General features: G+C 38.0%; 57 protein-coding genes and 7 pseudogenes (2 of these 64 running past the window's edge). 12 read left to right on the forward strand and 52 right to left on the reverse strand.

The genetic code is table 11. From position 1 onward, the window contains the following. From NSQ41_RS14480 to sppA, 8 genes are all read right to left on the reverse strand, one after another. On the reverse strand, nucleotides 1-1,097 hold the 5' portion of the coding sequence (locus NSQ41_RS14480) for an alkaline phosphatase family protein (protein ID WP_063387383.1). Its footprint begins 361 nt before the window's first position; 1,097 of the gene's 1,458 nt are visible here — the first part of the coding sequence; its start codon is at nucleotides 1,095-1,097; its stop codon lies off the left edge, out of view. 325 nt (nucleotides 1,098-1,422) lie between these two features. Then, nucleotides 1,423-2,613, reverse strand: a complete 1,191-nt coding sequence (locus NSQ41_RS14485; protein WP_094246339.1) for an acetate kinase — start codon at nucleotides 2,611-2,613, stop codon at nucleotides 1,423-1,425. 364 nt (nucleotides 2,614-2,977) lie between these two features. Beyond that, a complete protein-coding gene (locus tag NSQ41_RS14490) occupies nucleotides 2,978-3,967 on the reverse strand; it encodes a class I SAM-dependent methyltransferase (protein WP_339210206.1) in 990 nt (329 codons plus the stop codon). Between the two features lie 90 nt (nucleotides 3,968-4,057). Beyond that, nucleotides 4,058-4,558, reverse strand: a complete 501-nt coding sequence (gene tpx, locus NSQ41_RS14495) for a thiol peroxidase (protein WP_063387376.1) — start codon at nucleotides 4,556-4,558, stop codon at nucleotides 4,058-4,060. Nucleotides 4,559-4,659: 101 nt separating this feature from the next. Then, nucleotides 4,660-5,127: a GerW family sporulation protein gene (gene ytfJ, locus NSQ41_RS14500; protein ID WP_066247839.1), complete on the reverse strand. Its 468-nt coding sequence runs from the start codon at nucleotides 5,125-5,127 to the stop codon at nucleotides 4,660-4,662. After that, complete coding sequence (locus NSQ41_RS14505; protein WP_339210207.1) at nucleotides 5,124-5,828, reverse strand: DUF2953 domain-containing protein; 705 nt, start codon at nucleotides 5,826-5,828, stop codon at nucleotides 5,124-5,126. The genes ytfJ and NSQ41_RS14505 overlap by 4 nt, the downstream gene beginning before the upstream one ends. Nucleotides 5,829-5,896: 68 nt before the next feature. Further along, complete coding sequence (locus NSQ41_RS14510) at nucleotides 5,897-6,382, reverse strand: RDD family protein (protein WP_063387373.1); 486 nt, start codon at nucleotides 6,380-6,382, stop codon at nucleotides 5,897-5,899. Between the two features lie 11 nt (nucleotides 6,383-6,393). Further along, entirely contained in the window at nucleotides 6,394-7,395 is a 1,002-nt protein-coding gene (gene sppA / locus NSQ41_RS14515) for a signal peptide peptidase SppA (protein ID WP_063387372.1), read from the reverse strand. Between the two features lie 136 nt (nucleotides 7,396-7,531). On the opposite strand from sppA, the gene NSQ41_RS14520 reads away from it, so the two are divergent. Next, a complete protein-coding gene (locus NSQ41_RS14520) occupies nucleotides 7,532-8,332 on the forward strand; it encodes an NAD kinase (protein ID WP_339210208.1) in 801 nt (266 codons plus the stop codon). 53 nt (nucleotides 8,333-8,385) lie between these two features. Here the strand turns inward: NSQ41_RS14520 and NSQ41_RS14525 are convergent, their stop codons facing one another. From NSQ41_RS14525 to ezrA, 6 genes are all read right to left on the reverse strand, one after another. Beyond that, the gene (locus tag NSQ41_RS14525; RefSeq protein WP_063387370.1) at nucleotides 8,386-8,604 is read right to left on the reverse strand and encodes an alpha/beta-type small acid-soluble spore protein; all 219 of its coding nucleotides are present in this window, start codon (nucleotides 8,602-8,604) and stop codon (nucleotides 8,386-8,388) included. Nucleotides 8,605-8,696: 92 nt separating this feature from the next. Continuing rightward, on the reverse strand, nucleotides 8,697-9,914 hold the full coding sequence (thiI, locus tag NSQ41_RS14530; RefSeq protein ID WP_066247844.1) for a tRNA uracil 4-sulfurtransferase ThiI: 1,218 nt from the start codon (nucleotides 9,912-9,914) through the stop codon (nucleotides 8,697-8,699). 2 nt (nucleotides 9,915-9,916) lie between these two features. Beyond that, nucleotides 9,917-11,065, reverse strand: a complete 1,149-nt coding sequence (locus NSQ41_RS14535; RefSeq protein ID WP_339210210.1) for a cysteine desulfurase family protein — start codon at nucleotides 11,063-11,065, stop codon at nucleotides 9,917-9,919. A gap of 101 nt (nucleotides 11,066-11,166) precedes the next feature. Continuing rightward, on the reverse strand, nucleotides 11,167-11,316 hold the full coding sequence (locus NSQ41_RS14540) for a hypothetical protein (protein WP_339210211.1): 150 nt from the start codon (nucleotides 11,314-11,316) through the stop codon (nucleotides 11,167-11,169). Nucleotides 11,317-11,978: 662 nt separating this feature from the next. Continuing rightward, the gene (locus NSQ41_RS14545; protein ID WP_339211636.1) at nucleotides 11,979-12,878 is read right to left on the reverse strand and encodes an aldo/keto reductase; all 900 of its coding nucleotides are present in this window, start codon (nucleotides 12,876-12,878) and stop codon (nucleotides 11,979-11,981) included. Between the two features lie 495 nt (nucleotides 12,879-13,373). Beyond that, complete coding sequence (gene ezrA, locus NSQ41_RS14550) at nucleotides 13,374-15,074, reverse strand: septation ring formation regulator EzrA (protein WP_339210212.1); 1,701 nt, start codon at nucleotides 15,072-15,074, stop codon at nucleotides 13,374-13,376. A gap of 186 nt (nucleotides 15,075-15,260) precedes the next feature. On the opposite strand from ezrA, the gene hisJ reads away from it, so the two are divergent. Then, complete coding sequence (gene hisJ, locus NSQ41_RS14555) at nucleotides 15,261-16,058, forward strand: histidinol-phosphatase HisJ (RefSeq protein WP_339210214.1); 798 nt, start codon at nucleotides 15,261-15,263, stop codon at nucleotides 16,056-16,058. On the opposite strand, the gene refZ is transcribed toward hisJ, so the two are convergent. After that, complete coding sequence (gene refZ / locus NSQ41_RS14560; protein WP_327856529.1) at nucleotides 16,055-16,690, reverse strand: forespore capture DNA-binding protein RefZ; 636 nt, start codon at nucleotides 16,688-16,690, stop codon at nucleotides 16,055-16,057. The two genes, hisJ and refZ, sit on opposite strands and share 4 nt — an antisense overlap. A gap of 124 nt (nucleotides 16,691-16,814) precedes the next feature. Between refZ and NSQ41_RS14565 the strand changes: the two genes are divergently transcribed. Beyond that, the gene (locus NSQ41_RS14565; protein ID WP_066247848.1) at nucleotides 16,815-17,294 is read left to right on the forward strand and encodes a GAF domain-containing protein; all 480 of its coding nucleotides are present in this window, start codon (nucleotides 16,815-16,817) and stop codon (nucleotides 17,292-17,294) included. A 145-nt stretch (nucleotides 17,295-17,439) separates the two neighbouring features. On the opposite strand, the gene NSQ41_RS14570 is transcribed toward NSQ41_RS14565, so the two are convergent. Beyond that, complete coding sequence (locus tag NSQ41_RS14570; RefSeq protein ID WP_339210215.1) at nucleotides 17,440-19,245, reverse strand: sensor domain-containing diguanylate cyclase; 1,806 nt, start codon at nucleotides 19,243-19,245, stop codon at nucleotides 17,440-17,442. 385 nt (nucleotides 19,246-19,630) lie between these two features. Here NSQ41_RS14570 and rpsD point away from each other — a divergent pair, with 385 nt between their 5' ends. Together rpsD and NSQ41_RS14580 are read left to right on the forward strand one after the other, a co-directional pair. Further along, nucleotides 19,631-20,233, forward strand: a complete 603-nt coding sequence (gene rpsD / locus NSQ41_RS14575) for a 30S ribosomal protein S4 (RefSeq protein ID WP_063387361.1) — start codon at nucleotides 19,631-19,633, stop codon at nucleotides 20,231-20,233. A 389-nt stretch (nucleotides 20,234-20,622) separates the two neighbouring features. Next, the gene (locus NSQ41_RS14580; protein WP_044899598.1) at nucleotides 20,623-21,996 is read left to right on the forward strand and encodes an IS1380-like element ISGsp2 family transposase; all 1,374 of its coding nucleotides are present in this window, start codon (nucleotides 20,623-20,625) and stop codon (nucleotides 21,994-21,996) included. 1,342 nt (nucleotides 21,997-23,338) lie between these two features. Here the strand turns inward: NSQ41_RS14580 and NSQ41_RS14585 are convergent. The 9 genes and pseudogenes from NSQ41_RS14585 to NSQ41_RS14625 all read right to left on the reverse strand — a co-directional run bounded on the left by NSQ41_RS14585 (nucleotide 23,339) and on the right by NSQ41_RS14625 (nucleotide 30,061). Next, nucleotides 23,339-23,662 (reverse strand): hypothetical protein, encoded by a 324-nt coding sequence (locus NSQ41_RS14585; protein WP_144597833.1) that lies wholly within the window; start codon nucleotides 23,660-23,662, stop codon nucleotides 23,339-23,341. Nucleotides 23,663-23,751: 89 nt separating this feature from the next. Then, nucleotides 23,752-24,072: a hypothetical protein gene (locus NSQ41_RS14590; protein ID WP_339210216.1), complete on the reverse strand. Its 321-nt coding sequence runs from the start codon at nucleotides 24,070-24,072 to the stop codon at nucleotides 23,752-23,754. A gap of 503 nt (nucleotides 24,073-24,575) precedes the next feature. Then, nucleotides 24,576-24,884, reverse strand: a complete 309-nt coding sequence (locus tag NSQ41_RS14595) for a barstar family protein (RefSeq protein WP_339210218.1) — start codon at nucleotides 24,882-24,884, stop codon at nucleotides 24,576-24,578. Nucleotides 24,885-25,064: 180 nt separating this feature from the next. Continuing rightward, nucleotides 25,065-25,208: a ribonuclease domain-containing protein gene (locus NSQ41_RS14600; RefSeq protein WP_339211638.1), complete on the reverse strand. Its 144-nt coding sequence runs from the start codon at nucleotides 25,206-25,208 to the stop codon at nucleotides 25,065-25,067. After that, nucleotides 25,171-25,490 (reverse strand): annotated as a pseudogene (gene tnpA, locus NSQ41_RS14605) (IS200/IS605 family transposase); the annotation flags it as partial. The pseudogene tnpA and the gene NSQ41_RS14600, both read right to left, overlap by 38 nt. Then, nucleotides 25,491-26,282: a hypothetical protein gene (locus NSQ41_RS14610; protein WP_339210219.1), complete on the reverse strand. Its 792-nt coding sequence runs from the start codon at nucleotides 26,280-26,282 to the stop codon at nucleotides 25,491-25,493. A gap of 4 nt (nucleotides 26,283-26,286) precedes the next feature. Next, entirely contained in the window at nucleotides 26,287-26,919 is a 633-nt protein-coding gene (locus NSQ41_RS14615) for an RHS repeat-associated core domain-containing protein (protein ID WP_339210220.1), read from the reverse strand. Between the two features lie 449 nt (nucleotides 26,920-27,368). Next, nucleotides 27,369-28,979, reverse strand: a complete 1,611-nt coding sequence (locus NSQ41_RS14620; protein ID WP_339192846.1) for an IS1634 family transposase — start codon at nucleotides 28,977-28,979, stop codon at nucleotides 27,369-27,371. Nucleotides 28,980-29,401: 422 nt separating this feature from the next. Further along, nucleotides 29,402-30,061: a hypothetical protein gene (locus tag NSQ41_RS14625; protein WP_130158294.1), complete on the reverse strand. Its 660-nt coding sequence runs from the start codon at nucleotides 30,059-30,061 to the stop codon at nucleotides 29,402-29,404. On the opposite strand from NSQ41_RS14625, the gene NSQ41_RS14630 reads away from it, so the two are divergent. From NSQ41_RS14630 to NSQ41_RS14640, 3 genes and pseudogenes are all read left to right on the forward strand, one after another. Further along, a complete protein-coding gene (locus tag NSQ41_RS14630) occupies nucleotides 30,035-30,589 on the forward strand; it encodes a hypothetical protein (RefSeq protein WP_339210222.1) in 555 nt (184 codons plus the stop codon). The two genes, NSQ41_RS14625 and NSQ41_RS14630, sit on opposite strands and share 27 nt — an antisense overlap. Before the next feature lie 118 nt (nucleotides 30,590-30,707). After that, nucleotides 30,708-31,990: pseudogene (locus NSQ41_RS14635) on the forward strand (IS110 family transposase). A gap of 383 nt (nucleotides 31,991-32,373) precedes the next feature. Next, entirely contained in the window at nucleotides 32,374-32,880 is a 507-nt protein-coding gene (locus NSQ41_RS14640) for a hypothetical protein (protein ID WP_052659386.1), read from the forward strand. 66 nt (nucleotides 32,881-32,946) lie between these two features. Here the strand turns inward: NSQ41_RS14640 and NSQ41_RS14645 are convergent, their stop codons facing one another. After that, nucleotides 32,947-34,128 (reverse strand): IS701 family transposase, encoded by a 1,182-nt coding sequence (locus tag NSQ41_RS14645; protein ID WP_339192808.1) that lies wholly within the window; start codon nucleotides 34,126-34,128, stop codon nucleotides 32,947-32,949. 234 nt (nucleotides 34,129-34,362) lie between these two features. Between NSQ41_RS14645 and NSQ41_RS14650 the strand changes: the two genes are divergently transcribed. Then, nucleotides 34,363-34,800 carry a hypothetical protein gene (locus tag NSQ41_RS14650; protein WP_327856371.1) on the forward strand — a complete coding sequence of 146 codons (438 nt, stop codon included), beginning with the start codon at nucleotides 34,363-34,365 and terminating at the stop codon, nucleotides 34,798-34,800. A gap of 202 nt (nucleotides 34,801-35,002) precedes the next feature. On the opposite strand, the gene NSQ41_RS14655 is transcribed toward NSQ41_RS14650, so the two are convergent. After that, nucleotides 35,003-35,224: a hypothetical protein gene (locus NSQ41_RS14655; protein ID WP_339210224.1), complete on the reverse strand. Its 222-nt coding sequence runs from the start codon at nucleotides 35,222-35,224 to the stop codon at nucleotides 35,003-35,005. A gap of 94 nt (nucleotides 35,225-35,318) precedes the next feature. Between NSQ41_RS14655 and NSQ41_RS14660 the strand changes: the two genes are divergently transcribed. After that, nucleotides 35,319-36,547 (forward strand): IS3 family transposase gene (locus NSQ41_RS14660; protein ID WP_339210226.1). Its coding sequence is split into 2 segments (ribosomal slippage): nucleotides 35,319-35,607 and nucleotides 35,607-36,547, totalling 1,230 coding nucleotides; the frame shifts between segments, so codons are not numbered across the junction. 340 nt (nucleotides 36,548-36,887) lie between these two features. On the opposite strand, the gene NSQ41_RS14665 is transcribed toward NSQ41_RS14660, so the two are convergent. The 6 genes and pseudogenes from NSQ41_RS14665 to NSQ41_RS14690 all read right to left on the reverse strand — a co-directional run bounded on the left by NSQ41_RS14665 (nucleotide 36,888) and on the right by NSQ41_RS14690 (nucleotide 41,205). Next, entirely contained in the window at nucleotides 36,888-37,277 is a 390-nt protein-coding gene (locus tag NSQ41_RS14665; protein ID WP_339210228.1) for a hypothetical protein, read from the reverse strand. A gap of 460 nt (nucleotides 37,278-37,737) precedes the next feature. Then, entirely contained in the window at nucleotides 37,738-38,076 is a 339-nt protein-coding gene (locus NSQ41_RS14670; protein ID WP_063387345.1) for an Imm8 family immunity protein, read from the reverse strand. Nucleotides 38,077-38,095: 19 nt separating this feature from the next. Further along, nucleotides 38,096-39,292: pseudogene (locus NSQ41_RS14675) on the reverse strand (RHS repeat-associated core domain-containing protein); the annotation flags it as partial. Between the two features lie 306 nt (nucleotides 39,293-39,598). Next, on the reverse strand, nucleotides 39,599-40,018 hold the full coding sequence (locus tag NSQ41_RS14680) for a hypothetical protein (protein ID WP_339210230.1): 420 nt from the start codon (nucleotides 40,016-40,018) through the stop codon (nucleotides 39,599-39,601). A 386-nt stretch (nucleotides 40,019-40,404) separates the two neighbouring features. Then, entirely contained in the window at nucleotides 40,405-40,761 is a 357-nt protein-coding gene (locus tag NSQ41_RS14685; protein ID WP_339210232.1) for an RHS repeat-associated core domain-containing protein, read from the reverse strand. Nucleotides 40,762-41,049: 288 nt separating this feature from the next. Beyond that, nucleotides 41,050-41,205 carry a hypothetical protein gene (locus NSQ41_RS14690; RefSeq protein WP_339210234.1) on the reverse strand — a complete coding sequence of 52 codons (156 nt, stop codon included), beginning with the start codon at nucleotides 41,203-41,205 and terminating at the stop codon, nucleotides 41,050-41,052. 166 nt (nucleotides 41,206-41,371) lie between these two features. On the opposite strand from NSQ41_RS14690, the gene NSQ41_RS14695 reads away from it, so the two are divergent. Further along, entirely contained in the window at nucleotides 41,372-42,745 is a 1,374-nt protein-coding gene (locus tag NSQ41_RS14695; protein WP_044899598.1) for an IS1380-like element ISGsp2 family transposase, read from the forward strand. 203 nt (nucleotides 42,746-42,948) lie between these two features. Here NSQ41_RS14695 and NSQ41_RS14700 read toward each other — a convergent pair whose 3' ends face one another. The 18 genes and pseudogenes from NSQ41_RS14700 to NSQ41_RS14785 form a co-directional block, all read right to left on the reverse strand. Next, nucleotides 42,949-43,458 (reverse strand): Imm26 family immunity protein, encoded by a 510-nt coding sequence (locus tag NSQ41_RS14700; protein WP_339210236.1) that lies wholly within the window; start codon nucleotides 43,456-43,458, stop codon nucleotides 42,949-42,951. A gap of 113 nt (nucleotides 43,459-43,571) precedes the next feature. Beyond that, nucleotides 43,572-44,009, reverse strand: a complete 438-nt coding sequence (locus tag NSQ41_RS14705; RefSeq protein WP_339210238.1) for a DUF4304 domain-containing protein — start codon at nucleotides 44,007-44,009, stop codon at nucleotides 43,572-43,574. Nucleotides 44,010-44,038: 29 nt separating this feature from the next. Beyond that, nucleotides 44,039-45,007 (reverse strand): annotated as a pseudogene (locus NSQ41_RS14710) (RHS repeat-associated core domain-containing protein); the annotation flags it as partial. A 119-nt stretch (nucleotides 45,008-45,126) separates the two neighbouring features. Further along, entirely contained in the window at nucleotides 45,127-45,696 is a 570-nt protein-coding gene (locus tag NSQ41_RS14715; RefSeq protein ID WP_311066400.1) for a hypothetical protein, read from the reverse strand. Between the two features lie 353 nt (nucleotides 45,697-46,049). Beyond that, nucleotides 46,050-46,370, reverse strand: a complete 321-nt coding sequence (locus NSQ41_RS14720; protein WP_339210239.1) for an RHS repeat-associated core domain-containing protein — start codon at nucleotides 46,368-46,370, stop codon at nucleotides 46,050-46,052. Nucleotides 46,371-46,413: 43 nt separating this feature from the next. Then, nucleotides 46,414-47,343: a hypothetical protein gene (locus tag NSQ41_RS14725; RefSeq protein ID WP_339210241.1), complete on the reverse strand. Its 930-nt coding sequence runs from the start codon at nucleotides 47,341-47,343 to the stop codon at nucleotides 46,414-46,416. A 61-nt stretch (nucleotides 47,344-47,404) separates the two neighbouring features. After that, nucleotides 47,405-47,836: a hypothetical protein gene (locus NSQ41_RS14730; protein WP_339211672.1), complete on the reverse strand. Its 432-nt coding sequence runs from the start codon at nucleotides 47,834-47,836 to the stop codon at nucleotides 47,405-47,407. Between the two features lie 69 nt (nucleotides 47,837-47,905). After that, nucleotides 47,906-47,956 (reverse strand): annotated as a pseudogene (locus tag NSQ41_RS14735) (hypothetical protein); the annotation flags it as partial. Nucleotides 47,957-48,069: 113 nt separating this feature from the next. Beyond that, the gene (locus NSQ41_RS14740) at nucleotides 48,070-48,426 is read right to left on the reverse strand and encodes a YxiJ-like family protein (protein WP_130158301.1); all 357 of its coding nucleotides are present in this window, start codon (nucleotides 48,424-48,426) and stop codon (nucleotides 48,070-48,072) included. Between the two features lie 136 nt (nucleotides 48,427-48,562). Next, complete coding sequence (locus tag NSQ41_RS14745; protein ID WP_274856739.1) at nucleotides 48,563-50,140, reverse strand: IS66 family transposase; 1,578 nt, start codon at nucleotides 50,138-50,140, stop codon at nucleotides 48,563-48,565. Nucleotides 50,141-50,201: 61 nt separating this feature from the next. After that, entirely contained in the window at nucleotides 50,202-50,558 is a 357-nt protein-coding gene (tnpB, locus tag NSQ41_RS14750) for an IS66 family insertion sequence element accessory protein TnpB (protein ID WP_003352857.1), read from the reverse strand. Next, complete coding sequence (locus tag NSQ41_RS14755; protein ID WP_003352856.1) at nucleotides 50,552-50,872, reverse strand: hypothetical protein; 321 nt, start codon at nucleotides 50,870-50,872, stop codon at nucleotides 50,552-50,554. Before NSQ41_RS14755 ends, tnpB begins: the two co-directional genes overlap by 7 nt. Before the next feature lie 54 nt (nucleotides 50,873-50,926). Continuing rightward, nucleotides 50,927-51,544 (reverse strand): annotated as a pseudogene (locus tag NSQ41_RS14760) (RHS repeat-associated core domain-containing protein); the annotation flags it as partial. Between the two features lie 658 nt (nucleotides 51,545-52,202). Further along, nucleotides 52,203-52,859, reverse strand: coding sequence for a hypothetical protein (locus tag NSQ41_RS14765; RefSeq protein WP_339210245.1), 657 nt, complete (start codon nucleotides 52,857-52,859; stop codon nucleotides 52,203-52,205). A gap of 148 nt (nucleotides 52,860-53,007) precedes the next feature. After that, on the reverse strand, nucleotides 53,008-53,169 hold the full coding sequence (locus NSQ41_RS14770) for a hypothetical protein (protein ID WP_339210247.1): 162 nt from the start codon (nucleotides 53,167-53,169) through the stop codon (nucleotides 53,008-53,010). A 445-nt stretch (nucleotides 53,170-53,614) separates the two neighbouring features. Beyond that, a complete protein-coding gene (locus NSQ41_RS14775; protein ID WP_063387347.1) occupies nucleotides 53,615-53,848 on the reverse strand; it encodes an Imm32 family immunity protein in 234 nt (77 codons plus the stop codon). 367 nt (nucleotides 53,849-54,215) lie between these two features. Then, a complete protein-coding gene (locus NSQ41_RS14780) occupies nucleotides 54,216-54,974 on the reverse strand; it encodes an Imm26 family immunity protein (RefSeq protein ID WP_339211640.1) in 759 nt (252 codons plus the stop codon). A gap of 49 nt (nucleotides 54,975-55,023) precedes the next feature. Continuing rightward, nucleotides 55,024-55,895 (reverse strand): annotated as a pseudogene (locus NSQ41_RS14785) (RHS repeat-associated core domain-containing protein); the annotation flags it as partial. Nucleotides 55,896-56,135: 240 nt separating this feature from the next. Between NSQ41_RS14785 and NSQ41_RS14790 the strand changes: the two are divergent. Continuing rightward, a complete protein-coding gene (locus NSQ41_RS14790) occupies nucleotides 56,136-57,338 on the forward strand; it encodes a transposase (RefSeq protein WP_027725900.1) in 1,203 nt (400 codons plus the stop codon). Between the two features lie 194 nt (nucleotides 57,339-57,532). Here NSQ41_RS14790 and NSQ41_RS14795 read toward each other — a convergent pair whose 3' ends face one another. Continuing rightward, nucleotides 57,533-57,671, reverse strand: partial view of a hypothetical protein gene (locus tag NSQ41_RS14795; RefSeq protein WP_339210251.1) — the end only. Its footprint extends 479 nt past the window's final position; 139 of the gene's 618 nt are visible here — the last part of the coding sequence; its start codon lies beyond the right edge, outside the window; its stop codon occupies nucleotides 57,533-57,535.

Raw genomic sequence — 57,671 nt, forward strand, 5'->3', positions numbered from 1 at the left:
AACATCAGCATTCCTTCCCGCCGCCCTGAAACAACTTTTATTTTTTCCTCTTCTTCCCGCCAAGCGATGACATCGATGCGTGCATCTGTTTTCAAAATGTTTGCAATTTCTTCAAGCGAATGGTTCGGCTGTAATAAATATACGAACGCCATGCGTTGATTGACCGCAAGTACGATATCATCATCCTTCCGTACACCTTTTGACAGCTTGGTAATACGATATGGGCTGAGTAGCTTTTCTAAATGGATCAGAGGATTTTGATTTCTCGGGCGGACAACCGCTTGGCCGTTATCGCCCATAATGATCCAAACATTGTTCTCCAGCGCTTCCTCCCATGAATGAAAGCTGTCTAACACTTTTTGCAATTCACGATCTGTTTTTACGATTCCTGACAGATCCTCAACTCCTTTTTTATGTATAATTTGATCCATATCAGGAAAATAGACCATTGTAAAAGGAGGCAAAGAATGATTTTTAATAAGATAAATAAGCTCCTGAGCAGAAAATCGATTATTAAAGCCAAATCTTTGCCAGAAGTGTCCATACTTTGCAAATGGGTTTTGTTTAATGAAGGAGCCGTAAGTTAACAAATCCGGTCCCTTAACAGTAAGGCTTCTATGAAAAGTAGGCAGCAAAGATAATAAAAACGGAAGCTGCATTACTTTTTCCTGACTTCCTCGATAGAGAAGTCCATTAATAGACGCGGAATTTTTCCCCTTTTTGCTCAGTTCTTCAAAAATGGTTGCGGCCTTTTTGTTTAAATGCTCATGATTTATATTGTACAGCGGATCCTTTAATGAAGTTGCGAGCCCCAGCTGTAAAAGCTCAGATGCATTTGTTCCATAATTAATAAGACGCTTTTCTTCATCATGAAACCAGACTAATCCTGGAACGTGATGCACATCTGAGTAATGCCCGGTAAGCAGACTGCTTTCCACATTGACGGACATCGTCGGAAAAGGACTGATAATTTCTGAAGCAGTACCATGCTTCATGAAAAAGGCGAAAGCCGGCGCCATTTTATTGTCTACTGCTTTTTTCAAAAAAGGGAGCATGAGAGTATCGATAATCAACAATATCACATTTTTTTTAGCCATTTTGTTCCATCCTCATCGTTTATTTGCTATTAGAATTTGTCTAGAAGGTGAAAATCATGCAAAAAACTCCGGTTTTTTAACCGGAGCAATATTAAACGCTATTATCATTCTCATCACCCTTCAATCATCACTACTTTATTTTTGAAATAAAAAATGTTGGAGGGAATGAATCATTTTAGTTCCCCTGCATCGTTCATCATATAAATAGATTATTTCCACTTTTTATTGGTAAAAAAAACAACCTCCTTTCATATCCATTTCGGAATATGAAAAAAGGTTGCGTTGGTTACGAGTTCAGGTTTTGCTGTTATCCCTCGGCAAAACCTTATAAATTCGCTATTCTCATTACATCTCTTGCAATCATCACTTCTTCATTTGTCGGTATAACTAGAACTTTTACTGGTGAGTGTGGATAGTTAATAAACGCTTCTTTTCCACGTACTTTGTTTAAGGCAGGATCCCAATAAACGCCCATAAATTCCAATCCCCGCAGCACTCGTTCGCGGACAACGTCACTGTTTTCACCAATGCCGGCGGTAAAGATAATCGCATCCACACCGCACATCCGCGCCGCATAAGATCCGATATATTTATGAATGCGGTCAGCAAAAACCGCCAATGCCAATTCGGCGCGAGCATTCCCCTTCGCTGCAGCATCTTCGATATCGCGCAAATCGCTTGAGAAACCGGATATTCCTAAAAGTCCACTCTTTTTATTTAATACATTAATAACTTCATCAGCGGTTTTACCTGTTTTTTCCATGATATATGGGATAAGCGCTGGATCAATACTTCCGGAACGAGTTCCCATCGCAACACCTTCAAGAGGCGTAAATCCCATCGATGTATCGATTGATTTTCCGCCTTCAACTGCTGCAATGCTGGCACCATTTCCTAGATGGCAGGAAATAAGCCGCAAATGCTTTAAAGGTCTTTCAAGCAATTGAGCTGCCCGTTCCGTTACATATTTATGAGACGTTCCATGGAAGCCGTATTTGCGAATTCCGTATTTTTCATAATAATCATATGGCAAACTGTATAAGTAAGATTGTTCCGGCATCGATTGGTGAAAGGCAGTATCGAACACCGCTACCGCTGGAACGTCCGGAAGCACCTTTTGGAAGGCGCGAATGCCAAGCACATTGACTGGATTATGCAAAGGCGCCAAATGAGAGAGTTCTTCAATTTTCTTTAAAGTTTCTTCCGTAATAAGCGCTGAGTCACTGAAGATCTCTCCTCCATGTACAACCCTATGACCGATTCCGTCAATATCATTTAACGTCCGGATAATTCCATATTCAGTTAATTTATTTAGCACAAGCTGTACCGCTATTGAAAAATCGGTAATTTGACAACTTTCTTTCTTTTCTTCTCCGTTAACATATATCTTAAAAAATGATTGGTCCAAACCAATCCTTTCAACTACCCCTTTTGTTAAAACTTCTTCATTCGGCATTTCAAACAATTTAAACTTTAATGAAGAGCTTCCAGCATTTACAGCTAAAATCTTAGGCATGTATTTTCATTCTCTCCTTCTTTTTGTTGATGAAACTTTTTTAAAAATTCCTGCATGTGACATAGAAATTAGCAAAATATGTGAAACACCAGACTTGTCTAATTTTAAAAAGAGAGATGATCGCTCTATACATTTAAACATTGATAAAGCAACATTTCAAGTGAAAAATAAATGTCTATCTGTATACAAAAATTTCTAAAAATAAAAAGCGCTTCCATCTACTTCCTAAATGAAACGGGAAGCCACTATTCGCTAAAACCGAAGATTTCTTTTCTCTAGTTTAGTTTTTATGAAAAATAGAAGAAATAAACCGAATTCTAAAAAAAAAGGCGACATGCTGTCACCTTTTAGTGTCTTCATCTTTTCATTTATTTGTCCGGACCCACTCATCAATTTGATCCATAATCGAAGCAAGAGCTTTTTTATTCGAAAATTTCGGTAGATCAACAAGCATAACCCGTTTGGGCGGTACAATTCCTTCTCCCTTTTTTTGCAAAATAAAGATGCTTTTTCGACTATTTTCCGATTTAAACATGGAGCGCGGGAGCTGCAACAGGCCTTGGATCACTGTATTTTCTTTTAGATATCGATTCAATTTTGGAGCTTCAGGCGTCTCAAAAAGATGGTTTGGTATAAGGAAAAACAAATAACCGCCTTCTTTTGTATAGCGGATGCTCTGCTCAATAAAAAGATGATGGGCGTAAGAATGGCCTTCATCAGCCTTCAATTCAAAATACTTTGCGACGTCATGATCGGGATAATAGCCGGCTGGCAAGTCGCACACCACCGCATCCACAGGGTCGATAAAAAGGTTTTTTAAGCTGTCCTGATTATAAAAGTCAATAGAATGCTTCTGCAAATTTGCATTCACATAAGCGATTTTAACTAACAAATCATTTATATCGATTCCAATGCTTTCAACTTGCTTTGCTTCCAGTTGGTTTAAGACAGCCGAGAGTAAATTACCCGAACCTACAGCAGGGTCTAAAATCATTAAATTTTTTTCATCTTGAAAAAATTTTTGCACAAGATAGCCGAGCAATATGCAAACACTGTCAGGAGTCATTTGGTGGATTTGCTGATTATCTTCCTTTAATCCTTTTAAAACAGCGAGCTGAAAAGCTCTCCGAATTTCTTCATTTGAGTAGTGATCCAAATGAAACGTCCGGTATATATTGTTCAGTTTTTTACTTGTAATTTCGCTAATGGAATCTTGAACTGCAGTTCCGTGAAACAGGTTTTCTCCTGTGTTCGCTACCGCTTCAATGTATGTACAATTCATCTCGTTTTTAATGATTTCTGCCGTCTCATTAATGAGTGAAAACAGTTTTTCAACATTTGAAAATCCTTGCATAAAGGCTTCCTCCTTTAAGCTCGTCACATCCTTTCATTTTAGCGTTTCATTGTTTTATAAGCAAGAAAAAAAGGACCTTGCATCAGGTCCTTAATTTGCTGCTTTTGCAGCTTCAATCGCCGCTTCATAGTTTGGATGATTTGTCGCCTCGCTGACATATTCTACATATGTTACATTATCGTTTGAATCAACAACAAAAACAGCGCGAGCAAGCAGACGCAATTCTTTGATTAATACTCCGTACGCCTGTCCGAAAGAAGCGTCGCGATGGTCAGATAACAATTGTACATTTTCAATTCCGTTCGCACCGCACCAACGTTTTTGCGCAAAAGGAAGATCCATGCTGATTGTTAAAATTTTAACATTATCCAGCTTGGAAGCTTCTTCATTAAAGCGGCGTGTTTGTGCATCACATACGCCAGTATCGATCGAAGGAACAACAGAAATGATTCGGACCTGCCCTTTTGTATCAGCTAAAGTAACTTCCGACAAATCATTCGCAAGCACTTTGAAATCAGGCGCTTTATCTCCAACCTTCACTTCATTTCCTAAAAGAGTTACCGGATTTCCTTTAAATGTTACGTTTGCCATTTTATCCCCTCCAAATCTATGTATAGTTTAACTATAGCTTGTTTTTGAAGACTTTTCAAAGAAAAAGTGTTTGAAAATTTCAAAAAGCTGCCAAAGCAGCTTTAAATGTCAAAATCAATTTTTTCTTTTTCATTGTTATCGTCTTGTATATGTTTTTTCTTTCGAAACAGTTCTTGAATTTTTTCTACCGTTTGAGGGGTTGCATCTAAAATTTTTTCATAAAGATGGGTATTTTCATCTAAATGAAGAATTTTGATTCCATTTGTTCCAACAATAAGAAATGCGATTGGCGTAATCGATACACCGCCTCCGCTTCCTCCGCCGAAAGGAAGTTTTCCTTTTTCACCTGTAGTGCTGCTTCCATAAGGACTGCTTGAATGTTTTTCACCTGTCGGTCCGTAAAATTCACTGCCACCTGCCGCAAATCCGAATCCCACTTTTGAAACGGTCAGTATAACACTCCCATCAGGAGTTTCAACTGGATCGCCAATTATGGTATTGACATCGATCATTTGCTGCAAGTTTTCCATTGCCGTTTTCATTAACCCTTGAATCGGATGATCGCTCATACTTTTGCCTCCTCTAAACTATGTTCATTCTTCTTGTTTTTCTTGGCAAACGGTAAGTTTCGCCATAATGCTGTTTTTGATCTCGACCATTTTACGAGACGCAATCCTGCTATGATAGCATTCCCAAGTCGGAATTGCATCATACATACAAATGTCGTTTTCAAAACCATTCGGTTGAAATTAGGAAAGATTGAAACAACTGGATAACCTATTAATGTAAAGTATCGGGAAGCGAAATAAATAATAGAGCTTTTCATCCCCCATAGTGTACCCGCCGACATTCCTGTTGAGGCAGCTTCTCCCGTTCCGATTTCAGTACGCCACTCCCATTTTACAATCCGAACCTTCTTCAAAAATTTCCGAATAATAAAGGAAAAATGGATAACATTTTCCAATATTTCTTTAAAATTTTGCAGCTTCTCAAACAGCTCTTCAGGAGTCACTGTTTCGGACGATTTTTGAGTTGAATGTTTCGTTTCTTTTTCTTGTTTATAAACAATATTTGGACCTTCTTGATCCAGTTTTATAAAAGGGATTTTGATTGTGTAGCGAATAAGGCCAAAAAACAATAGAAATGTCACTCTTAACCGATCGTCATATTTATCGTGTTTATATGAAAGTACAATCGTTAATTTTGTCATTGCAACAAGAAGCACAAATATCAAAAATAGGAAAAAGACTATTGCAAGCCAAAATGGCATAATTTCACATCCTTTCAGTGAACCATTATCACCTCTCTATAAAAAAATAAACCTGCCTTTTCGGCAGGTCATCTTGAAAACCTTTCATCATGAATAACTGTTGTATCGCTGAATAAATCGTGCAGTCCTTGTTTCTTTTTTGTAAAAGCAACGATCAAATATCCAATCCACGTAACCTTGGAAATGTACCGTCCGATCCATTCCCTGAAGAAAACATCGGTCCATGTAAGCTTATCATTTTTTAAAGATATAACACGCAGGCCAAAAACCATTTTCCCGAGCGTTTGTCCTAAAAACTTCGTCATAAGAATAAAGTAGGAAAAGAAAAACAAGGCGCTTAAAATTCGATAAGGTGAAAAAATAAAATCGCTTTTTTCCAATCCGATCAGTAAAAAAAGCGGATTGGCAACAATTCGGATGACGCTTGAAACAACAATGAGGTCAAGCAAGTATGCCCAAAACCGCATCCAAAATCCCGCAAAGTGATAAGAGATGTCTGTTTGAACCTCACGCTTTTGTTCAATTTGATTTATTTCTTCAAATGTTCCATCCATGTTGGCACCTCCTACTCCGAATATAAATACATCAGGCGGGGAGAATTCGGTTGTGAAAACAATTTGTATAGTCCCTGCATTTCCAGATCTTTAGAGATCACCTTCCCAGCCATCATGGAAAGGAACGATTCAAATCCAAAGCTCGATTTATATTTGAATACATATGGATCTGATAAGTCTAAGTCTTTTTTCATCATTTCCACCGCATCATCAAAATAGCCTAGCTCGTCAACTAAATGGAGCTGCTTCGCCTGCCGGCCGTCATAAATTCGTCCATCGGCAATTTTCCGCACTTCCCCTTCATCCATCTTTCTTCCTTGCGAGATTACGTCTACAAAGCCTTCATAAGCGTTATTCACCATTTTTTGAAGAATTTCTCTTTCCTCTTTTGTCATATCTCTTGTTGAAGAAAAAATGTCTTTATATGGACCGCTTTTGATCGTTTCTACTTTCACCCCAAAGTTTTTTGCCAATTCACTGTAGTTTATTCCTTGCATAATGACCCCTAGCGAGCCTGTCATCGTATCCGGTGCTGCAATAATTTTATCGGCAGGAGTTGAAATATAATATCCTCCTGAAGCTGCCATGGTTCCCATCGAAACATAAATCGGCTTTTTCGCCTTTTCTTTAACTTCCATTAGTTTTTTATGAATTTCTGCACTTTCCACTACTCCCCCGCCAGGAGAGTTGACTCGCAAAATTATTCCTTTTACGCTTTTATCCTCGCCGGCCTTTTCAATCAATTTCAAAAATTCTTTATGATTGTAGCCTTCACTGGCAAAAATCGATGTAACATCTTCTCCCGTATCTTGAATCACTCCATTTACTTCCAGCACCGCAATTTTTTCATCCGGCATTCCTTCTTCAAGGACTTCCTCGGAAAACTGCGATTCAAAAAAATTCTCAGACAATTTTTCTGCATTTGAAACAGCCATAGAAGTAAAGCTAATGATCATCGAAAAAACAAATAATGCTGCGGCAATTCCTAACGCAGCCCACCTTTTTCCACTCAAGATGTTTACCTCCTTGATTCAATTTCACCTTTTTTGACATGTTCCATTATAAAAATGTTAAACTATATATCATAGTGTATTTTAACATTTATTTATATAATTGTGGAGAATCTTCCAAAAAGAGGAGGTTTTTTTGATGGATCCACGCCGAAATATCTACTTCTTTTACAAACATAGCGATCACCTTGAACAAAAAATAGCATCGTTGATTGACTTGGCGAAGCAGTATGATTTTCGTCCTGTTGAAGATTGGAGACAAGCGAACATTATCGTAGCAATCGGAGGAGACGGAACATTTTTGCAAGCGGTTAGAAAAACGCAATTTCGCGACGACTGTCTGTACATAGGCATCGCAACTGAAGGGCATATCAGTTTTTATTGTGATTTCCATATAGATCAAAAAGACAAATTAGTTGAAGCTTTTCAGCTGGAAAAGGTTGAGGTAAGAAGATATCCAACCATCGATGTCACCGTCGACCATGAAGTAAAGATTTCCTGCTTAAATGAATGCAGTGTCAGATCAGGAATTATTAAAACATTTGTTCTGGATGTATTTATTGATGATATGCATTTTGAAACGTTTCGGGGCGACGGAATGATTATTGCAACTCCAACAGGGAGCACAGCCTACAATAAATCTGTGAAGGGAGCTGTCGTCGATCCGCTTATAGACTGTTTTCAAGTAAGTGAGCTTGCATCTTTGAACAATAATCTATATCGGACGTTAGGATCCTCTTTTATTTTAAGCGGAAATCGAAAGCTTACATTAAAAGTAGTGCAGGACGGCAACGATTATCCGATTATCGGAATGGACAACGAAGCTCTAAGCATTCGTCATGTCAACCAGCTGGATATTGAATTAGGAAAGAAAAAAATTAAAACTGTTAAATTAAAAGATAATTCTTTCTGGGATAAAGTGAAAAGAACCTTTTTATAAAATGAAAATGAGCGAAAAGGATCACCTTTTCGCTCAAAAGCCAAAATATTCATTTATTGAAATGTTCCGCCACCGCCAGATAGTTGCTGCTGAGCAAAAGATACAAGCCGCTTTGTAATTTCTCCTCCAACGGAGCCGTTCGCGCGGGATGTAGTATCAGGACCTAAGTTTACACCGAATTCTGATGCGATTTCAGTTTTTAATTGCTCAAGTGCTTGTTCAGCACCAGGAACTAAAATTTGGTTAGAGTTGCTAGATCTGTTTTGAGCCATGTGTCATTCACCTCCTTGTGGATATAGAATGTGAAAAAACACATGGCTTCATGCATAAAACGAAATGGTAATTGTTTTGAACTTGTGGAATATTATAGTAAATTTTCAAAATCCTCTTCTATTTTTTCTTGTATATCATGTTTTCTTGGAAATTCAATTGTTACTGTTTCCTCAATCGCCTTCTGAATGAGAGGTTGAAAATCTACATAGCTTTCAAGCTTTAATATTTTCTCCCTTTTCGGCTTCGTTTTCGGTGAAGCTGGTGTAAAAATAGTACAGCAGTCTTCATAAGGTCTGTTTGAAATCTCAAACGTATCAATTTTTTCGGCAATTTCAATGATTTCATTTTTATCCATTGAAATTAAAGGTCTCAGTATAGGAGTTGTCGTCACTTCATTAATAGCATACATGCTCTCAAGCGTTTGGCTTGCTACCTGCCCTAGACTTTCGCCTGTTACAATGGCTAAGGCGCCTCGGTTTTTCCGAATTTCATCGGCAATTTTTAACATCATTCTTCTAGTCGATGTCATTGTATAATTTTCTAATATTTTTTGCTGAATGGTCACTTGAATTTCTGTAAACGGAACGATGTGAAGCACGATTTTGCCGCCAAATTCGGTTAATTTTTCTACGAGATCCATAACCTTTTGCTTCGCTCTTTCATTCGTATATGGAGGGCTGAAGAAATGGATCGCTTCAATCTCCAAGCCTCTTTTCATTGACAAATACCCAGCGACAGGGCTGTCAATTCCTCCAGAAAGCATCAGCATCGCCTTTCCGCTTGAACCAACCGGAAGCCCTCCCGCCCCTTTAAAATCTTTGCACATTATATATGTGGCATGCGGACGGACCTCTACGCGCACGTTTATGTCCGGATGATGAACATCTACTTTCAAACCGTCAGTATGAATAAGTATATGCCGGCCAATTTCATAATTGAGTTGGTCTGAAGTTAACGGAAACGATTTATCTGCTCTTTTGGCCGACACTTTAAAAGTGTCTCCGTTTTTATACAATTGCTTGACTGCCTGTAAAGCCGTGTCCTTTATGGCTTCGATGTCGCTTTTCGTTCTGATTGCCAAACTGAAGGACTGTATGCCAAAAACTGTTTGCAATTTTTCCGCTACCTTTTCCCCGTCTTCTCCATTTAATTTGATGAAAAGACGATCTCTGTTCGCTGTATACTCTAAAGACGAAAAGGAAGACAATGCAAGTTTTATATTGTTCTTCAAATGGTTAATAAAATGTTTGCGATTTTTTCCCTTTAAAGACATTTCACCATATCTGACTAAAATATGATCATATTGCATGTTTATAACCCCATTATATTTTTTAATTTTTGTATAGATGATGGCAGGACGTCAATCAACGGCTTGACATCATCGATCGTCTGCCCAATTGAAAGGCTTATGCGGATGGCGCTTTCGGTGATGCTGCTTTTTTTGCCCATCGCCTTCAATACTTTGCTTTCTCCCTTTTTCCTTGAAGAACAAGCTGAAGTAGTGGAGACATAAATATTCTCCTCTTCAAGCATATGAACTAAAACTTCCGCTTTTATACCAGGTACAGAAAAGTTGATAATATGAGGGGCGGAAGATTCCTTTGGTGTGTTGATAATAATGCCATCTATTTTTTCAAGCTCATTTATAAGATAGTTTTTCGTATTAATCAGACGATCGATCTTCTCTTCATAGTCATTGAATGCCAGCCTTAAACCTTTCGCTAGGGACACGTTGCCCGCTAAATTTTCGGTGCCTGATCTAATGCTTGCTTCCTGGCCACCCCCTGATAAAAGAGTGAGAATTGGTGTATTTTTTCTAATGTACAACACTCCTGTACCGTTTAGGGCATGAAATTTATGGCCAGATATTGTACATAAATCAATTCCCGCTTTTTTTATATTTAAAGGAACCTTCCCGACTCCTTGCACGTGATCGACATGATAAACGATGTTCGGATAGTTTTTAAGTATTTCGCCAATCTCTTCAATTGGCTGAATCGCTCCGATTTCATTGTTGACATGCATAACGGACACTAAGATTGTATCGTTACGTACAGCCTTTTGTATGTCAGCTGGAGACACAATGCCATTTTCATTTACAGGAATCCACGTCACTTCAAACCCGAATTCTTTTTCAAGCTGTTCAAATGCTTCGCTGACAGAAGGGTGTTCAATTACAGTCGTAATCAAATGCTTTCCTTTATGTCTTTGTGCAAAAGCCGCGCCTTTAATCGCCAAATTATTTCCTTCCGTTGCTCCAGACGTAAATATGATTTCCTGTCCGCTTACACCTAGCAAATCGGCTACTTGTTCTCTTGCTTTTGTTAAAAGTCTTTCCGCTTGAACACCCAAATGATGAAGAGATGATGGGTTCCCGAAAAACTTTTCCGCCACTTGCCGGTACGTATCAAGTACATCAGGGTAAGGCTTTGTAGTTGCACTATTATCCAAGTAAAGCATCGGTTGTATACCCCTTTGAATTATATTTTCTAACACTTTGCAATGCAATATTAACATAAGTAAATTGAAATGAAAAAGAAAAGATCATCACATAAACGGGCTCATTCAGACGAAAGCCTTTGTCCACGCACGTAAGCCGCTTTTTTTGTGAATTCAACAACGTCATCTTCGATCATCGTCGTCTTCCCACATCCGCCGATCCCAAGCAGCGTGTAAAACTTCCCGCGTTCAATCTTAAAAACTGACATCATCAAGCACGACTAACCTCGCTCAAAACGGAAGATTTCCCCTTTCTTCGTCAGTCGTTCCCCATTTCTTGAACCGCAAATAAAATTTGAGATCAATCTCTTCCTCATTCCTATCAATCACTTTTAGAACACAGAGTAAAGAAATAAAAAAACTCGTTACTCCTCTAGCATTTTGCTTTAGAGAAACGAGAAAAAGCTGATTTTCGCCGCTGTTCATTATGCCATAAAAAGAGACATCGGCTCTATTTTTCAAAGAAGAACTAAAAATAAGCCACTCATTAGACGCCTATAGATCAAAAAGTTACGTTGTTCAAGAAAAGACTGCCGGAATCCTGCCACAGCTGCCAGCAGGTGCAATAGTTTAAGCTGCTGATGATTCGTTTCTTGAATCCGTTCATCATCATGTCCTTTAGCTGCCCTTTTTTCTTGCTCCTTGCCTGCCAGACTCGGGAAACGTCAATCCTTGAAAAAAAGTTTTCATGACGACCTTCGTTTCTATTTCCTTTTAATGAAGGGGCTGTCTAATAAGTCGTTTTTTCGGGTTATTGACCCCTTTAATGTTTTAGAAACTTTGATATATCGGTGTTTATGATTTTTTGTTTTCGATGGGAGCTTGACTTTCTGGACAACTCCAGCGTATTACCGAATATTGCTTCAGCAACATGTTAAATGATATCCAAAGGCACTTTTTTACGAGGTTTTGGAAATGCTTCATCAAGTCTGTCCAGGTCTTCTTGGGTCAATTCAATCGCAGCAGCTTCAGCATTCTCCAGAACATGCTGCTCTTGCCCAGCTTTTGGAATGGCAATGACATCATTTGTGCGTATCGTCCAAGCAAGTGCAATTTGTAATGGTTTTACATTATATTTTTTGGCAATTTCATTAACAGTTGGATCCGTCAACAACTGCTTTCTTAACGCACCTCCTTGGGCAAGGGGGCTGTACGCCATAATCGGTATATGATGTTCCCGGTGCCAAGGCAGCAGATCAAAATCAATTCCTCTCGAACCTATATGGTATAACACTTGGTTTGTCGCACAGTTTGATCCGTTGAGCGTGTTCCATAGCTCTTCCATATCGTCTGTGTCAAAATTGGAGACTCCCCATCTTAATATTTTTCCTTCTTTTCGCAGATTTTCCATACCTTCGATTGTTTCTTCTAAAGGAATGCGGCCTCGCCAATGTAAAAGATATAAATCTAAATAGTCCGTCCCCAGCCGTTTTAAGCTGTTTTCACATGCAACGGAAATCTTGTCTAGTCCTGCATTATGCGGATACACTTTAGAGACTAAAAACACATCATCTCTGCGCCCTTTGATTGCTTCGCCGACTAAGCGTTCAGAAGCGCCATTTCCGTACATCTCAGCAGTGTCAATTACTTTCATGCCCAATTCTATTCCAAGTTGTAAGGCTTTTATTTCTTTAGCTTTCTCCTGTGGCTTATCTCCCATGTACCATGTTCCTTGACCTATGCATGGAACAGTCGTACCATCAGGCAGCTTCACTACTCGTTTTTCAACATGACTTCTTATTTCCATGATTTTATTACTGTCCAATAATCCCATCCACTCTCGACCCTTTCCGTTATATTGTGAATTTCCCATTCTATAAAATTCCGCTTTCATACCTTTTCGACTTCAAAAATATGTACGTGCTTTCGAAACTTGTTTTTAGTGTTTGTTTAATTGCTATTGTTTCCCTTTTACACCTTTATAACAAATGTGGCAATGAATTACAATAAAAAAGCCCTTCACAGCGGCAAGCGCCTAGAAGGGACAAATAAAAATAAGGAAAGGGCGATTTGCAAAATCATCCGGCTGTGGAATTTCATTATCTTATAGATAACAAGCTCTGCAATTGTTCATGTTTGTACGAGTGGAGTTTCAATTTCTTATAGGTTTTCTCATGTTAAGTGAAAAAATATGCTCTCCAAACCGACATTTCGCACAGCATTATTGCTTCAACTCCTCATAGTTATATAAAAATGCTTACTGACTATAGTCCAATATGGAAGCATGGGCAATAAAAATGCCCGTCTTTCAAACGAAGACAGGCATAAATCATAGATCTTTCAATTCATTTTCAACAAGCTTCTGTATTCTTTCCATCGCTTCCGAATCGATTTCCTCTATGGCAGCAGCCGCTTGCTCCAAAGATTTGCTGTATTCATAATTTCTGAACAACTGTTCAGCTTCTTTTAATTTTTTATCAAGGCCCGAATACGTGCTGCGGTATCGATTACCGTATTGTATTAATCTTTCGACTAAACAAACTTGGGCAATGATCTCATCTGTGTTTTCTTTTAATTGTTCGATGATGCTCACAGCATCGTTTAAATACGTTTGGACTCGATCCATATCGAGCGGAATTTCTTCAAGCGCATTGCTGACCTTTTCAAACGATTGCTGAGCAGTTTGTAATTGCTCCACGAAGCTTTCCGGAAGGCCGGGAATGTTGTTTTTTCGAATCGCCCGTTTAATCTCAGCCATCATTCGCTTTAGTTCTGCTAATTTGTCGCGCGCGTTTAATTCATCCTTTCTCAATGCCTGAAGCATCGAATGCCATTCGTTGTATTTTTCCTTTGCTTGATCAATTTGCTTATTAAAACTTTCCAGTTCCTCCTGTAAAACGGAATACGCAATATTGGAGTTCTCTATGCTTGCCAAAATATGCTTGTAATGATTTTTCAGTTGGTTCATCAGTTTATCCAACTCTTTTAGCTTGTCGACATCATCATTTGACAGCTGGTAGCTTTGCTGTACAAGACTGACTTGTTCTTTTAAATCATTTTTTTCCTCTAATAAAGATTGCAGCTTTTCCCCGGTTTTTTCCGCTTCTTGTCTTACATATTGGCTCGCATACACTTCCTTCTCAAGCATTTCGTAAATGTTATCAATCGTTTCTTTTATGGAATCAAGACCCATTTTCACGTCTTCTGTCTCTGCTTCACTTAGCTTCTTTTTCAAGCCCTGCATTTTTTCCTCAATATGCGAAATTTCTTTTTCCACTTCCAAATGCTCAAGCTTGTAGCCATCCTCGAGCAGTTTTTTATACCCTTCTTTCAATTCGGAAATTTCGTTCGGCACAATCATTTGACATTCAGTTAAAAGCTTTGGAATCTCCTCTACTTTTAATTGGAGTGCTTCAAGCTTCTGCTTTTGTTCATCCAAAATTTCCTTCGCTGTTACGTAATTTCCTGAGTTCATTTCCTCATCAAATTTTTCCATTGTATGTAACATTTCATATAACTCTTTTTCCAGCCGTTCATACGCAGTTCCAAATGTATGGCGATGGGAGAGCAGTGTTTTTTTCAACTCTTTTAGCTGTTGTTTGACTGCTTCACCTTCTGTCTTATTATTGCTTTCTGTTGCAACAAGATCGTTAATGTGCTGAACAATGCCGGCTATTTGTTCTTCTATTTCTTTTAAAACCGATTCAATATGTAATAAAACTTCTTTTGACTTTTTAAAGCGGTATTTTTCAGCATATTCCTCCGCTTCAAACAGAAGCTCTTCCACCTTCGGAAGCCTGCTAGTGACGATATCATCCCATTCTTTTCGCCAGCGTTCAAACAATTCTTCTGTTTCTCCACTCATTATTAATTCTTTTACTTTGGACAGTTCATCTGTTATGGACTGATTCATAATGTCTATTTTCCAAGCTTCAAGACGGTCTACTTCTTTATAAATATTTTTTCGAAATCCATAACCGATTCCAAATAGAAGGAAAATCAATAAAATTAATACGATCACAACTTCCATTATGAGCCCCCTCGGTCCGTTTCACTTTCTTAAAGGGTATATATATATTTTAAACGACGTTGTCGAAAAAACTTTCAAAAGAAAATAATGTGTTCTCAATGTATTTATGATACCATGATAACGACATTTTTTGAGCAAAATTTTTAATTTTTTCACATAAATCTCGACAAACTTGAGGTGATTTCTATGAAAAAAGATGGACATGTTCACACCCCTTTTTGTCCCCACGGTACGGACGATTCATTTGAATTGTATATTGAAACTGCCATAAAAAAAGGGTTTTCTGCTATAACCTTTACAGAACATGCTCCATTGCCGGAAGGGTTTGTTGATCCAACTCCCGATAAGGACAGCGCAATGCCCTTCAGTGATATCGACCGCTACTTGTCTACTTTGCTAGACTTAAAAAAACAATATAAACGCGATATCGATATTCATATCGGTTTAGAAGTAGACTATATTAACGGTTTTGAAAGAGAAACAGCGCAATTTTTGGACAAATACGGTCCTTTTCTTGATGACAGCATTTTGTCCGTACATTTTTTAAAATTAAATGGACAATATTATTGTGTAGATTTTGATGAACATACGTTTCAAAAAATGGCGGAGCTTTCAGGCGGCATCAATCATTTATACGAATTATATTATGCGACAGTATTAAAAGGGGTTGTTTCAGATCTTGGAAAGTATAAGCCGAAGCGGCTTGGACATATTACGCTAATACACAAATTTCAAAAGCTTTTCCAAGCCACATTTGATGAAAAGCCTTATATTGAACAGATTTTTGCTGAAATGAACAAAAGGGGGATGGAACTGGACGTCAACACTTCCGGTTTACGAAAAGCCTTTTGCGGAGAAATTTACCCGCCAGAGGATATTATACAAGCGGCAAAAAAACAAAGCATCCCTCTCGTTTATGGTTCTGATGCCCATAGCGCGAAGGATGTAGGCAGCGATTTTTCACTCTTTGAAAAAATGGTTTAGTCATTTGATTGTTTTTCGTTTTTCTGAAAAAGTATTTGTTCCAGCCATGAAACCAGCTGTTTACTATATTGCTTGACAAAATAATCTTCGTACGGATTAATATGTAAAACTTCATACATGTATTGAGGCTGTAAAAACGGCATATTTATTAAGCTTTTGAATTGTACTAAAAAATGGGGAATGTCTACTTGTTTAAATTGGTTCGCTCGCATCCCTCGTTCAAGCAGGTTAAGCAAATAATATTTTTCTTTCGCTAAATAAGTCATCATCACCTGGCGAATGAGAGTCGAATCAAGCGTTACTTCTCGGTGGACAAAACGGGCAAGCCGGCGATTTTCATATTGATAGCGGAGAAGTTCTTCAACGATTGCCATAAGAGAGAGTTTTGGAGATTCTGTACATTTTTGATAGCATTGATCGATTACGTCTAAATAGCCTTCATAAAACTTGGACACTAAATGTTCCAATAATCCGTTTTTTCCTTTAAAATAGTAAGAAATATGGGCGATATTTGCATTGGCCCGTTTGGCAATTTCCCTAACCGATGTTCCGGTGTAACCTTTTGTATTAAAAAGGAAAATTGCTGCATCAACGATATTTTCTTTCGTAACAGTGTTCGTTTTCGTTTGCAAGTGGATCACTCCTTTTGTTGATGGCTGTTAGAAGTTTTCTACCCGCAACGATATTTTCCTGCTATAATTTCTCGACAAAGTTCGTACTTACTTGTCATTTTGAAAAAGAAAGTGAGGAATTTCCATGTTTGTCGTCGAAAGCTATAATGGAACAAAAGAAGAAAATTATGAGCTTGTGTTAAAACAGCTTACAGCATTGATTGAAGGGGAAAAAAATGTCATAGCGAATTTAGCTAATGCATCCGCCTTGTTGAATCAATTTTTGTCAGAAATCAATTGGGTTGGTTTTTATGTAAAAGACGGAGATGAGCTTGTTCTCGGACCTTTTCAGGGGCTGCCGGCATGCGTTCGAATTCCTATTGGCAAAGGTGTATGCGGAACGGCTGCTTTCGAAAAAAGAACGGTGAGAGTGGCTGATGTAAATGAGTTCCCTGGACACATCGCCTGCGACGCGCGATCACAATCGGAAATCGTTGTCCCGCTTATTAAGAACGATGAGGTAATCGGTGTGTTAGATATTGACAGCCCGATTAAAAACCGATTTGATGAAATAGACCAAAGATATTTAGAAAAATTCACGAATATTCTTACAGAATACCTTTAATAGCCTTGTTTTTCAAACGCCGGAAGTCGTGAACAGGTGGAAATGAGCATTCAACTTTTGAACCCTTTCAAATGATATAAAAAAGGGTCCCTAGTTACGATCTGTCAAACGATTTTAACAAATCAGAGCAATACCTAGGAACCCTTTATGCTCTTTCTTGGTCTAAAACCGATACTTGATTTTTTCCATTGCGCTTTGCCTGATACAAGGCATCATCTGCTCTTTTAAAAAGAAGGGCAGGCGAATCATTTTTATGGGCTGCATCCCAACAGGAAACACCGCATGAAACTGTTACAGGCGGTTTCGTTGATTTCCGCACAGCTGAAACAATTCTGTTTGCCACTTCACATCCGATTTTTAAACCCACTTTAGGAAGATAAATGGCCAGCTCTTCTCCGCCCCATCTAGCTCCTACATCTTCCTCCCGTATGTTGTTCCTTATAGTTTTAGCAATTTGAATAAGCACTTTATCGCCTACTTGGTGGCCATACGTATCATTGATTTGTTTAAAATTGTCTACGTCTATTAAAATTAATGTGCCTCTTTGGTCTTCTTTAAACGATTGATGAACAACCTCGTCAAAATATTTTCTATTAAAAAGACTTGTAAGCGGATCTGTGATCACGAGCAATTCCAGCTTTTCCCGAAGCATGGAGTTCGTAAAGGCGAGTGTAGAATGAGACACAAGCGATTCCATTAATTTGTACATATCAAACGTGAAGGAATACGGTTCTTTACGCAGCACAACAGCAAATCCGATGATTTTTTCACTGTCGATCATCGGAACAGCCATTATTGATTTATAAACGGCTTCCCCGAGAATGGAATTGGAAATATCGCCAGTGAATACACTATTTTGCTCCAATATATTTTGTGCAACCCAATCAACGTAAGCCTTCGATTCATCTGAATGGAAAAACGATGTACTTTCTGAAAGCATGTTCCATTTTTTATTTTCATCAAAAATAAAAAAAGCGGCCTCATCTGCAGAAAATGAACGAAGCATTCTTTTAACCATGTATTTCATCGTATCTGAAATCCGCAAGTTTTTATTAATTTTTCGAGCCGTATCATTAATGAGCTGCAAATCGTTTACATGCTGCTTCGACTGTTCATACAGCTTGGCATTTTCCAGCGCTTTGCCGCCGGCCTTTGCCACTTTTTCGATCATATCGATTACGTCATCGATTTGTTCAATATGAAGTGGGATATGTACATCAATTAATCCATAAACACCCTGTCTTCCTGCAATCGGGACATAAATATAGAGCCCGTTTGACGAGCTTCTTACGACCATATCGCCTTTCAAAAAGGCTGTCATAGCTTCCTCATACTGATCTATTTCCTGCTCCAAATTTTTCACAGGAATTTCATGTCCTAATGAATAATCCATTGGCAAAATGAAATGGCATAATAGGTCGGGATACATTTGCCTCAAAGTGTTATAAAGCTTGTTTAACACTTCTTCTTCTTTCATAATGGAATAAAGTTCATCAGTTAATAAAAACAATTGATAATATTTTTCTTTAAGCGTTTTTTGCAAATATAATTTTTTTCCGTGAAAAAACATGGCAAAACATATTTTAGAAATTTTTTCTAGTTGTTGATTAGAAAGTTTGTGAAGTACACGGCCTCCTCTGAATTCCAACAGCATTTTTGGAGAGGATTCTGCCGAATACTGCAAAAACAATCGTCCTTTTTCTTTGTAAACTACAAATTGTTCATCGTCTTTGAAGCTAAATGATTTCGAAGCACCTTTTACATCGTCATTGCTCGAGTATTGGCATAAAAAAAGATTCGAACCGATCTCTTTCCAAATCGACACATTTTGAAGATTAAATGCTTTGATTAAAATTGCAAACATTTCATTAACAAATTCATCGAAATGCTGTCTGTCCGAATCATTCATAAGTAATCGGAAAAATAAGTTTTCAAAATGATCCCAATCCATACTCCACCACCTATAACCGGGAAAATAGACCTTATTACTTTAATAGTATTATAACATGAAGCACAATTTTTTTTGTGAAATAATTGGTATTTTTTTCACAAAAAATAGAAATAAATGTGTGAAGTTCGTCGGATTAAATATTCCTTTTCGCTGACAGCAAAGGAAATAATCTTGACACCGCTCATTTAAAATCATATAATGATCGTTGTGTAAAATATAGCAGCCTAAGGATTCGACAATTATGATTACATTTTGTTCCTCAAATCTGAGGTGTACCGTGTAACTCTCTGCTGCTGGAGCGAAGGTACATGAAAACAAAATGTGCATAATTGAGAGAATCAGTCTGTTTGTATTTTACAATCGAAAATACAAAAGGAGGAGCAATATGTCTCGTTATACAGGTCCTACATGGAAAATTTCCCGCCGTTTAGGCATTTCTTTGAGCGGCACAGGCAAAGAGCTTGAAAAACGCCCGTATGCACCTGGTCAGCATGGTCCAGGCCAACGGAAAAAACTTTCTGAATACGGCTTACAATTGCAAGAAAAACAAAAGCTTCGTCATATGTACGGAGTTAACGAACGTCAATTCCGCAATACTTTCGTAAAGGCGGGCAAAATGCCGGGTATTCACGGTGAAAACTTCATGATCCTTTTAGAGTCTCGTTTAGATAACATTGTTTATCGTCTTGGCTTGGCTCGCACTCGCCGTCAAGCACGCCAATTGGTTAACCACGGCCATATTTTAGTGGATGGAAGCCGCGTGGACATTCCGTCTTACCAAGTAAAACCAGGCCAAACGATTTCTGTCCGTGAAAAATCCCGCAACCTTCAAATCATTAAAGAAGCGGTTGAATTAAACAACTTTGTTCCTGAATATTTAACATTTGATCCGGAAAAGCTTGAAGGAACATACACTCGTCTGCCTGAACGCTCTGAATTGCCTGCGGAAATCAACGAATCGCTCATCGTCGAGTTCTACTCTCGTTAATAAAATTAGATTGTATAATTCAGTATTTAAAAACCCTGAAACCCTTGAGAAGAAAGGATTTCAGGGTTTTTTTGTTTCAATTTAGGTTTTCATAATGTATTATTTTGGGGCAAGTGGGGCAGCTTTTGGAGCTACTTTTTATAAAAATGCGGACAGATGCTGAATTATTTTTATATACACGAAAGTGCCAAAATGAGATTTAGAGCCTGTGGAAATCTTGAAATCGTATCAGTACATTCAGATCTATCACGATTCATAAAATGTATGTGCATAGTAAAACGTTTTTATAACTTCCTGAATCCGTGACAAAACATCTTTACAATGGTCGCAAACCGTTGATACGATAAGGGAAAACGACGTTGACGATTCTTCATCAAGTAGGTGATGTGATGAAAGATTTCCCGATTCGGTTTGTATTGACAGATGAAGCGATTACCCCAAGTGCTGGGCTTGCTCTCGTTGGCTACTTACTCCATCGAACGAAACTGGATAAACGGGTAAACGCACTTCGGCTTCCAACGGTTCGTCGAGAAGTGCACATTTCCCATAGCGATGTCATTCGCTCGATGATTGGCTTGCTTGCCACAGGAAAAACGGATTTCGATCATATCGAAGCGTATCGTCAGGACGATATCTTTTCGGCATCGATGGGGATTCAGCACGTGCCTTCCTCTCCAACCTTGCGACAACGACTCGATCAGCTCGCTTGTCTTCCGATGACCGAAACGATTCTTTGGGAGGAGTCCATACGTCTGTTGATTCAACGACATGCCACTTTGTCCCCTTGTTGGACCAAAGGAAAGACGACATGGCTTCCCCTTGATATAGATGGTTCCCCATTTGACAACTCCGATACGAAAAAAGAAGGAGTCAGTCGAACGTATAAAGGATTTGACGGTTTTACACCGTTGTTTGCGTATGCAGGGAAGGAAGGGTATCTCGTTCATGCCGAGTTGCGTCCAGGGAAACAACATGTGCAAGACAACATGCCCTCGTTTTTAGTCACCGCTATCCGTCGAGCTCGTCAACTGACTTCATCTCGTCTGCTTGTTCGCATGGATGCAGGAAACGATGCAGAAGCGAATGTGCACGTATGCCTAAAGGAAGACGTGGACTTTGTCATCAAGCGAAACTTACGCCGAGAATCGAAAGCGCTTTGGTTCCAGATCGCTTCGCAAAAGGGCAAACGTGTCGATGATGGACAAAGCGAAGGAGTACAAACCTATGAGCTATGCCTTCCACAGAAGGCAGCGATCGATGGGAACACGTATACGTACGTTCAAGTCACCCAAGTGACGGAACGGACGATGGAACGCAATGGACAGCTGATGCTCGTTCCTGATTATGAAGTGGAAAGCTATTGGGTGCGGCTCAAAGGATACGAGCATGTTCGAATGAGCGATGTGCTCGCGTTGTATCATGACCATGCGACATGCGAACAGTTTCATAGCGAACTGAAGAGCGACTTAGATTTAGAGCGGCTTCCATCTGGGAAGATGAAAACGAATGCGCTCGTGTTGGTCATGGGAGCCTTCGTTTACAATCTTCTTCGTCTGATTGGACAAGATCTATTAAGCGATCCGAGACATCCGTTGCACCACAAAGTGAAACGCCGCCGCATCAAGACGATTATTCAGACGGTGATCACGATGGCAGGGCGACTCGTCCGTCGATCACGACAGATCTGGATGAAACTGACGCGAAGGAGTGGCTATAGCGAGCCCCTACTGAACGTCTATCAGAAATGGAGAGAGGCAAGATAACGAACGAATGTTCGGGCACTGATGTCCAACGTCACTCCCTGTGCTTTTTTGTCTATTTTTTTGGTTCGTATACCTAAAAAAGAGATTTGTTCCATTTTCGGAAATAGAGATGACATAGGTCATAAGCATAAAAAGGGTTTTATGGATTATCAATCCATCAAAATTACAACAAAATCAAAGTCGATTTCAATTCATCACGGATTCAGGAACTTAAAATTTTCCCTATTTTTAACTAATTCTTTTTACTCACATAAAATACACGGGACATTTGCTCTATTGAATTTAAATTGTTTAGTTTTGTGCCTGCATGCCATATCGTTGCAGAAAAAAGCTTGAAGACTCACTTCTTAAAACAAAAAAAGGAATTGAGTGCATAATGAAGAATATTTATATACGGCAATATTCTATTAGATTTATTTGTAAAATCCCAATAACGAATGCTTTCACAGCTGGTGAAATAATATCGATTAACGATCTTCTAATGAAATAGATGCTGATACATCGGTGACAAAGCAAAATTTGAGGTAGGAATTTAGTTCTTTACTCAAATTTAAAATTAAAAGTTGATGATGAGTAAGAAATCAATTTTTTAAAGGGGCTGCCTGATGAGTTCCTAAAATGAAAGATTTGGGAGAAATACTGCAGTAAAGGACAAAAATAATTGAATCAAATTTGTAAATGTCCTTCATAAGAGGCAATGAACCCAACAAGAAGCAATTATATGTGCTGAATGTCCGTCAGAAAACTTTTGAAGAACCAATTCAGAAAGAGGGAGCATAAGAAAAGTCCTTCATAAGACTTCTGAAGGATATAAAAAGATAGAAAAATGGTCTGCCCGATAAGTCCCTAAAATGAAGGGGCTCGAAAAAGTCAGTTAACCTTGACCTTTTGGACAGCTCCTTGTTTCTTTAAATATTACAGTATTTCACGCAGGTGGTGGACGATATATTGGATGATTTTAATTTGATTATATTCTTATGGAGAACTTCATTTGTTATTTCAATACTTACATTTATAATTGGTTTACTCCATCGTTCTTGGCTGTTTATGCTTATTAGTACTGTAACATTTTTACCAGTTGCATATTATTTTCTCGGTGCGTTAAACGCATGGCGGTTAGTTGGATATATACCAATTTTATTATTTTCACTTACAGTCCTGTTCTGGTTTCTTAAAAAAAGAAATAAGAGCGGAGAGAAAATAAAACGATAAGATCTTCCTCTTCAACAAAAGTATTTGAATAGATAAATGCAAAGATTGACCATAAAATTTGGCCAATCTTTTTTGCATAACCGTGTTATGAAAAAACAAGTGGAATATTGAAAAATCCAAGATTTAACATTCAATTGTCTTTCCTTTTCCCAAAGCCTACCGCAAGTCCTAGAAAAATATACGCATAGGACAGGATGATTAATTCCAAAAAGCCAAATTTATGAAAAATAAGTGAATCCGGAGCTTTTTCATCGATATAATCCCCCTTGCCAACCATATAAACCCCGACCAAGAGATAGATCACAATGGATATTGCCAAAAATAATTTACCGAATATAGTAAAACGAAATTTAGAAACAACTAACGCAATTATCATCCAATATCCTAATCCAAGTAAGACTAAAAAAATTGAAATATAATATGGCTCGTAAACAGCCAATTCACTAATTTTCATTGTTATCGCTCTCCTTGATTCCTTTTTATTATGGATTACATCCTTATATCCCGTCTCCAAGGCTCCAAATTCCTTGGGGATTTCCAATTTCAATTCTCTTTCCTTTTCCCAAACCCTACTGCAAGTCCTAAAAAAATGTACGCATAGGACAGGATGATTAATTCCAAAAAGCCAAATTTATGAAAAACAAGCGCATCAGGTGCCTCCTCATCGATATAATATCCTGTTCCTACCATATAAGCTCCGACCAATAAATAAATTACAATGGATATTACCAAAAAAATTTTACCGGAAATCTTAAATTGATATTTAGAAATAGCTAATCCTATTAAAAATAAATAACCTAAACCGAGTAAGATCAACAAGATGGATATATATGTAGGTTCATAAACACTTGGCTCAATATTCATAATCATCTACACTCCTTCTCACAAACAAAAGTGCTCCATCATCCTCTAAGTTTGGGGCATCGACAGAACCGATAGCTCCGAGCCCGCTTCTTGATCGTCTATGCCAATTTTCACTTCAAATCCATCTTGCCGAGAGATCACCTCTTCCCCCTTCTCCACCAGTCGGAACTGTTTCTAAATCTTCAATTAAATCACAGGGCAATTCGTCATATAATCAGGCGATGATAATTGTCTGAAAATTACTTTGTGCATTTACTGGAAAACTCGTATAAAAATAAGGACAAAAAAGTGCAATGAAACCAAACAAATATTTTTAATTTTCATATAATTACCTATATAACTAGTATTTTACAATCAAAATAAAATTTGACAAGCTTTTCTTTATTAAAAACCCACTCCCAAAGAGGGTGGGATGCTATGGATGAAGGTTTTGTACTTATAAAAAAAACTCTTTTCATCAAAGAGGGTTCGAGTTCTTTAAATTTTAACAATCCTGAAACTAGTTACTTTTTTTTTAACTTTAATAAAAATTTTTCTTCCGATTCTCTTGTAACGAACACAATATTAAAATGGGTTGGCAATGTGGGAAAATCATCAAAATTTCTACCATTTTCCCATTCCAATTTTGCATTCTCTAATAGCTCAATAAATGATGAAAACAGTTGCTCTTTCAAAATAACAAAGGGACTATTAAGAATATAGTGTGCATTATTTACTATTAGTAAATATTCATTTTCCTTAATCCAATCCAAATCATTAATACATTCATCTAAAGCCTGCCAATTACAACCAAAATAATCTGGAAAACTCATTTTTCGTACCAATTCCTTCAAAAGCTTTGTTTCAGTTGTTCATTCTTTTCCTTCTAAATAAAAAATCTTTACATTAGGATTTGCAGTATTTTGAATCATGCGAATTCTCTCCATAGAATATGCCAAAAAAATGTTCTTTTACTGTTTTCCAATAAATTCTGATAACTTATCATTTTCATTCTATCTTATCCTTCTGAACGTTTTGTAATGATTTTTTGTGTAATAAACCCTGCCATTAGGCTGATTTATAACTACTCTTTCTGCACCTCTATTCTTTCCTTTTACATTATGAAAGGTTCGCCAACCGCACTTCTCTTCCGGCAGCCCTCAAATGGTTACTTTTTATCTCTTTCCCCGTGAACGGATCTATCTTATTTGATCTGTAACTATATCATCCTGTATTTGATTCCGTATATATTCTTCAATTACTTTCTTATTTCTTCCTACCGCATCCACATAAAAACCTCTGCACCAAAATTTTCTGTTGCCATACCGATATTTTAAATGTACATGTCTATCAAATATCATTAAACTGCTTTTCTCTTTTAAATATCCCACAAACGAGGAAACACTCGTTTTTGGCGGGATATTTACTAACATATGAATTTATGAAGAAAGATACGAAACTTTATTTACTTTCCATATAAGCTGCGTTTCTTTTTCTAAAAAAGTTACAACCCACCCGAAATGATGTAAACGATCAGTAAATGTCACCTTATGATTTAGTGTCCATGTTAAATCACCTAAATATCTCCAATAAAAAGATTCGTGTGGTCTGTCTACTCTTACCAATCTTTCTTTTTTTAAAACCTTATTTCCTTTTCGACGTTTTATTTCTAAATATATATCTACATAAGAGACTTCGTGTTCACATATAATGCTACATATATATCTACGATTAGGGCTGCTTTTTTTCTTATAGATAAATGTATTTTTGTAATTTAATTCTTTTATCTTGTTGTATATTTCACGAAAAATTTGCTTATCCCATCCTCGCTCATCAGCAAGTTTTTCCATACCCTCTTGTAACACTTCTAATACCATTTTCTTTTTTTCCAAGTCATCCGTAAGAGAGAAGTATTGATTATAATCCATTTCAACATAAACAGTAATAAAATCGGGTACCATTTCCATTTCAATTTCTTTCTCGCTTAATTTAGATAGCTCCGGTACGCATTGAATGATAACCCCCTTTTCCCCATCTGTATGAATTTCGGGCAAAAGACAAGTATAAAGTGATGTAATACATCTTGTTTCATAATGAAAGATGGCGGACTTGCTTTGCCTATAATTGGTAAATGGGCTTGTCTCACCAGTATCATAGTCAACTATTACAGTATGATCAAAATAGTTTATATCACTTGGAATAGAAAGTTGAATATCCCTTATAACAGTCATTTTTTCACTTCCTTTTATTAAATTTATGGACGATAGTGAAATGGAGGTGATAATTTGTTGTTAGGCTGGATTCTATTAATGTATTCCTTATGCTTTTTTTCCATCTCAGTGCATTATACCTACCACGTATGTTAGTTTTTACTATTCGTGAAGCATACCGATCTGTCCTGTATTGCCTATTCCACTTTCTAACTTGTCTTTCAGCGCGATATGATTTTCCCTTTTTAGAAATCCTTCCACTACTAATACCAACTTTAACTACTTTATTAGTTTTTTTATCATAAATTTCATATCCATGATGTATCGCAGAATTTCTTTTACGATTCGAACGATATTTTTTTGAAATTTTTTTATACTTCTTGTAGACCTTATAAATCTTATAAGCTCTATAAGCCCCCATTCCAGCTATAATAACAATATGAGCATAATGCCCATCCGGATCGACCAACATCACCGGGTTGTTGTTTGCATACGTATAGCCGTTCTGCGTCAAGATATCGTCCGAATCTCCTGGATCAAGGTCCATGGATAAGAACACGCCATGGGTTGGGTGGTAGTATCGGGCGATCAAGTAGTATAGCCCGGTCTCTTCATCATATTGGTATCCTGCGTAGCGATATGGGTTTTCCGCTGCCATATCCCCTGATTGGGAAAGAATATTCCCCCACGTATCGTATTGATAGCTCGAGGCAATGTTTCCTAGATCTAAAAGAAAAAGTGAGGATTTGTTCCCCACTTAAATAATAGAATTCACCTCAAATGTATAAGGCATTAACTCTTTTTTAACAAAATTCTAGCAATATCATCTGTATTCGAAGTAATAATTAATTCTTCAGGAGTACGACCACAACTGATTAAAAATTTTCGTTTTTCCTTCTAACAACATCGCTATTCCTGCTTCAAAAGTAAATTGGAGCGCATTTGAATTAGCTTTGCAATAATAATTCTCTTCTATAAATGTAATCAACTTAAACCCATTTTGAGACTTCATTTTCTTCTTAACTCAAGTTTGACAGAGTACACTAAAGAAAAGCCCGAAAATACTGGTGTTTTGGACTTTACCCACAAAACGTACCACTACACTTGTTAGTGGCACGTGTTTTTTTCTAATACTCTAGGAGGCGCTTGTGTGACAAGTGCTTCAAATGCTAGATTTGCTTGACCTTGTAATTCTGTACGAACGATTTGCTCTTCACCATTCACGCGTATTTTCGAGGCCTTCATCTGGCTTACATCATGCAAAATATCCTTTACACTTGTTTGGCATCCTATTTCTTTTAGCTTATAGGCCAAAAAGGATTCCATGACAAGCGCAAGGAAACAAACCATGATATGGCCTCGAATACGAGATTCCACTCGATGGTACATCGGGCGAAGTTCTAGATTCGACTTCAGGTTACGAAAGGCTTGTTCCACTCTCCACAACTCTTTATAGGCAAGTGCTGCCTCTTCATCCGTTAATGACGAGTTGGTCCGAATGGCGTACTTTCCGTCAAACTTTTCGTCATTGGATACCTTCTCTTCATCAATTTTGGCCGATGCTTTTTCTATCGTTAAAAACTTGGAATACGCACGGTTTTTGACGAGTCCAGATGGACCGAGTTCATCAAGCTTCGATTGAAGGTTTTCTAACACGACTTGACGACTCGCTCGATCACGTTCTTCAGCGTCCGGATTGTAACAGAGTACATACGTTTCGCCATCGATTTTCTTTGACTTCACTTTTAGATTCGGGAGAACCTTCTTATATGGCCCACGGATGGATAATAGCTCTTGGGCTTTCTTCGACTTTCGTAATTTGACACCCACAATATATTCCATGCCCAGTTCACGAATTTGATCTAAGTTGGCTTCACTAACCATTCCGCGGTCTCCCACTAGAATGACTTTCTGAATAGGATAGCGCTTCTTCAGGTCTCCAACCACCATGCCAAATGTCTTCGTATCATGCATGTTTCCAGGGAAGACTTGATGCCCAATCGGAATCCCTGTTTTGGTCATTAATAAGCCAATCACGACTTGTTTTCGATCTCCACGATGATCTTTGGAGTAACCATAGTGAGCCAGCAGTTCGTCTGCTTCCTCTCCTTCGAAATAGGTGCTTGTCGTGTCGTAAAACACGATATCTACTTCTAATGAAGTTAAATCGGTTAAATGTCCATAAAGTTGTTCCTCAATTTTTTCTTTTTGTTCACTTAAGAAGTCTAATGCACGATAGTAGTGATGGAGTTGAATGTCTGAAAGACCTTCTGCATAAATCGTGTCGATCCATTGTTTGAAGATATAATGCTTACTATTGGGATCCATGAGACGGTTTAACACCATGGCAAAAATGGCTTCGTCATACTGAGAAGCAGCCTCGGAATCATCCATGATTTTACGTAATAGCCGACCAAGCCCTAACTTTTCCCATACCTTTCGGAACAGATAAACCGGCCCAAACTCTTTTGTCCAAAGCACGGAGACAGAAGAGGAAGAGCCTTGCCCGTGAATTCGGTCAAAGTAACGCTCTGAAAATTTGGCTAATCCCTCGATTATGTTATCGACAGAGCCATTCTCTAATAAATGTTCTAACCTCCCTAGATTACAAAGCGTTTGTTGCCGAACTTTATTGTCTACACGAAATGTACGACATATTTGTAGATATTGACGAACTGAACCATTTTTATTTTTTTGCTTATTAATTCGAATATACATAGCACTAATAGTATAACATATATTACATATTATTGGATATACAAAAGTTATCCACATAACACTACATAATGATTATATTTTCGATAAAAAAAGTGGATAACTATTGGTATAATCACCTTTAGTTATCCACATGTAGTGAAATGGTGTCAAACTTGAGCTTAATTTTTATATATTCTGGTTTATCTTTAGGATTAAACGAATGAAGTTTCAGCATTTCTTTTTCCCTTATCATGATTATAGTAATTTTTTAAATTTTGTAATAAAACTTCAACTTCCATTTTATATACTCTAAAACTATTTTTTTTAAATTTTACTTTTCTTAAACTTATTAACAACAAGCTGAGAAGCCATTGAGTTTTGTTCTCTAGTAAGCTTGAATACGGTATTTGCAAAATTTAATTTCAAACAGAGCGTCAGAATTCTTAAATAGTACTTTTGAATGTTTCAATTAACATATTTTCAATTTCTTTTTCACCAACGATTCCAAGAGGGTTAGGGATTTTATCTGCTTCTTCTTTAGAAATCACCTCGCATTCTAAAATTTCCTTTACACTGTCACCAACGCTTTTATAATACTTATCCATAAAATAAATTTTATATGGCAACTGACGTAATTCCTCATCATCAAATATTTTATTAGTATAATTTGTGACTAATATCCATTTTCCCTTTTTAATCCCAGTGATTCCTGTATTGGCTATGAATAAAAATTGTTTCGCTTTTATCATCTGGAAAATCTCATTTATTGGAAGCTTTGTTGAAGAGAACTTGTTCAGATAGCCAATTAAAATTTCTTCGTTTCTGTTTCTACTTATTTCTCCAGATACAACAACACCGTATACATATTTACTAATATCTTCTAAATAAATTTCAAAAATATCCCCTTTACTTATTACGTTAGATTTTAAGTTATTTTTTTTGAATTTTATTTTTACCTCTAATATTGTTTTTTCGGGGGCTTTCCTCCGATCAAAATTTAAAGCTTTAAATAATGTCTCTTCAATCTCCTTTAACGAATCATCGTTCATTTCTTTAAATTTAGAAGTAAGTAATTCATGCAACTCAAGTATTTTTTCATTCATTGCAATTCCCCCATCTACTTTAATTACCTATATATTTTTCTAACAGAGGATGTCCTTATCGCCACTTTTACTGACTTAGAGACAAATGAAAAGTATTTCGTTGATACCACTCAAACTGAAGCATCAATAGCATTTTTGGTCCCAATAGGTGTAGTTTTAGGAGGGTCCCTGGTTTCTCATCTGATTGCTATTTCTGCTGCAACAGTTGTAGCTGGAGTGACTTATTATGCAGCTACTAAAGTTGTAAGCACCTTAAAAAGAAAGGATCCAAAACACTATATAGCAAAATTGTATAATGGGAAATTGTATATTGGGAACAGTGTTTCTCAATCAACTGCTGCGTCACATTTAAGAGCTGGGGGAGATATTTGGTCTCGAAGTAGTTCCCTTGCTTGGACTATAGCAGATAAAGCAGGATACTATGCACCTACTAAAGCAGAAAAACATGGTACCGGGAGCAATTACTTTTGGCATTATCATGCAAGAGATGCTTATAATAAAAGAATAGGTGGACATTCGTTCTATTAAAATAGGAGCATTCCTGTAATGAAGAAATTTGAGGTTTGATAAAAAAAGTCCCCTTGGTATAGTACAGGGTGTCAATGCGCATTGACCCCGAAATTAAATAAACCAAGGAGGACTCAAGATGAATTATACACAAAATCAAAAAATCTCTCAAATTACACCATCAACTCTTATTGTAGGTATTGATGTAGCGAAAGAAAAGCACGTAGCCCGTTTTCAAGATGATCGAGGCTTAGAATTTGGCAAGAGATTGATCTTTGAAAATCGTATACACGGCTTTCAAACCTTGTTAGATTGTGTCAATCGTCACCAAAAAGACAATCATAAGGATCACGTGATGTTTGGAATGGAGCCTACCGGTCATTATTGGCTAAATCTTGCCTACTTTCTAAAGGCAAAAGGTTATGATGTAGTGCTAGTGAATCCTATGCATGTTAAAAAAAGTAAAGAACTGGATGACAATTCGCCTACAAAAAACGATACAAAAGACGCTCGTGTCATTGCGCAGTTAATCAAAGATGGGCGATACTCTGTACCGAACCTAGTAGAAGTCGTATACGCTGAACTAAGAGAAGGCGTCAAATTACGAGATCAGCTCATCAAACAACTCATGATGATTGCAGGGCGGATTGAAAACGTCATTCAACGTTATTTTCCAGAGTTTTTCGATGTGTTTGGAGATTGGAAAGGGAAAGCCGCCTTTCATACCTTGTGTATGTTTCCATTTCCTTCTGATATTCAAAAGTTGACACCAGAAGAAGTACTACAAAAATGGAAACCGCATGTACAGCGTGGAGTTGGGATTAAAAGAGCAACCAGACTCGTAGAGGCAGCGAACAAGAGCGTTGGGATTGAGGTCGGAATCCAGTTCGCTAAAAGAGAATTGGATTGTCTATTGGATCAATATCAACTTTACAAGACACAGTTAGCCCAATTAGACGAGGAACTAGAAGGCATGGTTGAAAGCATACTAGGTGCGAAGCAAATGACGAATATCCCGGGACTCAGTCATACGACCATCGCTTTGTTCTTTGCGGAAGTAGGGGATTTGACCAAGTACAATCATCCGCAACAATTAGTCAATCTGGCAGGGCTTTCGTTAAAAGAACACAGTTCGGGCAAGTATAAAGGGCAGACGAAAATAACGAAAAGAGGTCGCCGTCGCTGCGAAAAGCATTATACCTAGCCATTCGCCCACTGGTTGCCCATAATCCTGTGTTGAAATCCTTGTACCATTACTATACCAATCGACCAGACAGGCCATTAAAGAAACAACAGTCACTGATTGCCTTGTGTTGTAAACTATTACGCGTGTTATTTGCCATAGGAAAGAAACAGTGTGAGTTTGATGGATCAAAGCTATTACAAAGATTACCTCAATTAAACGCATTACAGGTTGCTTAAAAACCTTTATCTAACGACTTATGATTCTGACAAACACCAATAGTGCAGAGTTTGAGTATATTTTCACCATTCGGGCCTGACCCTGTATAGGAGCATATCCAACTTCCACCTCATGGATACGCAGGACAAAGGAATGTATGGAACTTATCATCCAGTGATACATGGGAGAGTAGCGACCATGAGAAGTGTGGAGACTTCTAGCACGGTCATACAGTATATTACAGATATTGTAAATCTGTTCGATAAGACGGACACTACCATGTAAATATATTGAATTAATATCCACTAACATGAGGTGAAGAAGCTATGGAAGTTAGTGAAATTTAAAGAAAACGTGAGAATTCTGAAGAAAATTAAAGTTTATAGAGGGAGTGACAGTTTATATGAATTTTAAGGAAATCCATCAAAGGTTTATAGAATCGGGATTGCCGTATAAGTATTCCATAGATGAAGTAAGCAATATATTAGAAAAGAAATATCAAGCTAAAAAAAGAGATCAAGAGGATTTTCAAGACTTAAACTCGGATCCCTTTGTAAATCGTCAAAACATCGTGTATTGTTATACGATTGACGATGAGGAAGTGTTGAACAATATATTGTCTCAGGAGGAAAAGGAAGAAAGAGACTATATTAAAAAGCAAATATTAAATGACCAAAAGCTTAGCCAAGAAGAAAAAAATCAAATCATAAAAGATGAAACTGCTATTAACATCATAATTGAATCGGATGATCAAAAATTTATAAGTAACTTTACCATTCAAGGTAGTTCCAATCAAATACTCAATGAATTCATCATTTTTAAAGGTATTAATGAAGAGGACTGCGTTCTTGGAAATGAGGAATATGAATATTTCCTTAGAGCATTAGTTCGTGGAGGGTACATTAATTAATTAACTGTAGTTGAGCAATTTTCATTACAATAATTACCATGTAAAAAGAGACAAACGGAGTACCCCTTATGCCACATGGAGCTGTTTTTTAACGACATCAATGGGAATATCTTGCTTCGCTGCATGGTAAATGAACTCGACGAGACTATGCCCTTTCTTCGTTCGGAGAAGATCAAGCCCAGTAGAGAAATCCCTGTTGGACTCGACCATACTGTACACATAAGCGAGTTGCACCAAGATCCAATACCGTTTCACCGCACGACGTTGACGAACGCGGTACCCATCGAGCTTCAGCTGGTCTTTCGCTTGTCGAAAAAAGCATTCGATCGACCAACGCTGGGCATAGTAGCGCAAGATCTCTTCATCGCTTAGCTCCCGGTCGGTGCTCAAGACGCAGTGAAGATGTTCAGGTGTCATCGGCTGATCGGCTTTCCAAGCCAACAACACAACGGCATCATCGAGACCTTTCAGCGATCCCTCGTAGCGATACACGCGATAACGCTCTTCTCCCACCGTGACGAGATGGGTGTCGTTCGGTTCGATATAGCGGGCAAACTGTTTGGCTTGGATGGCGATGCCTTTCGGATAGAGAATCCGGTTCGTTTTGAGCATCGCGATGACGTGAAATCCTTTTTTCAGACAGGCTTCCACGAGCGCTTGCGATGGATACCACGAATCCATCAGCACATAAACGGGACGGCGTACATCCAAAGAAGAAAGCATCTCGATCGCGAGTTCCCCCTTGCTTTTCCCAGCCGCCTTGTCGTAGAGGCGGAACGCAAAGGGAAAAGCCTGGGTCATCGTATGAACCATGAGCCAAACAAGAGAATGTCCCCAGATCGACTTTTTCTCTGTGTGAGAATAGTGCCAATCACACCCTTGAATGGCGTGCGTTGCCCGTGACGAAGGCTTGATTTTTTGGCAAATCGTATCATCGATCGAAACAAAAAGGGGTTGATTTTTCTGTTTGGCGATCCGTTCGACACGATGAAGCATCCATTGCTGGAGTTTGCCAAGCAGCGTCTCTTCATCCCAAGGGCTTTTCGTGAAAAAATGGCTGAGTGTCGTTCGATGATTGGGGTGAAAGCTCCAATGATGAAGATCGGTCAACGTTCCAGAAAAGCCTTTCGTGATCATCGCATCCACGATATGAACGAGATGCTTCATGACAGGTTTTGAAAAATAAAGTGCCAACCCCAACATCGTGAAAAACTTGTGGATTCCTTGATGATGTGCTAATCTATTCATGAGACATGAACCTCCTTGTGTGAATGGTTTGTTGGCACATCTATTCTAACCAAGGAATCGGGTTCATGTCTCCTTTTTTGTTCGGATGTAAATTTATGTTAGTGAATTTGCTCATCTACAGTAATTAAATTAAAAACGCAACTTTAATTAGTTGCGTTTTTGATTTTAACAGTATACAACTTGATTTTTTAGATATAAATGGTATATACTCCTAATTTCGAAAGGAATGAACTTATGACTCAACGGTATTTTCTTTCATCGAAATACCCTTTACCTACTGGTACATTCGGTAGAAAAGAAAAACAAGTAACGAAAAACATTAATTTTTTTGGGTCGGATTTGGATTTTACAGCTATTATTGTAAAAAAAATAAAAAAAGCTGAAAGGCCTGTTCATCTCAAAAACCCTTATTGTGTTACCATCACTCCTGAAGGAGGGCAATTTAAAAATGGTTCTGATACCGATATAAAATGCTTAAAATTACTCTTTGACTATATCACAGAAGCAATTAAGCACTCCTTTTATATGGAACTTTATACCACATGGTACGGGGAAGAAAATGATCCTGTATTAAAATATACAGAGTTAAAATTAAAGGATTTAATTTCACCTTTGCAATTAAATATAGAGGACAGAGAATATCTTATAATAACAAAAAAAGATTGGAATTAGACAACTTTACTTTACTTATTTTTCCAAGTACACAAAAAATGGAGGCTTCTTACATTAATGCAAGAAGTTTTTTATCGATTAAATTCCTTAGCGTTTAACTCAAGTTTGACAGAGTACACTAAAAAAAAGCCCGAAAATACTGGTGTTTTGGACTTTACCCACAACACGTACCACTACACTTGTTAGTGGCACGTGTCTTTTTCTAATACTCTAGGAGGCGCTTGTGTGACAAGTGCTTCAATGCTAGATTTGCTTGACCTTGTAATTCTGTACGAACGATTTGCTCTTCACCATTCACGCGTATTTTCGAGGCCTTCATCTGGCTTACATCATGCAAAATATCCTTTACACTTGTTTGGCATCCTATTTCTTTTAGCTTATAGGCCAAAAAGGATTCCATGACAAGCGCAAGGAAACAAACCATGATATGGCCTCGAATCTATTTAGCCCCTAAATGAACTTGGACAATAAGAGTAAAAAATAATATACTGCTTAATGTACCAAGGAGGCTAAACAACATGACACGAACCAAACACTCCAAGGAGTTTAAATTACAAGTCATCAAAGAGGCACAGGAGACAGGCAATAACAGCCTTGTTGCCCGCCGTTATGAACTGAATTCCAACATGGTATCCCGTTGGGTGCGGGAATATAAAGATGGTAAATATGGTGATGTTGATGTCACTGTTTTGCCGGACCTTGACCCGAAAGAAATATCCAAGGAAAATGAAAAGCTCAAAATATTGCTTGGTGAAAAAGACCTTGAAATCGCGATTTTACGCGACATGATAAAAAAGAAAAACCCTCACTTGCTGAAAAAATTGAAGTAGCCGACAACTGGATCCAAAAAGGCTATTCCATTTCCAAGGTGCTAAAGATTATAGGGATTGCTCGTTCCACCTACTATTATCAAAAGAGCTACCGCGTGGAAGAGAAAAAAGTGAGTGAGGGGCGTCCGGCACCAGGTTATTCCTTCGCAGAAGACGGGCGAAAAGTATCAGACGAACAAATCAAAGAATTCCTGTTGGAGGAAATTGCTGGCGATGGCTTCAACTATGGCTACCGCAAGCTGACCAAGAGGCTTCGCCGCGAATATAACCTTGTCCTCAACAAGAAGAAAGTCAACCGTCTGTGCAAAGAGCTGGGTATTCTACGGCCGCAGCGCAAAAAGAAGGCCCAACCCCCTAGGAAGCTGGCACGAAACCGTACGGTAACAGACTCAAACCAGCTATGGGAAGCGGATATCAAATACGGCTACATCGAAGGGGAAGACCGGTTTTTCTTCGTCATGTCCATCATCGATGTATATGACCGTGGAATTGTCGCCTATCACAACGGATTCAGCTATACAGCCAAAGATGCCGTCCAAGCACTTCAACAGGCATTGTTAAGACGGCAACAATTCAGCGCAGAGATCAAACCAGTGATTCGAACAGACAATGGGCCACAGTTTGTTTCCCATACTTTTGAGGAATTTTGCGAAAAATACCAGATCGAACATGAAAGGATTCCGCCGAGAACACCGAATATGAATGCCCATATTGAATCTTTTCATCGAATCTTTGAAGATGATTGCCTTTCAAGGTGGCAGTTTGAAACCTACGCGAAGGCCTATGAAGCCGTCACGGATTTTATGGTCTTCTACAACGAAAGACGGATGCATTCAAGTATTTTGGACCTGTCACCTCAGGAGTTTTACGAACAAAACAAGCAAAATAAATTGGAAATCGAAGAGGTTCGCGTATGATCGATTCATGAGGAGTCAGGGCCGACAGGAATCCCTTGTCCGGCTGCGAAAAGAGCCACAGCGCAGCTGCTTGCCATTGACCGCAGCGCCCGATTGTGAGGAGGCGATGGAAGGGGTCGGGGCCCACCAGCGAATACTTAGAATCGGTTTGTCCGTGTTAGCATTGGGCGCATGAAGAGCCCTAAAGGCTGTTTTTTTAGCGATCTTGCGCCGATCCCCCAACACGGACAAAAGCAAGGTCAATGGTGGCGGACAAGAAGCGCAGGGTTCATAATCAAGAAAAAGAGAGCTATTTTAAGAAAAAGATAGACTAAGAGTAACTATGTCCAAAACTCGGGGGTTAATCCGGAATACGAGATTCCACTCGATGGTACATCGGGCGAAGTTCTAGATTCGACTTCAGGCTACGAAAGAATTGTTCCACTCTCCACCATTCTTTATAGGCAAGTGCTGCCTCTCCATCCGTTAATGACGAGTTGGTACGAATGGCGTACTTTCCGTCAAACTTTTCGTCATTGGATACCTTCTCTTCATCAATTTTGGCCGATGCTTTTTCTATCGTTAAAAACTTGGAATACGCACGGTTTTTGACGAGTCCAGATGGACCGAGTTCATCAAGCTTCGATTGAAGGTTTTCTAACACGACTTGACGACTCGCTCGATCACGTTCTTCAGCGTCCGGATTGTAACAGAGTACATACGTTTCGCCATCGATTTTCTTTGACTTCACTTTTAGATTCGGGAGAACCTTCTCATATGGCCCACGGTGTTTTCTGCAAGAAAAAAATACAGAGTGTTGCAGTATATCTTTATCAAAATTTTGAATAAATATACATATATGTGATCTATCCATCAAGGGCTTGACATGGATCCTCTATACCCATGATTCTTTAGCCAAGCGCCAGCTTCAACAGTTTTGGCAAAACCAAAAAAGGTTATCATGGCTCCTCCTCCATGTAAAGCCCCATTGCATATCACTGCATAAGGATTTTGCAATTCTCTGCACTTTTATTTTGCAAAAAACATCGTGAGCTCTAAACAAAAATTTTTCATAAAAAGGCTTCATCAATATTCTGTGTTTCTGTCAAGATAGGTTTGATATCTTTAAAGTACCCCTACGTTAACAAGACGACATATTAGGAAAATAGATTGGATTTGTATATCTAAAAAATTCCCAATTATACTTCGTTTTAGTTTTCATACTCCCAAATAGCGTACCGACTAATAACTAAAGCTGTTTCGTTCCACGTTTTTCTTGAACAATGGGCAAGTATTTTTTTGAGACGATTCTCTACACTTTTTATATTAAAGTCTTTCATTATAAACAATCCTCTAGCTATCTCCAATCCTGACTTTTCCACCATATCCCCTAACCTTTTTGGACTTGTAACATAAATAGTAAATACTTCAGCAGAATCTGAGTCCCCCTTGATACCAATATCCGCTTCAATTTCTATCCAAAAATCATCAACCTCCTCTCCCCAGTCTTCATCCATTATCGTTAAACAAAATAATTCAGGAATTATCATTTATATGTCTCCCTCCATGCTAAAAATTAAGGTGTGCATTTCGTAACTTATATGTCTTTTTGTTGATAGGACTCTTATAAAATTCCTCAAAATTCGCTTGATATACCCTTCTTTTTTTCTTATACTGCATTCTAAATACTTTAGATTTATCTTTACTTCTATATCCTATCCATTTACCATTTTTGTAAAGTGGCTTAGCCCCTGGTCCACCCCATGCTTTCCCAGCCTTTTTTGCTAGTCTCTTACTTACTCTACCTACTTCTATAGTAGTGTTACCTTTTCCATGCTTAGCCGCCAGTAAAATCTTCATAATCTTGGCTGTTTCTTTTGCTTTATAAATTCTATACGCTTTAAAAGCAGCACCACCAACAAGCCCTACGCCTACTGCAATCGCCGCCGCTTTCCAACCGCCTTTTTTAAAGGCCTTATACCCATCATACGCCGCAAATCCCGCATTAATCGCCATCCACACAAAATGCCCATCCGGATCCACCAACATGACTGGGTTGTTGTTCGCATACGTATAGCCGTTTTGTGTCAGGATATCGTCTGAATCTCCTAGATCTGGATCTAACGACAAGAACACGCCATGAGTTGGATGATAGTAACGGGCGATCAAGTAGTATAGCCCGGTCTCTTCATCATATTGGTATCCGGCATAGCGATACGGGTTTTCTTCTGCCATCCCACCTGATTGGGAAAGAATCTTGCCCCATGTATCGTATTGATAGCGCGCGGCAATGTTTCCTTGGGCATTGGTTAAGGCGATGACATCGTCATGGGCGTTATAGTGGTAAAAGTAGGTGGCACTACCTTTTTTCATCGCCAACAGCTGCCCGTTTTCTCCGTATACATACGATTGTACCACCGTTCCGCTCGCATCGGTTTCATACAAGACGTTGAGGCTGTCGCCTTGATAGTGGTAGTTTGTAATTACGCTATTAATGTTCTGCGGCGGCCGTCTTCGTCGTATTTGTAGGTCACAAACGGCGTGCTTTCGCCTTTTCAGGTGATGGAGACGAGTTGATCGGCTTCGTTCCATTTATATTGGTACTCACCGTCTTCGGTCCGGTTGCCGTTCGCATCGTGCGTGATCGTTTCATCGCCGAAACGAACCAATTGATTCGCCGCATTATAATCGGCCGTGGTTGTCGTCGATTGTCCATCCTTTGTTTTCGCAACTTTCTTTCAACTAATTAAATCCGTCATAAGTATAGTTGTTGTTCATTGTAACTAAAGACTGTTTAAACGAACCTATGTCTTCAAAGGTTAATCTAGCTAAAATTAGGCTAAACGTTGTTTATAAATAATCCTCAAAAATTTAACTATAAAAAAAGGGGGTGATTCCCCCTTTTAAACGATAAATTTCCCTCTCATATTTAAGGTTTTAATTACTTTCTAATAAAATTCTGTCAATACCATCTGAAGTTGAAGTAATGATTAACTCTTGTAGAGTACAACAAAAAATTTTTTGTGCCCTTCTAACAAAATAGCCATCCTCAATTCAAAATCAAATAATAAATTATTTTTTTATATTTATTATTTTTCCATCTAGAGAAATTTTTCTTGTCTCAATCAACAAAATTGAATCCCAAATTTCTATTATAATATTTACTTTAGAATGATATTGTTTACTCCATTCCTCCTCATTTGGTAAGCAAAAATGTAGTTCACCTAAAGGTTCGTTTTGATAATGGATGGAGGTTAACTCCAAAAAATCCACTTTTTCCCTATCATAAAAATTAAATCTAAATTCTTCACTATCCTTCACAAAGTAAAATGAAGAAACATCAATAAAAGCTATTTCATGAAATTTTACAACCTTATCATCCGTAATCTTAATCTTAAATTTTATAATGTCATTTAGTAAGTCTACGTGTGTATCTAAAATTTCAGCGCCCCATAGCTTATCAAGTATTTTCTGTATATCAGCGTTCCCCATATTACTCCTTCTTTCTGTTCTAATATTTTTTATTTAAAATATGGCTTATTTCTTTATAAGATTTCCTTGAAAGATTAATATGTGTGTGTAACCTATCACTACTTTTGTTGCCATACCTATCGAATGAACCATATTGGAATGACTTATTCGATAATATGCTTTCTTTCTATTACCAGAGCCAGCATTCATCACTCTAACCCGATAGGAGTGCTTTCCATCAGGAATAGATACTTTCCATCCATTGCCCTTAGCTCTTTCCAAAGTACCTCCATGTTTTTTTGCAACTTTTTTTGCTAGCCTATAAGTTCTTGAAAATTTACCTGCTTTATATGCTCTATATGCAATTTTGGCACCTTTAAACGCAGCACCACCAACAAGCCCTACACCTACCGCAATCGCCGCCGCTTTCCAACCACCTTTTTTAAGGCCTTATACCCATCATACGCCGCAAATCCCGCATTGATGGCCATCCAAACAAAGTGCCCATCCGGATCGAGCAGCATCACCGGGTTGTTGTTCACGTACGTATACCCGTTTTGTGTGAGAATGTCGTCCTCATCCCCCGGATCTGGATCTAGGGATAGGAACACGCCATGCGTTGGGTGGTAGTATCGGGCAATCAGGTAGTATAGACCCGTTTCGTTGTCATATTGATATCCTGCATATCGTATGGGTTTTCCGCTGCCATATCCCCCGATTGGGAAAGATATTTCCCCACGTATCGTATTGATAGCGCGCGGCAATGTTTCCTTGCGCATCCGTCAAAGCAATGACATCGCCATGGGCGTTATAGTGGTAAAAGTATGTCGCATTGCCTTTTTCATCGCCAAGAGCTGGCCGTTTTCTCCGTATATATACGATCTTACCACATTTCCGCTCTCATCCGTTTCGTACAGAACATTCAAGCTGTCGCCTTGGTATGGTAGTTTGTAATTACGCTATTAATGTTCTTTTGAATTCGTTAACTATCTTCACTGTATAATAAAAAGGTTATCCCTTAAATCACGGGGTAACCTTAAAGAAGCTAATTACTATTTTCTCGTTTGCTTTTCATAGTAAGATTTTACAAGCATTTCCACTATATTATTACTACCAATCAGACCAATTGGATTTTTTATTTTTTCCCCTTCCTCTTTAGAAATAGGCTCTAATTCTGCTATTGGTGTATTCGCATCCCCTCGACTCACAAAATATTCCTTGCCATTGTAAAACACAAAATCAGGTAACTCATATTCTTCAGGATTGAATTTTCCTTTACCTGAATCCGTGACAAAACATCTTTACAATGGTCGCAAACCGTTGATACGATAAGGGAAAACGACGTTGACGATTCTTCATCAAGTAGGTGATGTGATGAAAGATTTCCCGATTCGGTTTGTATTGACAGATGAAGCGATTACCCCAAGTGCTGGGCTTGCTCTCGTTGGCTACTTACTCCATCGAACGAAACTGGATAAACGGGTAAACGCACTTCGGCTTCCAACGGTTCGTCGAGAAGTGCACATTTCCCATAGCGATGTCATTCGCTCGATGATTGGCTTGCTTGCCACAGGAAAAACGGATTTCGATCATATCGAAGCGTATCGTCAGGACGATATCTTTTCGGCATCGATGGGGATTCAGCACGTGCCTTCCTCTCCAACCTTGCGACAACGACTCGATCAGCTCGCTTGTCTTCCGATGACCGAAACGATTCTTTGGGAGGAGTCCATACGTCTGTTGATTCAACGACATGCCACTTTGTCCCCTTGTTGGACCAAAGGAAAGACGACATGGCTTCCCCTTGATATAGATGGTTCCCCATTTGACAACTCCGATACGAAAAAAGAAGGAGTCAGTCGAACGTATAAAGGATTTGACGGTTTTACACCGTTGTTTGCGTATGCAGGGAAGGAAGGGTATCTCGTTCATGCCGAGTTGCGTCCAGGGAAACAACATGTGCAAGACAACATGCCCTCGTTTTTAGTCACCGCTATCCGTCGAGCTCGTCAACTGACTTCATCTCGTCTGCTTGTTCGCATGGATGCAGGAAACGATGCAGAAGCGAATGTGCACGTATGCCTAAAGGAAGACGTGGACTTTGTCATCAAGCGAAACTTACGCCGAGAATCGAAAGCGCTTTGGTTCCAGATCGCTTCGCAAAAGGGCAAACGTGTCGATGATGGACAAAGCGAAGGAGTACAAACCTATGAGCTATGCCTTCCACAGAAGGCAGCGATCGATGGAAACACGTATACGTACGTTCAAGTCACCCAAGTGACGGAACGGACGATGGAACGCAATGGACAGCTGATGCTCGTTCCTGATTATGAAGTGGAAAGCTATTGGGTGCGGCTCAAAGGATACGAGCATGTTCGAATGAGCGATGTGCTCGCGTTGTATCATGACCATGCGACATGCGAACAGTTTCATAGCGAACTGAAGAGCGACTTAGATTTAGAGCGGCTTCCATCTGGGAAGATGAAAACGAATGCGCTCGTGTTGGTCATGGGAGCCTTCGTTTACAATCTTCTTCGTCTGATTGGACAAGATCTATTAAGCGATCCGAGACATCCGTTGCACCACAAAGTGAAACGCCGCCGCATCAAGACGATTATTCAGACGGTGATCACGATGGCAGGGCGACTCGTCCGTCGATCACGACAGATCTGGATGAAACTGACGCGAAGGAGTGGCTATAGCGAGCCCCTACTGAACGTCTATCAGAAATGGAGAGAGGCAAGATAACGAACGAATGTTCGGGCACTGATGTCCAACGTCACTCCCTGTGCTTTTTTGTCTATTTTTTTTGGTTCGTATACCTAAAAAAGAGATTTGTTCCATTTTCGGAAATAGAGATGACATAGGTCATAAGCATAAAAGGGGTTTTATGGATTATCAATCCATCAAAATTACAACAAAATCAAAGTCGATTTCAATTCATCACGGATTCAGGCTTTAGACAATTTCCCAATAATTTTCCATTCTTTATTAACGATTCCATATATTCCACTGTTAATAGTATATAGAACAAAAAGTTTTTCAAATTGATTACTAAAGTTTTTTATATCTAATATTTCATTAGTGAAGATATCAAAATATTGTATATAAATGTCATCCTTTAGACCTTCTCCTTTTACTACTAAACCATAAGCATATTTTTCAATTTCTTTAAGCGGGATTGCAAATACAATGCCTGGTTCAATGTTAGGAACCTTTTTTCTCTTTTTCAACTTAAATTTTACATCGGAGATTTCCATTTCCTCCAATTGTTCGGCTATATTTGAATCAAGTTGTATAGCCTCCATAATCAATGCTTCTAATTCAGCCACCGTTGGTTTTCTTTCTAAATCTTCGTCATAAATTTTTTTGATTTCTAATAGCGTATCACTTAACAAATCGATTGCATCATCACTTAAAATAATTGTTTCCTTGTTCTTTATGCTTTCCCAGAGTGACATACAATCACCAACCATATCTTCTTATTACTACTTTTTCTTACGCCAATAGCTTACCTAAATTGTTATAAAAAAGACGACACTGCTATAAAGCAAGCAGATCTCCTAGATTTGTTCTATCGTACTGTTTGCTTTTGTTTTATTTTTTCAAACCAATTTTCTGCAACATCTAAATATGGTAAAACATTCTTAGCTATTCGAATAAATTCTGTTTTCTCTAAGTTTTTGTTTTCGTTATCAAATTTAAACCAATCCTTATCTCCATTTTTATTATTCATTATCCTAAAACGATTGTTTAAGTGAAAAGCATTCATCTTTTGAAATGGTCGAACTATACCATCAACTATCACGTTTCCTTCCCCATTAACCCTTGCTACTCCAACTTCTAATATAAATCCTCCTCCCCATTTATCAAATTGAAACGATAGCAGATAACCTAACTGACCTTCTTTCTTCCTAAAATGAGGAAAAGACCCTTTAAATCCCCTGTTTCTTAATTCTGGGACAACTATTTTCTTTAAAGCACTGACCATTTTATCCTTATTAGTTAACATAAAGATCCCCCTTTACTCATTAAAAGCTTTCACGATGTATATGATATACCTTGTTTCTTTAAAAGTTTTCTAAGATTTCTACTTGGTCCTACTTTACCTGTTCTTGAGCTTACGTAGAAGTTCCAGTGCACCCTTTTTACTTTTCTATGTTTTAATAACCATGCATCCTTTGCAATCTGTGCTCTCGTGAAAGCAGAAGCTGAAACCCTTCCCACTTTAACTTCATACAATGTACCATTTTTTACAATATCAGCTCGTCTTGTTATTTTTCCTACACTAAATATTCTTTGAAGATGGGCTGGTTTAGCCCCTAATCTTCTAGCAAGATATTTCTCAGTTGCAAATCCAGCTGCTCTAGCTGCTTTTAATCTTCCTCCACCAACAAAACCAATAGCTGCAGCAGTTGCGACACCTTTCCATCCTTTACCTGACTTGTATGCCTTATACCCGTCATAAACCGCAAACCCTGCATTGATGGCCAGCCATACCCAATGCTCATCCGGATCCACCAACATGACTGGGTTGTTGTTCGCATACGTATAGCCGTTCTGTGTGAGGATATCATCGTCATCCCCCGGGTCGGGATCTAAAGATAAGAACATGCCATGCGTTGGGTGGTAGTAACGGGCAATCAGGTAGTATAGACCCGTTTCTCGGTCATATTGGTATCCCGCATATCGGTATGGGTTTTCGTCGGCCAAGGAGCCGGATTGGGAAAGAATATTTCCCCATGTATCGTATTGATAGCGCGCGGCAATGTTTCCTTGCGCATCTGTTAAAGTGATGACATCGCCATGCGCGTTGTAGTGGTAGAAGTAGGTGGCACTACCTTTTTTCATCGCCAACAGCTGGCCGTTTTCTCCGTATACATACGATTGTACCACCGTTCCGCTCGCATCGGTTTCATATAAGACGTTGAGGCTGTCGCCTTGATAATGGTAGTTGGTCACAACCCCATTTACTTTCTTTTGGATGCGGCGGCCGTCTTCGTCGTATTTTGATATAACAAAAAGAGGTTATCCCCCCGAAACACTGGGATAACCTCTGACCGAGAAACACTTGGAAGCCCTCCTTACGATTTTATCATCGAGTTTAGCAAAAAGATCGCTTCCTCTTTTTAAATGATAGGCTTCATCACTAATGTATAAGGTTTTAACTCCCTTTTTAATAAAATCTTATCAATATCTTCGATGTTTGAGGTCGTAAGGAGCACATACGGAGTATTTCCAAGGCTAATTAAAAGTTTTTCATCATTATTGGCTAACATAAGGGCTGTCCCTGCCTCAAAAGTAAAATCTAGCTCATTAGAGTTCGTTTTACAATAGTATGCATCCTCTAAAAAAGTAATAAGCTGAAATCCATTTTGAGATTGCATTTCTTTTATTTGAATAAACTCTAGTTTCTCTTTAGGATTAAACGATTGTAATTTTGGCATTTCTTTTTCCTTTACAATTAAAAGATGGTCAATCTCCGCTTTATAAGCGATTTCCGTTTGTTCCGCCGTCACTACATAAAATTCATGATGATTCACCTGTAATACGACTTGCATGCAGCTAAAAGCTTCCCGATAATCAGGATCCAAATCTGAAGAACTTATGAATACTCTTATATGTTGTGATTGAGAAATACTACGTAAATCATCAAGCTTTGTTTGGATCGGAATAAGGTAATGTGGTACCGATGACAATTGAACCCCTCCTTTTTAAAAATGTATATCCTCATAAACTCCGCCGCGTTTTAAATCTAGATTAATCTTCCATGTTCCGTCTTTTCGCTTTTTATATCGAATTTGATATTTATTGTCAGGGGTATACCTTCTCACAGAATTTCCATCTCTTTTTTGAATGACTTTTTTCCCTTTCGTTAAGTGCCTAAATATACTTTTAGCTACAGCTTTACCACCGGGCAAATCGGTATTAATCCTAGTCCGATGTTTTTTATCATTTTTACCAAGAAGCCACACAAATTTAAGGCTTTTCCCTGTATGTCTGACAAGTTTTAATTTCCCTCCACCAATCGCACCTAAGGCCGCTTTTTTAGCTACGTATTTCCATCCTCTTCCGGTTTATACGCTTTATATCCTTCATACACCACAAATCCCGCATTAATCGCCATCCACACAAAATGCCCATCCGGATCGACCAACATCACTGGATTGTTGTTCGCATACGTATAGCCGTTCTGTGTGAGGATATCGTCCGCATCCCCCGGATCCGGATCTAGGGATAGGAGCACGCCATGCTTTGGATGATAGTATCGGGCGATCAGGTAGTATAGACCCGTTTCGTTGTCATATTGGTATCCTGCATAGCGATATGGGTTTTCGCCAAGGAGCCGGATTGGGAAAGAAGGTTCCTCCACGCATCGTATTGGTAACGGGCCACTATGTTTTCTTGTTGCTCATTTAGAGTGTGAATCGTCTATTTCTTTCGTTCAATTTCTTTATTGTGATGTTGATATCGTCTAACAGTGCACTTTCACTTAACCATTTCCAAAATTTACCTTTTGTTAAATACTTTTTTTCCTCAACTATTCTTTCAAGTCTTGATGCATCATCAGTATTTCCATATCTACCTATTGCAAGAATGGCATGATTCTTTAGTGTTGTATTAAAATCACCCGTTAAAATTTCAAAGAACTTATTTACTACATCTCTAGTAACTTTGTCCTTAGGAAATTTTTCCGTGAAAGAAAGTAGAGTAACGGCACTAAAAACACGCTCAAATTCCTCACTAAAGAGATCTTCTATTATAACTTTTGATGCTTCTGGATGATCAAATGAATGATAAATAGCCTCTGCTAATGCTTTATGAGAATAACTGGAATCTGGTTTTCTGTACTCCTTAATTATTTCTTCTAGTCCACATATTATTTGTAATTTTGCTACCTTGATTTGTTCCAGTACCTCTTTGTTATTCGTCTTGATTTTGTCTAATTCTCTTATAGCATTGTAATCGCCAATTGTTCCTATCATAGCTATATCTGCGATTAAATCCGTGCCACTTTTTTTAGATAAATTGTGAATTTTTCTTTTTAATTGAGTTTCTTTACCCTCTAAAAAATCCAATACACTTTCTGCATAAGCTTTAACAAAAAATATCTCTGTCTCATTTTCAAGAATAGCTTTCAGAAAAGGGATTACACTACTGTCATTTAATAATTTCAATGTTTCTAATATTCCAATCTTGCCATTAGGATCTACTTTATAAAAGTATTTTTGTAAGATAGTCATTATGTCCCTTCCCATCTTAGCTAAATCTTGAGCAACTATATCTATATTATGCTCATTAAAATTATTAACTAAATTTCTAACCGTCTCCTCATATTGATTCATATTTTTCACCCCTAAAACTATCAAAGAGGGACACACTCTAAGTGTGTGTCCCAAAATATCTTTAATAACTTGCCTTAATTATAATCCATACGCCGGCTTTCTTATAATTCTTGAGTTGCCTTTTTACATAGTTTCTTTTCCAAGAACCTTTTGGTTTTAACTCAACGACAACCCTTCCTCTAAAAAATTGAAGGTCTGGACGTTTTTTAGTACCTCTTAATGGTTTATCATATTTGCCTCCAGGAACAACTCTTTTCATAGCTTTTGTCCATGCTTGGTGCGCGGCTCTCCCTCTAACATATGTAGGACCCTTAGTAATATTGTAAATATTTCTTGTAACCTTAGCTGCACGGTAAGCACCTGAGCCTATTCCACCGATAGCACCTAAACCAGCTCCTATTGCAACAGAACCCCACAACTTCCAACCTTTGAGACCTCTACTTTTTGCAGACTTATACGACGATACTCCTCCGATTAACGCTCCTACTGCCATCCACACCCAATGCCCATCCGGATCGACCAACATCACTGGATTGTTGTTCGCATACGTATATCCGTTCTGCGTGAGAATGTCATCTGCATCCCCTGGGTCTGGATCCAAGGAAAGGAACACGCCATGCTCTGGATGGTAATAACGGGCGATTAGGTAATAATGGTGTTATGTCAAGAAAACGGACACGTTAAACAGAGAGAAATAGCTGAATTTAGGCAGCTACTTTTCTCTGGTTAGCGTAATACTTCTAAAAGTAATTCCCGAACCCTTTCGTGAACTTGTAATTCTTCGGAAAAATGGGGGAATTTGTTTAAATATTTCCTTAAAGGTTCGTAATAAGGATACAAAGCAAAAAAATCTTTATACAACAATTTTCTTTGATACCTAGGTATCTTTTTATGAGCAAGGACATAACTTAAACTTCCACTTATTAATGAACAAAAGCTGTCAAAGTCCCCTGTCAAACAGTATTTATCATTATCTTTAAAAATGGTATTTTCAATTCTTTCTATATCTTCTGTGGGAAAATCATTGTTTAATAATATACTCATCTTTTCAAGTTCTAATATTACATCGTGATTAACCTTCATAAATTGTTCACCTCTTTCTCTCCTTAACTATGTTAAAAATGATAATATTCATATTTCTACTTTTTCTTGAGTTTCCAACCGTTATGCCGTAAGCGTAAAATAATCCCCACCTTTTAATGATAGGGATTAAATACTATTATTGTGATAAGTTATTAAAAACCCGACAATTCAAAGGAATTGTTTTGGACCAAGGAAGTAGTTGATCAAGCTCATCCATATTGCTTATATCCATATTGGGAAGCCTTTCAAATAAGTAGCGAAGATAATAAAATGGATTTAATTTATTCTCTTTTGCTGTCTCCACAATACTGTAAATGATTGAGCTGGCCTTAGCTCCTTTCGGAGTATTGCTAAAAATCCAGTTCTTCCTTCCGATCACAAATGGTTTAATGGATCGTTCACTTCGATTATTATCGATTTCTAATCGTCCATCCTCTAAAAATGCCACGAGTTTTTCCCATTGGTTGAGGCAGTATGTAATGGCTTGACCTAATAGACTCTTTGGTAAAACATTGCTTTTCTCTGTTTTTAGCCATGCTGAAAAAGCCTCCAACAATGGTTGGCTGTGTTTAAGTCGTTTTTTATATCGTTCTTCTGGTGTACATTCTTTCAAATCACGCTCGATGGCAAATAGCTGATTACAGAAATTGAGTCCTTCCCGAGCTGTGACTGCTGAATGACGTTTGGATTCAGGAAGTACGTTTAAAGCCTCATCGAACTTTCTGCGGGCATGAGCCCAACATCCAACTAATGTTACGCCGGATACCTTATGGTATCCTGCATATCCATCGACATGCAGGTATCCTTTAAACCCTTTTAGGAATTCTTTGGCATGTTCTCCTGCTCTAGTTTCCTGATAGTCATAAAGGACAAGTGGTGGATCCTCTCTTCCAGTCCGATAAAGCCACATGTAAGATTTCGATGTACTTGACCTTCCAGGTTCATGTAAAACCTGAACAGTTGTTTCATCCGCATGTAGAATGTCTTTAGAGAGGAGATGCTCTTTCATTCGTTGATAAATTGGCGCAAGCCATTTTTCGGCACCATAAAGCATCCAATTGGCCATGGTTTGCCTGGATAAGATCACACCTAATCGTTTGAACTGTTGTTCTTGGCGATATAGAGGTAGCCCCTCTACATATTTTTGATTCATAATATATGCCATGCTTGACGGTGAAGCTAAACTTTTTGGATACACAGATTTTGGGGCAGGTGCTGTAACGATTGGTGTCTCTATTTCATTACGCTCACAATGACGGCATCCATAGACATATCGAACGTGTTTTAAAACTTTGACTTGAGCCGGAATAATCACTAATTCTTGTCGTACTTCTGTGCTCATTTCGTGTGTTTTTTCACCGCAACACGAACAGACCTGCTCTTCTTCGGGTAAACGATATTCAATCGTTTCCATAGGCAGGTTTTCAAACGTAGCTTGACGTTGACCACGTTTCTTTTTACGACGATATGTAATTGTTTCAACAGTTGGCTCTTCGGCTTTTACATTAGACTCTACCTCTGCTTCATTGAATAAAGGTAGTTCTAATTGATTAGGATTTGTTTTTTCGCTTGAAGAGCCAAATTTTCGTTTTTGACTAAGACGATACTGTTCTTCATACCATTGTAATTTCGCCGTCAATTCAACGATTTGCTGTTGAAGTTTTTCAATTAATTCAAATGGGTTTTGGGTAGGATTCTTTAAATTTTTCATCATGTAGTAATAATTCGACGGTTTTAGCTATTTTCCTCCAAGGTTTTTGTTAAAAGTAAAAAATTCATATAACTGTTCTAGCCTTTACTTCTGGGTGTGCTTTCTTTTGCTCCATTGCAAGACCATCCAATAACCAGCGTAATTGCCGATAACTAATTTGTATCGTTCCAGTGTCATTTTCATTTGGCCATTGAAATTTTCCTTTTTCCAATCGACGATAATAAAGCCAAAAACCATTATAGTCCCAGTGAAGAATTTTTAATTTATCTCGCTTTCGATTACAGAACACAAAATAGCTTGATGAAAAGGGATCTAAATCAAATCCCTCTTTCACCAAAGCAGCTAATCCATCAATGGATTTTCTCAAATCAGTACTTCCTTTTGCCAAGTAAACTCGTTCAGCTCTTGTACCAACTAACATGTTGATTTCAACGTCCTAACCACTTCTGAAAGAAAGGCCGGATCGAAACCAGGTTTTACTTCAATTGAAATCCCACTAATTTCAATCCGTAATGAATTTTCAACTGTTTGTGAATGATCTTCTAGGGTAACGGATGCCCATTTTGTAGACTTTCCTTGATTTTTTATTGGATTTTCAATTTTTCTTAACCAGTATTTAAACTGGTGAATACTCCATTGATTTTCCTTGCACCAGTTTACTTGAGTTTGACCGCTTTTACGATAGTCAGCGATTCGTTGTTCCCAAACCTTTCGTAATTCAGGATTCTTAGGCATAAAAAAACCCCCTTCAATTTCATCTTGAGGAGATTATCTCATGAAATTAGCACATCAAGAAGGTGTGCAAGATTTGACGCTTACGTTATGCCAAAATGTCACTATTTTCCCTCTTTTGGTATAATAACCTCCAACCTTTCCTTTATTAATTCTATATCCTTTTTTGCCTGTAGATAGTGTCACTTCTTCTCGCAAATGTTTATTTGAACGATAGAATGCTCTCGCTAGTTTTGTGTATCTTTCTGGACTATAGGAGCGTCCCTTTCTAACGACATGTTTGTTATGATGATATGCTAGCGATTCTATACTATTTTTAAAGGTACCTTTATACCAAAACCGTGCGAGACCCTTTGCTGCTTGTGCTGCTCGAAATGCCTTAAATGCAGCACCACCAACAAGCCCTACACCTACCGCAATCGCCGCCGCTTTCCAACCGCTTTTTTTAAAGGCTTTATACCCATCATACGCCGCAAATCCCGCATTAATCGCCATCAACACAAAATGCCCATCCGGATCCACCAACATCACTGGATTGTTGTTCGCATACGTATACCCGTTTTGCGTGAGGATGTCATCGCCATCCCTCGGGTCGGGATCTAAATATAGGAACACGCTATGCGTTGGGTGATAGTATCGGGCGATCAGGTAGTATAGACCTGTTTCGTTGTCATATGAGGTACCAGTTGATTAACAAGCGGGAATTATTTTACACAAACTCTTCCTTTAGGAAAACGGCTGCCCGAAATGTCCAATCACAACATAGGCAGCCATCATTTATACTTACTTATACAATAATCATTTTGGCGGTTTTTTATCCATTAGCTTAAGTCTCTCTATTTTTTAATAAAAATTTAATTGTCTACGTATTATAAAGAAATCATTATAAATTTCGAACACTCAACATAGTAATTATTACAATATCCTTTATCTTTTTAGATAATTAAAAAATATTAATCACTTGAATTTCAGAAATAATATCTTTTAATTTTTCTTTACCGATTAGTGCTTATTTATAAGATGCTCTAAATTTTTATATACTTGATGTTGTAAATCATAGTACTGTGTACGACAAATGCCTCTTTGAGTATCAGTGATTGAATAACGTTCGCCCTTATAAGTGAATTCTATTTCATGCCCTATCTTTAGAATCCCTATTAATTGTTCAAGATTCATCTTCTATCTCTTCATTTCCTTCTACCTTTATTCAAAAGTATGTCGCATTGCCTTTTTCCTAAGAGTAAAAAATCAGAAGGACGAATTATGTCCTTCTAAAAAAATTTCTAACTGCCCAAGTGTGAAATATTACTTAACTATATCCATAAAATACTCTTTATAATACTTCTGATAATTTTACAGGGACATATCGCTTTGAATATTTCTCGTAAAGGGCTATCTCATCATCGCTTATCCACTGTAAATGACCTAAAAACCTATCATAAATAAGTTCATCCGGTTCAGTTGATACTATTTCTTTTTCATGCAATACTTTACCATTTCTATCTTTAATCACTATCTTTAGTGTAAAATCATATAGATCGTGATTGCAAATTACCTCAGCTTTATATTTTCTATTTGGACTAAATTTTGGTTTATCCCATATAATTTCATTAATATAGTTTAACTCCTTTACTCTCTCATAAGCTTCTTGAAAAGGATCAGGATCCCAATTTTTCTCCCTAATAACGAAATCGAGGCTATTTTTTAACAGTTCTAAAATTTCTACTTTCTTCTTGTTATCTGGATACTTGAGAAATTCTTCAACATTATATGGTACTAAAACTTGACAGAAACCATCAAAACATTCTAATAGTTTTATTTCGGGATAATTACCACAATGGAAATTTAATTGCCTACAATCAACAGTTTTATATTTTTTATCAAAGACTCTTTCATACAATTTGGTCATGCATCTAGTTTGAAAGGAAAAGCTTTTTTTAACATCAGTTATCCCTTCTTCACCTAATAACAGAAATGTTTTTAGTAACATAGCTTTCCTCCTTTTTTTATGCAGTTAAGGTCTGACGTGAAGATACATGTTGCCCCCAGCCTTTCTCACTGCATAAGCTCTTCCTCTTTCCCACTTTAGGGCATTCTCTCTTCCATAAATATTTCTCTTAACAATTCGTGCATAATATCTACTGATTCACCGCATTATAATCAGCCGTGATCGTCGTCGACTGTCCATCCTTTGTTTTCACGACTTTCGTCCGGTTCCCGAATCCATCATACGTATACTCGATGGTCGTTCCATCCGGGCATTGTTCGGTCTCCAACTGATCGAGTTCATCACTCGACACGTGCCTAGCACCTTAGTCAAAAAATTGGTGCGCATGGCGGGGGAAATGGAGTATTAACACCGAAGAGGCCGAATCCGCTCCTTCGGTGTTTCTTCTTTTCATCCGTTCATCAGGCGTACTAGAAATAGTTATCCGAAAAAATGTGCAAAACGTTAGAAACACTGTACAAAATCCGAAATACTCCGCAAAAAATTTGCACATGATTTCCGAAGCTGTCCGAAATAATTTGAAAAAGGGATTTTGAAATCATGTGCTAATTTAAAAGTATGGTCTTAAAAATTTACAACACTAAACTTGACGGGTATGGGACACATCCCCCTATTCATTCCAAATCCATTTCAGAGATACTCCATCTATCTTGCATTACACAAAATTCTTGACGGTACCAGTTGATTCAGTGCTACACTTCATAAAAAAGAACTTACTTTCTCAAGGTATGATGCGATTAATCGCCCCAGTGAAAGATTTTCACATGATGTATTAAAATATTATCCTTTCCTTGCTGTTCTTCTGTTAGCTCCTCTCCTCCCCAACTTGGTGTCATTAAATGAAGTCCTTGCTTATGCTCTAAAAGGATTTCAATTTGTTCTTTTAAGTATCTCAAGCCTTTTTCATTTGCATGGATTTCAAGTTTTTCTCCATCACTGTCATATTCAAAGGATAATAGATGTTTTTGCAATTTATATACCTCCAAAGCTATTTTAAAAAGTATTTTTTCTTTTTTCTTTTACTACCCTTTAACCTATTGACATCAACGTGTGGAGGCTCATAACCTTTTTTATAGTGTCCCCCTTATCTAGATAGTAGGAACGTCTTGTTTTAGGATTTACATATCCACCCTTACCATTTAATGGGTCTGAACCTCGTTTTTCAAAACCTTTTTTTATAAACATGTCTTCTATCTCTTTGAAAGTTTTTCCTTTAAATGGGTTACCTAATTAAAGTAAAATAGGATTCAAACTGAGTGTCTGAATCCTATTTTGTCTACAACAGTCTGATACTCAAACCATCTTAACTGATTTTGAGTCTATATGATATAAGTAACTTTAGTCTAATGGAATTACAAATTCCCTATTAGATGTAATACTCTCGAACTTGTAAGAACCCTTATTAAATTTAATATCTTCACAGTAGTATATTAATGTTATACTGCTGTGCTGGATATTGCGAACCGGGTCTCTTCTAATATTTTCTTTAATTTTTGCAAATAGTGGTAAATTATTAATTACTTTAAAAGAATAATCATTTAATTTATCAGGAATAAAACTTAGTGCAGTTAAGATTTCTGCTTTAGCAAACTCCGTATATTCAGGTAACGTATTTTTATTTACATCGAATAAGATACAAATTGGTGTTAATCCCTCTACTAATTCCACTATTTGACCAAAGTAATACGTGCCGTCTGATAATGGAATTGAAAAAATATCACCAATTCCCCACTTTTGTTTTTTAGGAGTTTTCCAGGAAGTCAAGAATTTATTATATTCTGTAATAACTTCTTCCTCTATAGAATATTTTTTTAAATTATTGATCAAAAGGGCAACTGACAAGATAAGACTTGCATTTTTGGTTCTTAAGGAAACATAGTCACTTTCTGAATCTAAAGTAATTTTCCCTTTGATACCACTTTCTTTAATCTTCTTTTTTAAAAAAAACTCAGCCTCAAAATTAGATTCAATATCTAATAACGTTGCTAAATCTTCAAAGATAAAAAATTCTTTGGAGTTATGGTCTGGTAGGAAAATCTTTACTAACCCCACTTGTAGATAGTTTTCTAATTTATTAAAACTTTTACTGTTTATCATTTCCAAAATAACACCACACCTATTTTTATGATTATATTTTGTGTTTTTTTCATTTTCTGGGAGTTATTTCATGTCTTTTATTTTCTAACAGTCCTCCATATCTTACGGGAGCACCCAATCGGTTAATCCATTTTTGCTCATACCTTCTTGCTTGTCGACCAGGCTTTGTTCTTTGAAGAACATAATATTGATATCTAGCTCCACTTTTTTTCCCATGTTCATACTGTCTTTTTAAGTATCTTTTCCAACTTTTTGCTCTTCCTACATATACACCCCCAGTATCTAAATTCTTTCTTAAATAAATAACAGCGGTTCTCGCTTTTTTTGCTGCCTTTAATTTAGGACCACCAACAAAACCAATAGCTGCAGCAGCCGCGACACCTTTCCATCCTTTTCCTGACTTATATGCCTTATACCCGTCATAAACCGCAAACCCTGCATTGATGGCCAGCCATACCCAATGCCCATCCGGATCGACCAGCATCACTGGATTGTTGTTCGCATACGTATAGCCGTTCTGTGTGAGGATATCGTCCGAATCTCCTGGATCTGGATCTAACGATAAGAACACGCCATGCGTTGGGTGGTAGTAACGGGCAATCAGGTAGTATAGACCTGTTTCGTTGTCATATTGATATCCTGCATAGCGATATGGGTTTTCTGCTGCCACATCCCCCGATTGGGAAAGAAGGTTCCCCCACGCATCGTATTGATAGCGCGCCCCAATGTTTCCTTGGGCATCTGTTAAAGCGATGACATCGCCATGGGCGTTATAGTGGTAAAAGTATGTCGCATTGCCTTTTTCATCGCCAAGAGCTGGCCGTTTTCTCCGTATACATACGATTGTACCACCGTTCCGCTCGCATCGGTTTCATACAAGACATTGAGGCTGTCGACTTGGTAATGGTGATAGTTAGTGATTTTTCAGTTGTGTATAGTTAAACATAGGGATCTTTTTCAGACTTATTTTGTGCGTACAAGATAACTCAAAAAATTATCATTGCAGGGGTTTCGGGGATAATGTTTTTTGGTTGTGAGCATTTTGCACATTTTTCAACCCAAGAGCCATAAGGTTTTCTAAAGCATAAAAAAGGACTTCACCCCTTATTTGTAGAATTTTGAAGTGACCAAACCACAAAAATCCACAAGGAGGAAGTCACTTTGTATATTCTACAAGAAAGTCTATTTTCCTTTGAAGAATTGCAAATTTTAGAGTCAAAAGAGAAATTACCGATCTTTTTTAGTGCTCTAGATTTGCGTCCTTATGCTAAACAATTGAAAAGTTCTTCACCCCAAGGGGCTGAAGGACATTCCAAAGAAGGGATATTAAGGGCTCTTATCGCTGCCCCATTAGAAGGTATTGATACTTTTACTTCTCTTCACAATCGATTGAAAAATGACCTGCGTTTTCGTTACCAATGTGGTTTAGATATTAGCAGGCCTGCACCATCCATCTCTACTCTTAGCCGAGTATTTTCTTCACTAACCAAAACTGGACTCGTGAAAAGAATCTTTCAAGATCTCGTCCAGTTAGCTCAAGAGGAAGGAGTAATTGATGGAAAACATCAGGCTATCGACAGTGCCGCCATTGATGCTTACGAAAAGAAGCAGCCTAAGAAGCGAAGTGAACAAACAGGCAACGCCAATTGGGGGGCAAAGTTTGATTCCTTCGGTAATAAAATTACTTGGTTTGGCTATAAGATGCATCTTTCCGTTGACACCAAAAGTGAATTACCAATGGCGATTGAAGTAACCCCTGCTCATATCAACGATGGGGATGTCGCACCACAATTAATTGAACAAGTAAAGAGTTGTACAAACTCTAAAATTGATTTCCTGATAATGGATGGTGGGTACGACCAGCTTAAAAACTACGAATCCGCCAAGAACATTGGGGCTCAAGCTATTATTCCACTCAATTTGCGTAATGAAAAGGAGCCTCCCGAAGGAATTGCCTCCAATGGAACCCCACGCTGTTCTATGGGGTACGAAATGACTTATTGGGGAGCCAATAAGGATCAGCTCAAATTCAGATGTCCACACGCAACCGGAAAAGTGGATTGCCCATTAGGAATGGCAGCCTGTTCATCCTCCAACTATGGAATGGTAGTAAAAATTAACGTGAATAAGGATCTTCGCCGGTACTCTAATCCACACCGCGATTCCAAACGTTGGAAAGAACTTTACAATGAGCGAACCAGTGTAGAACGGTGCAATTCAAGAATGAAAAGTTATCTTACAGCGAACTCCCTGCATGTGTGGGGAATCGATAAAGTAAAAACTCATATTTACTTGAACGCCATCGTATTACTGGTTTCAGCTCTCGCAATGGCAAAAGAGAGTAAAAAGCAACAAACCGCTTAAAAAATTTTTAAAGCGAAAAATTCTGCAAGTACGCCCAAAAAAGGACAAACAGAATATTTGTAAACCAAAGATACAAAATACCCGGTTGTAACAATCGGTTTATCCGGTACTCCGCCCATGTAAAAAGCCTTAAGAGAATAATTCTCTTAAGGCAATATTAAGATAATAACTCTATAATAACTTTTTCACAATACTTAATAACCACTTTTATAATTTAAAAATAGTTTGTCTTTAACGTCTTTTGGAATAGTGAAGTTTTTATAATTAAGGCCAATCCAATCAGTAACCTCATTATCAATTGGTCTCCAATTATTTAATATCGGATTTAAGGAG

Source organism: Aeribacillus sp. FSL K6-8210 (genome assembly GCF_037963925.1).
Lineage (GTDB): Bacteria > Bacillota > Bacilli > Bacillales > Aeribacillaceae > Aeribacillus > Aeribacillus composti.

Excerpts from the sequence above, each read along its gene's own strand:
- NSQ41_RS14570 (WP_339210215.1), bottom strand. The coding sequence starts at position 19,245 with ATGGATTGGGATCATTTTGAAAACTTATTTTTCCGATTACTTATGAAT.
- tnpB (WP_003352857.1), bottom strand. The coding sequence starts at position 50,558 with ATGTTAGTTGGTACAAGAGCTGAACGAGTTTACTTGGCAAAAGGAAGT.
- NSQ41_RS14510 (WP_063387373.1), bottom strand. The coding sequence starts at position 6,382 with ATGGATGGAACATTTGAAGAAATAAATCAAATTGAACAAAAGCGTGAG.
- NSQ41_RS14505 (WP_339210207.1), bottom strand. The coding sequence starts at position 5,828 with ATGCCATTTTGGCTTGCAATAGTCTTTTTCCTATTTTTGATATTTGTG.
- NSQ41_RS14705 (WP_339210238.1), bottom strand. The coding sequence starts at position 44,009 with ATGTTAACTAATAAGGATAAAATGGTCAGTGCTTTAAAGAAAATAGTT.
- NSQ41_RS14610 (WP_339210219.1), bottom strand. The coding sequence starts at position 26,282 with ATGACTGTTATAAGGGATATTCAACTTTCTATTCCAAGTGATATAAAC.
- NSQ41_RS14595 (WP_339210218.1), bottom strand. The coding sequence starts at position 24,884 with ATGAGTTTTCCAGATTATTTTGGTTGTAATTGGCAGGCTTTAGATGAA.
- NSQ41_RS14485 (WP_094246339.1), bottom strand. The coding sequence starts at position 2,613 with ATGCCTAAGATTTTAGCTGTAAATGCTGGAAGCTCTTCATTAAAGTTT.
- NSQ41_RS14535 (WP_339210210.1), bottom strand. The coding sequence starts at position 11,065 with ATGCTTTACTTGGATAATAGTGCAACTACAAAGCCTTACCCTGATGTA.
- NSQ41_RS14700 (WP_339210236.1), bottom strand. The coding sequence starts at position 43,458 with ATGTCACTCTGGGAAAGCATAAAGAACAAGGAAACAATTATTTTAAGT.
- NSQ41_RS14620 (WP_339192846.1), bottom strand. The coding sequence starts at position 28,979 with ATGTATATTCGAATTAATAAGCAAAAAAATAAAAATGGTTCAGTTCGT.
- NSQ41_RS14730 (WP_339211672.1), bottom strand. The coding sequence starts at position 47,836 with ATGGCAGTAGGAGCGTTAATCGGAGGAGTATCGTCGTATAAGTCTGCA.
- NSQ41_RS14680 (WP_339210230.1), bottom strand. The coding sequence starts at position 40,018 with ATGGGGAACGCTGATATACAGAAAATACTTGATAAGCTATGGGGCGCT.
- NSQ41_RS14630 (WP_339210222.1), top strand. The coding sequence starts at position 30,035 with ATGCAACTCAAGTATTTTTTCATTCATTGCAATTCCCCCATCTACTTT.
- NSQ41_RS14640 (WP_052659386.1), top strand. The coding sequence starts at position 32,374 with ATGAATTTTAAGGAAATCCATCAAAGGTTTATAGAATCGGGATTGCCG.
- NSQ41_RS14490 (WP_339210206.1), bottom strand. The coding sequence starts at position 3,967 with ATGCAAGGATTTTCAAATGTTGAAAAACTGTTTTCACTCATTAATGAG.
- ytfJ (WP_066247839.1), bottom strand. The coding sequence starts at position 5,127 with ATGAGCGATCATCCGATTCAAGGGTTAATGAAAACGGCAATGGAAAAC.
- NSQ41_RS14655 (WP_339210224.1), bottom strand. The coding sequence starts at position 35,224 with ATGGTTTGTTTCCTTGCGCTTGTCATGGAATCCTTTTTGGCCTATAAG.
- NSQ41_RS14545 (WP_339211636.1), bottom strand. The coding sequence starts at position 12,878 with ATGGGATTATTGGACAGTAATAAAATCATGGAAATAAGAAGTCATGTT.
- NSQ41_RS14755 (WP_003352856.1), bottom strand. The coding sequence starts at position 50,872 with ATGCCTAAGAATCCTGAATTACGAAAGGTTTGGGAACAACGAATCGCT.
- ezrA (WP_339210212.1), bottom strand. The coding sequence starts at position 15,074 with ATGGAAGTTGTGATCGTATTAATTTTATTGATTTTCCTTCTATTTGGA.
- NSQ41_RS14745 (WP_274856739.1), bottom strand. The coding sequence starts at position 50,140 with ATGATGAAAAATTTAAAGAATCCTACCCAAAACCCATTTGAATTAATT.
- NSQ41_RS14580 (WP_044899598.1), top strand. The coding sequence starts at position 20,623 with ATGAAAGATTTCCCGATTCGGTTTGTATTGACAGATGAAGCGATTACC.
- hisJ (WP_339210214.1), top strand. The coding sequence starts at position 15,261 with ATGAAAAAAGATGGACATGTTCACACCCCTTTTTGTCCCCACGGTACG.
- NSQ41_RS14615 (WP_339210220.1), bottom strand. The coding sequence starts at position 26,919 with ATGGCAGCGGAAAACCCATATCGCTACGCAGGATACCAATATGATGAA.
- NSQ41_RS14590 (WP_339210216.1), bottom strand. The coding sequence starts at position 24,072 with ATGAATATTGAGCCAAGTGTTTATGAACCTACATATATATCCATCTTG.
- NSQ41_RS14625 (WP_130158294.1), bottom strand. The coding sequence starts at position 30,061 with ATGAATGAAAAAATACTTGAGTTGCATGAATTACTTACTTCTAAATTT.
- tpx (WP_063387376.1), bottom strand. The coding sequence starts at position 4,558 with ATGGCAAACGTAACATTTAAAGGAAATCCGGTAACTCTTTTAGGAAAT.
- NSQ41_RS14585 (WP_144597833.1), bottom strand. The coding sequence starts at position 23,662 with ATGAAAATTAGTGAATTGGCTGTTTACGAGCCATATTATATTTCAATT.
- thiI (WP_066247844.1), bottom strand. The coding sequence starts at position 9,914 with ATGCAATATGATCATATTTTAGTCAGATATGGTGAAATGTCTTTAAAG.
- NSQ41_RS14650 (WP_327856371.1), top strand. The coding sequence starts at position 34,363 with ATGACTCAACGGTATTTTCTTTCATCGAAATACCCTTTACCTACTGGT.
- NSQ41_RS14520 (WP_339210208.1), top strand. The coding sequence starts at position 7,532 with ATGGATCCACGCCGAAATATCTACTTCTTTTACAAACATAGCGATCAC.
- NSQ41_RS14765 (WP_339210245.1), bottom strand. The coding sequence starts at position 52,859 with ATGTTACTAAAAACATTTCTGTTATTAGGTGAAGAAGGGATAACTGAT.
- NSQ41_RS14540 (WP_339210211.1), bottom strand. The coding sequence starts at position 11,316 with ATGATGTCAGTTTTTAAGATTGAACGCGGGAAGTTTTACACGCTGCTT.
- rpsD (WP_063387361.1), top strand. The coding sequence starts at position 19,631 with ATGTCTCGTTATACAGGTCCTACATGGAAAATTTCCCGCCGTTTAGGC.
- NSQ41_RS14695 (WP_044899598.1), top strand. The coding sequence starts at position 41,372 with ATGAAAGATTTCCCGATTCGGTTTGTATTGACAGATGAAGCGATTACC.
- NSQ41_RS14645 (WP_339192808.1), bottom strand. The coding sequence starts at position 34,128 with ATGAATAGATTAGCACATCATCAAGGAATCCACAAGTTTTTCACGATG.
- NSQ41_RS14670 (WP_063387345.1), bottom strand. The coding sequence starts at position 38,076 with ATGATAATTCCTGAATTATTTTGTTTAACGATAATGGATGAAGACTGG.
- NSQ41_RS14525 (WP_063387370.1), bottom strand. The coding sequence starts at position 8,604 with ATGGCTCAAAACAGATCTAGCAACTCTAACCAAATTTTAGTTCCTGGT.
- NSQ41_RS14740 (WP_130158301.1), bottom strand. The coding sequence starts at position 48,426 with ATGAAGGTTAATCACGATGTAATATTAGAACTTGAAAAGATGAGTATA.
- NSQ41_RS14780 (WP_339211640.1), bottom strand. The coding sequence starts at position 54,974 with ATGATAAACAGTAAAAGTTTTAATAAATTAGAAAACTATCTACAAGTG.
- NSQ41_RS14565 (WP_066247848.1), top strand. The coding sequence starts at position 16,815 with ATGTTTGTCGTCGAAAGCTATAATGGAACAAAAGAAGAAAATTATGAG.
- NSQ41_RS14725 (WP_339210241.1), bottom strand. The coding sequence starts at position 47,343 with ATGAATCAATATGAGGAGACGGTTAGAAATTTAGTTAATAATTTTAAT.